This window comes from Pseudarthrobacter sp. CC12, assembly GCF_039907755.1.
GTDB classification, from domain to species: domain Bacteria; phylum Actinomycetota; class Actinomycetes; order Actinomycetales; family Micrococcaceae; genus Arthrobacter; species Arthrobacter niigatensis.
This window is the reverse complement of the sequence record NZ_JARDJH010000007.1, coordinates 115,344-165,943: the sequence shown is the minus strand read 5'-3', so window position 1 is coordinate 165,943 and position 50,600 is coordinate 115,344. Positions and strand designations below refer to the sequence as shown.

44 protein-coding genes, 2 tRNA genes and 1 riboswitch (1 of these 47 only partly in view) are annotated in these 50,600 nt (G+C 67.6%); of the genes, 12 read left to right on the top strand and 34 right to left on the bottom strand.

Features of this window, described 5'->3' with window-relative positions:
* Positions 1-78: 78 nt before the first annotated feature.
* The 7 genes from trmD to PV772_RS08330 form a co-directional block, all read right to left on the bottom strand.
* Entirely contained in the window at positions 79-891 is an 813-nt protein-coding gene (gene trmD, locus PV772_RS08360; protein ID WP_347885849.1) for a tRNA (guanosine(37)-N1)-methyltransferase TrmD, read from the bottom strand.
* Positions 892-1,437 (bottom strand): ribosome maturation factor RimM, encoded by a 546-nt coding sequence (rimM, locus tag PV772_RS08355; protein ID WP_141160155.1) that lies wholly within the window; start codon positions 1,435-1,437, stop codon positions 892-894.
* A gap of 114 nt (positions 1,438-1,551) precedes the next feature.
* Entirely contained in the window at positions 1,552-1,794 is a 243-nt protein-coding gene (locus PV772_RS08350) for an RNA-binding protein (RefSeq protein ID WP_013601399.1), read from the bottom strand.
* Between the two features lies 1 nt (position 1,795).
* On the bottom strand, positions 1,796-2,218 hold the full coding sequence (gene rpsP / locus PV772_RS08345; RefSeq protein WP_018768286.1) for a 30S ribosomal protein S16: 423 nt from the start codon (positions 2,216-2,218) through the stop codon (positions 1,796-1,798).
* A gap of 218 nt (positions 2,219-2,436) precedes the next feature.
* Positions 2,437-2,883: a hypothetical protein gene (locus PV772_RS08340; protein WP_141160154.1), complete on the bottom strand. Its 447-nt coding sequence runs from the start codon at positions 2,881-2,883 to the stop codon at positions 2,437-2,439.
* 142 nt (positions 2,884-3,025) lie between these two features.
* Positions 3,026-3,901: a VOC family protein gene (locus PV772_RS08335; protein ID WP_141160153.1), complete on the bottom strand. Its 876-nt coding sequence runs from the start codon at positions 3,899-3,901 to the stop codon at positions 3,026-3,028.
* 102 nt (positions 3,902-4,003) lie between these two features.
* A complete protein-coding gene (locus PV772_RS08330) occupies positions 4,004-5,086 on the bottom strand; it encodes an amidohydrolase family protein (protein WP_347885848.1) in 1,083 nt (360 codons plus the stop codon).
* A 77-nt stretch (positions 5,087-5,163) separates the two neighbouring features.
* A riboswitch (TPP riboswitch) is annotated at positions 5,164-5,271 on the top strand.
* A 64-nt stretch (positions 5,272-5,335) separates the two neighbouring features.
* Between PV772_RS08330 and thiC the strand changes: the two genes are divergently transcribed.
* Positions 5,336-7,093 carry a phosphomethylpyrimidine synthase ThiC gene (gene thiC / locus PV772_RS08325; protein WP_347885852.1) on the top strand — a complete coding sequence of 586 codons (1,758 nt, stop codon included), beginning with the start codon at positions 5,336-5,338 and terminating at the stop codon, positions 7,091-7,093.
* On the opposite strand, the gene PV772_RS08320 is transcribed toward thiC, so the two are convergent.
* Positions 7,090-7,824, bottom strand: coding sequence for an alpha/beta hydrolase (locus PV772_RS08320; RefSeq protein ID WP_307357729.1), 735 nt, complete (start codon positions 7,822-7,824; stop codon positions 7,090-7,092). The two genes, thiC and PV772_RS08320, sit on opposite strands and share 4 nt — an antisense overlap.
* A 103-nt stretch (positions 7,825-7,927) precedes the next feature.
* Positions 7,928-9,511, bottom strand: a complete 1,584-nt coding sequence (ffh, locus tag PV772_RS08315) for a signal recognition particle protein (protein ID WP_141160150.1) — start codon at positions 9,509-9,511, stop codon at positions 7,928-7,930.
* A gap of 84 nt (positions 9,512-9,595) precedes the next feature.
* On the opposite strand from ffh, the gene PV772_RS08310 reads away from it, so the two are divergent.
* Positions 9,596-10,996: a glucose-6-phosphate dehydrogenase gene (locus PV772_RS08310; RefSeq protein ID WP_347885847.1), complete on the top strand. Its 1,401-nt coding sequence runs from the start codon at positions 9,596-9,598 to the stop codon at positions 10,994-10,996.
* 94 nt (positions 10,997-11,090) lie between these two features.
* Here the strand turns inward: PV772_RS08310 and PV772_RS08305 are convergent, their stop codons facing one another.
* Both PV772_RS08305 and PV772_RS08300 read right to left on the bottom strand, forming a co-directional pair.
* The gene (locus PV772_RS08305) at positions 11,091-11,429 is read right to left on the bottom strand and encodes a P-II family nitrogen regulator (RefSeq protein ID WP_141160148.1); all 339 of its coding nucleotides are present in this window, start codon (positions 11,427-11,429) and stop codon (positions 11,091-11,093) included.
* Entirely contained in the window at positions 11,426-12,787 is a 1,362-nt protein-coding gene (locus tag PV772_RS08300; protein ID WP_347885846.1) for an ammonium transporter, read from the bottom strand. The genes PV772_RS08305 and PV772_RS08300 overlap by 4 nt, the downstream gene beginning before the upstream one ends.
* A gap of 226 nt (positions 12,788-13,013) precedes the next feature.
* Between PV772_RS08300 and PV772_RS08295 the strand changes: the two genes are divergently transcribed.
* Entirely contained in the window at positions 13,014-14,255 is a 1,242-nt protein-coding gene (locus tag PV772_RS08295; protein ID WP_347885845.1) for an MFS transporter, read from the top strand.
* 9 nt (positions 14,256-14,264) lie between these two features.
* Here the strand turns inward: PV772_RS08295 and ftsY are convergent, their stop codons facing one another.
* Both ftsY and smc read right to left on the bottom strand, forming a co-directional pair.
* Positions 14,265-15,470 (bottom strand): signal recognition particle-docking protein FtsY, encoded by a 1,206-nt coding sequence (ftsY, locus tag PV772_RS08290; RefSeq protein WP_347885844.1) that lies wholly within the window; start codon positions 15,468-15,470, stop codon positions 14,265-14,267.
* A gap of 115 nt (positions 15,471-15,585) precedes the next feature.
* Positions 15,586-19,173 (bottom strand): chromosome segregation protein SMC, encoded by a 3,588-nt coding sequence (gene smc / locus PV772_RS08285; RefSeq protein WP_141160144.1) that lies wholly within the window; start codon positions 19,171-19,173, stop codon positions 15,586-15,588.
* 229 nt (positions 19,174-19,402) lie between these two features.
* On the opposite strand from smc, the gene PV772_RS08280 reads away from it, so the two are divergent.
* The 3 genes from PV772_RS08280 to PV772_RS08270 are packed head-to-tail and all read left to right on the top strand — an operon-like array spanning position 19,403 to position 24,047.
* Positions 19,403-20,425 carry a 3-oxoacyl-ACP synthase III gene (locus PV772_RS08280; RefSeq protein WP_246839664.1) on the top strand — a complete coding sequence of 341 codons (1,023 nt, stop codon included), beginning with the start codon at positions 19,403-19,405 and terminating at the stop codon, positions 20,423-20,425.
* Positions 20,419-23,079 (top strand): alpha/beta fold hydrolase, encoded by a 2,661-nt coding sequence (locus PV772_RS08275; protein WP_347885843.1) that lies wholly within the window; start codon positions 20,419-20,421, stop codon positions 23,077-23,079. Before PV772_RS08280 ends, PV772_RS08275 begins: the two co-directional genes overlap by 7 nt.
* The gene (locus PV772_RS08270) at positions 23,076-24,047 is read left to right on the top strand and encodes an NAD-dependent epimerase/dehydratase family protein (RefSeq protein ID WP_347885842.1); all 972 of its coding nucleotides are present in this window, start codon (positions 23,076-23,078) and stop codon (positions 24,045-24,047) included. The genes PV772_RS08275 and PV772_RS08270 overlap by 4 nt, the downstream gene beginning before the upstream one ends.
* A gap of 24 nt (positions 24,048-24,071) precedes the next feature.
* Here the strand turns inward: PV772_RS08270 and mutM are convergent, their stop codons facing one another.
* The 5 genes from mutM to coaD all read right to left on the bottom strand — a co-directional run bounded on the left by mutM (position 24,072) and on the right by coaD (position 27,180).
* Positions 24,072-25,037 carry a bifunctional DNA-formamidopyrimidine glycosylase/DNA-(apurinic or apyrimidinic site) lyase gene (gene mutM / locus PV772_RS08265; RefSeq protein WP_347885841.1) on the bottom strand — a complete coding sequence of 322 codons (966 nt, stop codon included), beginning with the start codon at positions 25,035-25,037 and terminating at the stop codon, positions 24,072-24,074.
* 6 nt (positions 25,038-25,043) lie between these two features.
* Positions 25,044-25,772, bottom strand: a complete 729-nt coding sequence (rnc, locus tag PV772_RS08260; protein WP_347885840.1) for a ribonuclease III — start codon at positions 25,770-25,772, stop codon at positions 25,044-25,046.
* Between the two features lie 20 nt (positions 25,773-25,792).
* The gene (gene rpmF, locus PV772_RS08255; RefSeq protein ID WP_009356569.1) at positions 25,793-25,996 is read right to left on the bottom strand and encodes a 50S ribosomal protein L32; all 204 of its coding nucleotides are present in this window, start codon (positions 25,994-25,996) and stop codon (positions 25,793-25,795) included.
* Between the two features lie 36 nt (positions 25,997-26,032).
* Positions 26,033-26,557: a YceD family protein gene (locus PV772_RS08250; protein ID WP_141161550.1), complete on the bottom strand. Its 525-nt coding sequence runs from the start codon at positions 26,555-26,557 to the stop codon at positions 26,033-26,035.
* Positions 26,558-26,679: 122 nt separating this feature from the next.
* Positions 26,680-27,180 carry a pantetheine-phosphate adenylyltransferase gene (gene coaD, locus PV772_RS08245; protein ID WP_141181772.1) on the bottom strand — a complete coding sequence of 167 codons (501 nt, stop codon included), beginning with the start codon at positions 27,178-27,180 and terminating at the stop codon, positions 26,680-26,682.
* 43 nt (positions 27,181-27,223) lie between these two features.
* Between coaD and PV772_RS08240 the strand changes: the two genes are divergently transcribed.
* A complete protein-coding gene (locus PV772_RS08240; protein WP_347885839.1) occupies positions 27,224-28,453 on the top strand; it encodes an aminotransferase class I/II-fold pyridoxal phosphate-dependent enzyme in 1,230 nt (409 codons plus the stop codon).
* Positions 28,453-29,235 carry a fused MFS/spermidine synthase gene (locus PV772_RS08235; RefSeq protein ID WP_347885838.1) on the top strand — a complete coding sequence of 261 codons (783 nt, stop codon included), beginning with the start codon at positions 28,453-28,455 and terminating at the stop codon, positions 29,233-29,235. Before PV772_RS08240 ends, PV772_RS08235 begins: the two co-directional genes overlap by 1 nt.
* 10 nt (positions 29,236-29,245) lie before the next feature.
* Here PV772_RS08235 and rsmD read toward each other — a convergent pair whose 3' ends face one another.
* From rsmD to thiL, 4 genes are read right to left on the bottom strand one after another with little or no spacing between them, the layout of a single operon-like run.
* Entirely contained in the window at positions 29,246-29,860 is a 615-nt protein-coding gene (gene rsmD, locus PV772_RS08230) for a 16S rRNA (guanine(966)-N(2))-methyltransferase RsmD (protein ID WP_141181774.1), read from the bottom strand.
* Between the two features lie 39 nt (positions 29,861-29,899).
* Complete coding sequence (locus PV772_RS08225) at positions 29,900-32,170, bottom strand: ATP-dependent DNA helicase RecG (protein ID WP_141160136.1); 2,271 nt, start codon at positions 32,168-32,170, stop codon at positions 29,900-29,902.
* On the bottom strand, positions 32,160-33,146 hold the full coding sequence (locus PV772_RS08220) for a DAK2 domain-containing protein (protein ID WP_141183379.1): 987 nt from the start codon (positions 33,144-33,146) through the stop codon (positions 32,160-32,162). The genes PV772_RS08225 and PV772_RS08220 overlap by 11 nt, the downstream gene beginning before the upstream one ends.
* A 22-nt stretch (positions 33,147-33,168) precedes the next feature.
* Positions 33,169-34,215, bottom strand: a complete 1,047-nt coding sequence (gene thiL / locus PV772_RS08215) for a thiamine-phosphate kinase (protein WP_141160135.1) — start codon at positions 34,213-34,215, stop codon at positions 33,169-33,171.
* A 69-nt stretch (positions 34,216-34,284) separates the two neighbouring features.
* On the opposite strand from thiL, the gene PV772_RS08210 reads away from it, so the two are divergent.
* Positions 34,285-34,788: a DUF3515 domain-containing protein gene (locus PV772_RS08210; protein ID WP_141181777.1), complete on the top strand. Its 504-nt coding sequence runs from the start codon at positions 34,285-34,287 to the stop codon at positions 34,786-34,788.
* A 102-nt stretch (positions 34,789-34,890) separates the two neighbouring features.
* Here the strand turns inward: PV772_RS08210 and PV772_RS08205 are convergent, their stop codons facing one another.
* From PV772_RS08205 to leuC, 6 genes are all read right to left on the bottom strand, one after another.
* Positions 34,891-36,036: a D-alanine--D-alanine ligase family protein gene (locus tag PV772_RS08205; protein WP_141160133.1), complete on the bottom strand. Its 1,146-nt coding sequence runs from the start codon at positions 36,034-36,036 to the stop codon at positions 34,891-34,893.
* A gap of 2 nt (positions 36,037-36,038) precedes the next feature.
* Entirely contained in the window at positions 36,039-37,088 is a 1,050-nt protein-coding gene (locus PV772_RS08200) for an NAD(P)H-dependent glycerol-3-phosphate dehydrogenase (RefSeq protein WP_141160132.1), read from the bottom strand.
* Positions 37,085-37,855, bottom strand: coding sequence for a lysophospholipid acyltransferase family protein (locus PV772_RS08195; RefSeq protein WP_141160131.1), 771 nt, complete (start codon positions 37,853-37,855; stop codon positions 37,085-37,087). The genes PV772_RS08200 and PV772_RS08195 overlap by 4 nt, the downstream gene beginning before the upstream one ends.
* Before the next feature lie 9 nt (positions 37,856-37,864).
* Positions 37,865-39,190: a UDP-N-acetylglucosamine 1-carboxyvinyltransferase gene (gene murA / locus PV772_RS08190; RefSeq protein WP_141160130.1), complete on the bottom strand. Its 1,326-nt coding sequence runs from the start codon at positions 39,188-39,190 to the stop codon at positions 37,865-37,867.
* A gap of 159 nt (positions 39,191-39,349) precedes the next feature.
* Positions 39,350-39,952: a 3-isopropylmalate dehydratase small subunit gene (gene leuD, locus PV772_RS08185; RefSeq protein ID WP_141160129.1), complete on the bottom strand. Its 603-nt coding sequence runs from the start codon at positions 39,950-39,952 to the stop codon at positions 39,350-39,352.
* 9 nt (positions 39,953-39,961) lie between these two features.
* A complete protein-coding gene (gene leuC, locus PV772_RS08180) occupies positions 39,962-41,416 on the bottom strand; it encodes a 3-isopropylmalate dehydratase large subunit (protein WP_347885837.1) in 1,455 nt (484 codons plus the stop codon).
* 113 nt (positions 41,417-41,529) lie between these two features.
* Between leuC and PV772_RS08175 the strand changes: the two genes are divergently transcribed.
* Positions 41,530-42,249, top strand: coding sequence for an IclR family transcriptional regulator (locus PV772_RS08175; RefSeq protein ID WP_009356552.1), 720 nt, complete (start codon positions 41,530-41,532; stop codon positions 42,247-42,249).
* A 43-nt stretch (positions 42,250-42,292) separates the two neighbouring features.
* Complete coding sequence (locus PV772_RS08170) at positions 42,293-42,838, top strand: DUF1697 domain-containing protein (RefSeq protein WP_347885836.1); 546 nt, start codon at positions 42,293-42,295, stop codon at positions 42,836-42,838.
* A gap of 21 nt (positions 42,839-42,859) precedes the next feature.
* On the opposite strand, the gene PV772_RS08165 is transcribed toward PV772_RS08170, so the two are convergent.
* The 4 genes from PV772_RS08165 to PV772_RS08150 form a co-directional block, all read right to left on the bottom strand.
* Positions 42,860-44,476 carry a GTPase gene (locus tag PV772_RS08165; protein WP_347885835.1) on the bottom strand — a complete coding sequence of 539 codons (1,617 nt, stop codon included), beginning with the start codon at positions 44,474-44,476 and terminating at the stop codon, positions 42,860-42,862.
* Complete coding sequence (locus tag PV772_RS08160) at positions 44,473-46,242, bottom strand: dynamin family protein (protein WP_347885834.1); 1,770 nt, start codon at positions 46,240-46,242, stop codon at positions 44,473-44,475. Before PV772_RS08160 ends, PV772_RS08165 begins: the two co-directional genes overlap by 4 nt.
* A 135-nt stretch (positions 46,243-46,377) precedes the next feature.
* A tRNA-Glu gene (locus tag PV772_RS08155) sits at positions 46,378-46,453 on the bottom strand.
* A gap of 128 nt (positions 46,454-46,581) precedes the next feature.
* Positions 46,582-46,653 (bottom strand) — tRNA-Gln (locus PV772_RS08150).
* A 302-nt stretch (positions 46,654-46,955) separates the two neighbouring features.
* On the opposite strand from PV772_RS08150, the gene PV772_RS08145 reads away from it, so the two are divergent.
* Positions 46,956-48,521, top strand: coding sequence for a hypothetical protein (locus PV772_RS08145; protein ID WP_246857455.1), 1,566 nt, complete (start codon positions 46,956-46,958; stop codon positions 48,519-48,521).
* A 79-nt stretch (positions 48,522-48,600) separates the two neighbouring features.
* Here PV772_RS08145 and PV772_RS08140 read toward each other — a convergent pair whose 3' ends face one another.
* On the bottom strand, positions 48,601-49,338 hold the full coding sequence (locus PV772_RS08140) for an HAD family hydrolase (RefSeq protein ID WP_347885833.1): 738 nt from the start codon (positions 49,336-49,338) through the stop codon (positions 48,601-48,603).
* Positions 49,338-50,600, bottom strand: the 3' portion of a protein-coding gene (gene gltX, locus PV772_RS08135; protein ID WP_347885832.1) for a glutamate--tRNA ligase. It continues 252 nt past the right edge of the window; 1,263 of the gene's 1,515 nt are visible here — the last part of the coding sequence; its start codon lies off the right edge, out of view; the stop codon is at positions 49,338-49,340. The genes PV772_RS08140 and gltX overlap by 1 nt, the downstream gene beginning before the upstream one ends.

Below are 50,600 nucleotides of genomic sequence, written 5' to 3'. Positions count from 1 at the left end.
AACAACCACCGGCCCCACGGCAGCCTCGGAGGCAAAGCACCCATCAGCAGGTGCAACCAACCTACTGACTGAGTACACCTAGCCCGGCTGTGCAGCTGCCGTGCCGGGGCGGCGGACAAGCCTGCCGTCCACGACGTCGTAGCCCAGGTTGTGCAGTTCGGTGCGGTCCGCGCGCGGGAGGCTGCCGGCGTCGAACCCTTCCAGCAGGTCCGGACGGCGCTCCGCCGTCCGGCGGTACTGTTCGTGGCGGCGCCACTGTGCGATCCGGCCGTGGTTGCCGCTGAGGAGCACCGGGGGCACTTCGCGCTCCCGCCAGACGGAGGGCTTGGTGTAGACCGGGTATTCCAGCAGCCCGTCGGAGTGTGATTCCTCCACCAGCGACTCGGGATTTCCCACCACCCCCGGCAGCAGGCGGCCAATGGCCTCCACCATGGCCAGGACCGCCACTTCCCCACCGTTCAGGACGTAGTCGCCGAGGCTCACGGGCCGGACCGTGAAGTGCTCCTGCGCCCATTCGATGACCCGCTCATCGATGCCCTCATACCGCCCGCACGCAAACGCCAGGTGCTGCTCCTCGGCCAACTCGTAAGCGAGGGCCTGGGTGAACCGCTCCCCCGCCGGCGAAGGAACAATCAACACGGGCTTGCGGTCCCCATCCGGGTGCCCCTCGGCCACGGCTGAAAGTGCCTGCGCCCAGGGCTCGGGCTTCATGACCATCCCGGCGCCGCCGCCGTATGGGGTGTCATCGACGGAACGGTGCTTGTCCGTGGTGAAGCTGCGCAGGTCATGGACATGCAGGTCCAGGATGCCGTCCTGGCGGGCCTTGCCGATCAGCGAGAGTTCAAGCGGGGCGAGGTATTCGGGGAAGATGCTGACGACGTCGATCCGCATCTAGGCGTTGCCTTCCGCTTCCGGGGCGGCGGCTTCGTCCGAGTTGATGCCGAAGAGGCCGTCCGGCGGGGTGAGGAGAATGAAGCCTTCCTCGATGTTCACCTCAGGGACGATCTGTTCCACGAACGGAATGAGGATCTCGTCGCCACCCGGGGTGGTCACCACCAGCAGGTCCTGGACCGGCATGGTGTTGAGGGCTGTCACCTTGCCCACCACCCGGGACTCGACCCGGGCTTCCAGGCCGACCAGTTCGTGCTCATACCAGCCTTCGTCGTCGTCCTCGTCCAGCTCTTCGGTTTCGATGAAGAGCTTGGCTCCGCGGAGCGTCTCGGCTTGGTTGCGGTCCGCCACTTCTTCAAAACCGAGCAGCAGGATGTCCTTGTTCCAGCGCGCGCTGCTCACAGTCAGCGGGCCGGACGCTGCAGGCTCCACCACAAACTCCGTTCCGGGGACAAACCTGTCTTCCGGGGCGTCCGTAAGCACCTGGACGGTGACCTCCCCGCGAATGCCGTGGGGCTTGCCAATCCGTGCCACCTGAAGCTGCATCTGTTCCTCTGTTCCGGGTTGTGGTGGTGCTGGTGAAGCTTTGTGCTGGGAAAGAACTCCGGCCCCTCCACCTGGTGGTGAAGGGGCCGGAGCAAACTGGATAGTGCCGAGCGCTCAGCGGCGGCGGTCGGTGTCGACGACGTCGACCCTTACCGGTTCGCCGCCGGCCAGTGCTGCCACCACGGTGCGCAGTGCGCGTGCCGTGCGGCCCTGGCGGCCGATCACCCGTCCGAGGTCGTCCTGGTGAACGCGCACCTCGAGGGTGTCCCCGCGGCGGTTGCTCTTTGAACTGACCTTGACGTCGTCCGGGGAATCAACGATCCCGCGGACCAGGTGCTCCAGCGCTTCTGCCAGCAATCTACTCAGCCTCGGTGGTCTCAGCTTCGGCGTCGGCCGGGGCCTCGGCAGCATCAGACTTGGAGGCCTTCTTGGTGATGGCTTCCGGGATGATGACCGAGCCCTTCTCCGGAGCAACGAAAGCTTCCTTCGCGACCTTGGTCTTGAGGGTGCCTTCCTGGCCCGGCAGGCCCTTGAACTTCTGCCAGTCACCAGTGATCTTCAGGATCGCGGCAACCTGCTCGGACGGCTGGGCGCCGACGGACAGCCAGTACTGGGCACGCTCGGAGTTAACCTCGATGAACGAGGGCTCTTCGGTGGGGTGGTACTTGCCGATCTCCTCGATGGCGCGGCCATCACGCTTGGTGCGTGAGTCCGCAACGACGATGCGGTAGTACGGGGCGCGCATCTTGCCGAAGCGCTTAAGGCGAATCTTTACGGCCACTTTTGTGGTCACTCCTGTTTCAGAAAAAGGGGTGAACCCGGCTTTCTGCACCCGTGGGGCGGGCCGTACTTGCGGGCTCGAAGGACAGGATCCGGACGCGGAGAGAGGGGCCACGCAGATCGAGTACCTGTTTATTGTGCCAGATGAACGCCGTTATTTCGACTTGGCGTAGCCGCCGGTGACGCTGCGGGAGGGTTTCCCGGGCGCGGCCGGGAGGGTCAGGCGGACCAGACGTAGAGTCCAGTCCGCTCGGAATCATTGATTCCGGCGGCAAGCGCCGCGAGCTGCTGCACATACGTCCGCGCCTGGGCGGCCCCGAACGGCATGTCCTCCTGGGCGGCCCACTGTTCGGCGACGTCGTCGAGGACGTTGCCCTCGCCTTCGGTTTCGTAAGTGAGAAGGTCCGCCAGGGCGCGGATCATGGCCGGCGGAACGGCGAGGAGGGAGTCGCTGGCGACATCCACCATCGTCAGCTCGTAGTCGGCTCCGCCGGCATGGACGGCCGTCCCGGCAAGATCGCCAAGCTGTTCCAGTTCAAAATCGCTGATTCCCTCAATCCGCACCGCAGCAGTGTCCCCCGCGGAGGCGCTGCGGCCTTCATCAAGGAGGCCGGCATGTTTCAGCGCGGCGTCATGGGTGGCGACAAAGATCTCGGTGAAGCCCATGGCTCGTGTCCTTCTTCCGTTGGCGGAACTGTGCGCCGGACACTTCCTGCCGCCCGGCCGTACGGAATCAGCCTAGTAGCTGCGGGGCCGCCCCCGCACGCCGGACCAGCCTCCCGCGGAGTGGCGCAGGAGGCCGCAGCGGTCAGCGGACGGCGACGCGGATCCGGTTGCGCCACGGATCCTCGAACCGAAGCTCCGAGCCGGTGTGGTGGGCCGGCACCCCGGCAACCTTGAGGCGGTCAGTCAGCGCTCCGACGTCGTCCCCGGACGGAACCTCGATGAGCACCTCGCCAAGCCCAAGGGTGTCCTTGCGCGGACCGGCGCCGCGGCTGTTCCAGACGTTCATGGCCATGTGGTGGTGGTAGCGGCCTGCGGAAACGAACAGTGCCTGCCCGTGCCAGCCTGCGGTCTTTTCGAACCCCAGAGTGCCCACGTAGAAATCCCGGGCGGTCTGCACATCGCCAACCTGGAGGTGGACGTGTCCCACGCCGGCGGCCGTTTGCCGCTGTCCCTCCAGGGACTCTTCGGTGAGGTACTGCTCGAGGTAGCGCTGCGGCGGGAGCGCCAGGCTGTCCATCACCACGTCCGTCCCGTTCCAGGACCAGTTGCTGCGGGGACGGTCCCAGTACAGTTCGATGCCGTTGCCCTCGGGGTCGGTGAAGTAGAAGGCTTCGCTGACCAGGTGGTCGGCGCTGCCGGTGAAGGCCCGCGGCTCGTACTGTGCGGCAGTGGCGACGGTGGCGGCGAGGGAAGCCTGGTCCTCGAAGAGGAGCGCGGTGTGGAACAGGCCCGCCTCTCCCCTGCCGGGAAGGTGCAGTCCGGGAGCCGGCGCAAGGTGGACCAACGGCCGTCCCAGGCGGCCAAGGTAGAGCCCGCCGTCCTGTTCGGCGACCACCTCAAGGCCCAGTGCGCGCTGGTAGTAGTCGGTCATGACCTTCATGTCGCCCACCTTGAGCATCACGGTGCCCATGGCGAGGTCGGCAGGAAGAAGATCCTGGCTGCTGGCTGATGCGGTCATTGAAGGCTCCTAGCATTGGTGGCCGTCCCATTGGCGGCCTCTCACATGTTAAAATTACTTGAAGCTTCAATTTATTCCAAGTCCTCCGTGAGCCGTATTTTGTCAGCGAATAATCCGCCCGCCCAGCACCACGTGCTCCAGGGCCGTAATGGTCTCCGGTACCGCCCGCGGGTCTTCCCGGCATACAACGACGTCGGCGCGGGCACCCTCCTCCATCCCGTCCGCTCCCAGCCACGCACGGGCTGCCCAGCAGGCGGCGTCCAGGGCCGCCTCCATGGGCAGGCCGGCGCCGTGCAGGGCGAGGATTTCGTCCGTGATCCTGCCGTGCCGTATCACGCTGCCGGCATCGGTACCGGCAAAGATGCGTACACCCGCGGCATGGGCTTGCGCCACCCGCTCCATCCTGCCTTCCCAGAGGACGCGCATGTGGGCGGCATAACGCGGGAACTTGGGCTCCGCCTGCGCAACAATGTCGGGGAAGGTGGCGATATTGATGAGCGTGGGCACGATCGGTACGCCCTGCTCCACGAACCGGGGCACGTGGCGGGGAAGGAGCCCGGTAGCGTGCTCGACGCAGTCGATGCCCGCGTCCAGCACCTGGTCCAGGGTGTCTTCAGCGAAGCAGTGCGCTGTTACCCGGGCACCTTCGTCGTGTGCCGCCTGGACGGCATCGCGTACGACGGCGGCAGGAAAGGACGGCGACAGGTCGCCGGCGCTCCGGTCAATCCAGTCCCCCACGAGCTTGACCCAGCCGTCGCCGTCGCGCGCCTGCTTCCGGACGGCCTCCACGAGGCCCTCGGGTTCCACTTCCTCGGCGAAGCCCCGCAGGTAGCGGCGCGTCCGGGCAATATGGCGCCCGGCCCGGATCAGCACCGGGAAGTCCACTCCGCCCTGCATCCAGCGGGTATCTGCCGGCGAGCCCGCGTCCCGGACCAGCAGGGTTCCCGCGCTAAGGTCCGCCTCCGCCTGGTCCCTGGCCGCCGCGGGCTCGACCGGACCAGTGGCCCCAAGCCCAATGTGGCAGTGGGCGTCCACGAAGCCCGGCAGCACCCAGCCATCCAAAACCCGGTCCGGAGCAGCCGCCGGCCGGCTGAACGTAAGCCTGCCGTCCACGGACCAGAGCCCGTGCCGCACCGTGTCCGGTGCAGTCAGGACGGGGCCGCGGAAGTGGATGATGCCTGCCATGGGGCTCCTTTCGATGCCCGGCCAGGCTAGCACCGCAATTATGACAAGGCCGCTCCAGGCGCCTGTGGTAGCTTCGTTCCTGACCACACGGGTGCCCTTGCAGGGGCTGAGATCGGGCTGACGCAGCCTGCGACCGTTGAACCTGTCCGGGTAATGCCGGCGAAGGAAGTGAGTATTCCCTTGAGTACGCAAAACACCCAATTGAACCCTGCCCTCCAGCCGTCTGACAGGGTGCCCGGTGGCGCGTCAATGCCGCCGGAAACCCAGTCGTTGAAGTCGCATTCCCTCGCCTACCTCGCGGATGAGGCGTCCGGGATCCGGGTACCGGTGACGGAAATTGCCCTTGAGCCGTCCCCCAACGGCCAGCCGAACGCACCGTTCCGGACGTACCGGACGGCGGGGCCGGGAAGCGACCCCGTCCGCGGCCTGGAGCCTTTCCGCGCGGAGTGGATCGTGGCGCGCGGAGACACCGAGGCCTACAGCGGCAGGCAACGCAACCTGCTGGACGACGGCCGCTCGGCCGTCCGCCGCGGCGCCGCCTCCGCGGAGTGGAAGGGCGCGCAGCCCGTGCCCCGCCGCGCCGTCGACGGCCGGACGGTGACGCAGATGCACTATGCCCGGCAGGGCGTCATCACGCAGGAAATGCGGTTCGTGGCGCTGCGCGAGAACTGCGATGTGGAATTGGTGCGCAGCGAAGTGGCTGCCGGCCGCGCCATCATTCCCAACAACATCAACCATCCGGAATCCGAGCCCATGATCATCGGCAAGGCCTTCCTGGTGAAGATCAACGCGAACATCGGCAACTCGGCCGTGACGAGTTCGATCGCCGAGGAAGTGGACAAGCTGCAGTGGGCAACCCAGTGGGGCGCGGACACCGTCATGGACTTGTCCACCGGCGATGACATCCACACCACGCGGGAGTGGATCGTCCGCAACTCCCCGGTGCCCATTGGAACCGTCCCCATCTACCAGGCCTTGGAAAAGGTCAACGGCGAGGCCAACGCCCTGACCTGGGAAATCTTCCGGGACACCGTGATCGAACAGTGCGAACAGGGTGTGGACTACATGACCATCCACGCGGGCGTGCTGCTCCGCTATGTCCCGCTCACCGCCAACCGCGTCACCGGTATTGTCTCGCGGGGCGGCTCCATCATGGCGGGCTGGTGCCTGGCCCACCACCAGGAGAACTTCCTGTACACGCACTTCGACGAGCTGTGCGGAATCTTCGCCAAATACGACGTCGCCTTCTCGCTGGGCGACGGCCTCCGCCCCGGTTCGACGGCGGACGCCAACGACGCCGCGCAGTTCGCTGAGCTGGACACCCTCGCCGAACTGACGCAGCGGGCCTGGGAGTACGACGTGCAGGTGATGGTGGAGGGGCCGGGCCATGTTCCCTTCCACCTGGTCCGCGAGAACGTGGAGCGGCAGCAGGAGCTGTGCAAGGGTGCGCCCTTCTATACCCTGGGGCCCCTGGTGACGGATGTGGCGCCCGGGTATGACCACATCACCTCGGCCATTGGCGCCACCGAGATCGCCCGGTACGGCACAGCCATGCTCTGCTACGTCACGCCGAAGGAACACCTGGGCCTGCCCAACAAGGACGACGTGAAAACGGGCGTGATCACGTACAAGATCGCAGCGCACGCCGCGGACCTGGCCAAGGGCCACCCCGGGGCGCATGAGCGCGATGACGCGCTGTCCAAGGCGAGATTCGAATTCCGCTGGCGGGACCAGTTCGCGCTGTCCCTGGACCCCGTGACCGCGGAGTCGTTCCACGATGAGACGCTACCGGCCGAACCGGCCAAGACGGCGCACTTTTGCTCCATGTGCGGTCCGAAGTTCTGCTCCATGCGGATCAGCCAGGACATCCGGGACGAATATGGCTCAGCGGACGCGCAGGCGGCGCTGGCGGACCTGGCCTCCGGCATGCGGGGGAAGAGCGAGGAGTTCCTGGCAGCCGGCGGCAAGGTCTACCTGCCGGAGCTGCGGGTCCCCGCTGACGGCTAGGACGCCCGGGCTGGCTGGCTCCTGCCGACCCCGCTGATGAACTGGCGGATGGCCCGGTCCCCGTCCCGGGAGTCCTGGGGCCGGTGCCCGCCCGCGGCAACGCGGTGCAGGGCGCCGGTCTCCCGGAGGTAGCCGGCAATTTCCTCGTAGAGCGGCTCCCAGCCACCAGTCAGGACCAAGGTGGGGACGCCGGGAACAATATGCAACGGCGCTTCCCAGGAAGGCTCCTGGAGCCGCAGCCGCCGCGCGGACCGCTTCTCCTCGGTGGTGGCAGGCTGCTGCAGGTCGGTGGCGTAGATCCGGCGGACAAACTCGCGCTGGAAGTCGTCATCGCTGAGCTGGCGGCGGACGTCGAACAGTGGCTGCATCAGGCGGATGTGGGCGGCCGTGGCCGGCAGTTCCGCCGTCAGGGACAGGCAGGCGGGCTCCACCAGGGTCAGGGAAAAGACGAGGTCCGGGCGTTCGACGGCGGCCATCATGGCGGCGATTGCCCCCTGGGCGTGCGCAACGACGTGTCCGCCGGCAGCGCCACGGCCGTCGTCGCCCAGGGACCGCAGGATGATCGCGGTATCTTCCGTGAACGACGATTCCACCGGCTCCGCGGCGGCATCGTAGCCGTGCCGGCGGAGGAACAGGGCGTCATAGGACAGCGCCATGCCGTGCTGGCGCGGCCATGCGGCGGCACCGAAACTTCCGGCGCCGTGCACGAAAACTACCCTCTGCTTGAACATGTCCCAACCCTATTCCACGCTGCCGACATCCCCACGAAAAAGCGCCAGGTGTCGTCTTGAGCGGTCAAAACGGCACCTGGCGCTTCCTGATGCTGGGAAACTCCTACTTGCCCAGGAACTTGTCGAAGCCCTTGGGGAGGTTCAGCGAGGACGGGTCGAAGTCGCCGCCCTGCTGGCCGAACGCGGCGCCGGTGGGGAGCGCCTTGGCGGCGTTGGCACGGCGGGCTTCCGCGTCCTTGCGCTCCTGTGCGGCCTTGGCGGGGTTGCCGGATTTTGCCTTCTTCTTGGGTGCGTTCTTTGCGTTCTTCCGCGCGCCGCCCCCGGCTCCGGGAAGGCCGGGCATCCCTGGCATCCCCGGCATGCCGCCCTGGGCCATCTTCTTCATCATCTTTTGGGCCTGGGCGAAGCGCTCCAGCAGGCCGTTGACCTCCGACACATGTACGCCGGAACCACGGGCAATACGGGCCCTACGCGAGCCGTTGATGATCTTGGGCGCAAGCCGCTCGTGCGGGGTCATGGACCGGACGATCGCTTCGACGCGGTCGATTTCCCGCTCGTCGAACTGCTCCAGCTGCTGCCGGATGTTCTGGGCGCCCGGCATCATCATGAGCATCTTCTTCATGGAGCCCATGTTGCGGATCTGCTGCATCTGGGCCAGGAAGTCCTCGAGGGTGAAGTCTTCCTGGTCGGCGAACTTCTTCGCCATCCGGGCAGCTTCGTCCTTGTCCCACGCTTTTTCGGCCTGTTCGATAAGCGTGAGGATGTCGCCCATGTCCAGGATGCGTGAGGCCATCCGGTCCGGGTGGAAGAGCTCGAAGTCGTCCAGGCCTTCACCGGTGGAGGCGAACATGACCGGCTTGCCGGTGACCGACGCAACGGACAGCGCGGCACCACCCCGGGCATCGCCGTCGAGCTTGGACAGCACGATGCCCGTGAAGTTCACGCCTTCATCGAACGCGAGCGCCGTGTTGACGGCGTCCTGGCCAATCATCGAGTCGATCACGAACAACACTTCGTTCGGGACAATGGCGCGGCGGATCTGGCGGGCCTGCTCCATCATCCCCGCGTCCACGCCAAGGCGGCCGGCGGTGTCAACGATCACGACGTCGTGCAGCTTCTGGCGTGCTTCCTCCACGCCGGCGCGGGCGACGGCGACCGGATCACCGGCGGGCTGGTCCAGTTCCGTGGAGGTGGCTCCGGGGTGCGGGGCGAAGACCGGCACGTTGGCGCGCTGGCCTACCACCTGGAGCTGGGTGACGGCGTTGGGGCGCTGGAGGTCGCAGGCCACCAGCATGGGGCTGTGGCCCTGGGCCTTCAGCCATTTGGACAGCTTGCCGGCCAGGGTGGTCTTGCCCGCGCCCTGGAGGCCGGCGAGCATGATGACGGTGGGGCCGTTCTTTGCCAGCCGGATCCGCCGGGTTTCACCGCCGAGGATCTCCACGAGTTCCTCGTTGACGATCTTGACGATCTGCTGGCTGGGGTTCAGCGCGCCTGAGACTTCGGCGCCCAGTGCGCGTTCGCGGACGCGCCCGGTGAACTCGCGGACCACCGGAACGGCGACGTCAGCGTCCAGAAGGGCACGGCGGATCTCCCGGACGGTGGCATCAACATCGGCCTCCGTAAGGCGGCCCTTGCCGCGGAGATTCTTGAAGGTTGCTGTCAACCGGTCAGAGAGTGAATTGAACACGCGCCGTGAACTTCTTTCAGGAGATGATCGGGACTCGACTACCTAGGGTATCAAGTCAGGCACGGTAGATGGCATGCTGGCCAAATGACGAGCCAAACGACTGTGAAGACCTTGCTCATCCTCGGCGCCTCGGGCGACCTCACCGGCAGGCTCCTCCTGCCTGGCCTGGCCCGCCTGGTTGCGGCCGGCCGTGCGGAAGGCTTGGCCCTGGTGGGCGCCGGCTCGGATCCGTGGACGCCGGAACAGTGGCGCGGGCGGGTGGAGTCATCCTTCGCCGCTGCTGCCGGCGCGGCAGGTGATGCCGGGAAGGACGCCCTGGAGTCGATGCGGAAGGAAACGGCCTACCACCAGGTGGACGTGACGGAGAAGGGCGCCCTCGCAGCCCTGCTCGCCGGGCTGCAAGGGCCGGTGGCGGTCTACTTTGCCCTTCCGCCGCGTATCAGCCAGCTGGCCTGCGAGACACTCCAGCCGGAAGAGGTTCCGGAAGGCACCCGGCTGGTCATGGAGAAGCCGTTCGGTTCCAGTGAGGAGTCGGCCCGCTCGCTGAACCGGACCCTTGGCCGCCTGGTACCGGAGGATCACATCCACCGGGTGGACCATTTCCTGGGCAAGGCCACGGTCCTGAACATCCTGGGCCTGCGGTTCGCCAACAACTTCCTGGAACCCGTGTGGAACCGGCAGCATGTGGAAAAGGTGGAGATCTTCTTTGACGAAGACCTGGCGCTGGAAGGCCGTGCGCGCTACTACGACGGTGCCGGCGCCCTCCGCGACATGATCCAGAGCCACCTCCTGCAGGTCATGGCCATCATGGCGATCGAGCCCCCCGCCACCATCGGCGAGCGCGATCTTCGCGATGCGGTCTCCGCCGTCCTCCGCGCCGGCAGCGTCAAGGATCCCGTCACTGATTCCCGGCGGGCCCGCTACACGGCGGGTTCGGTGGCGGGAAAGCAGGTGCCCGACTACACCGCGGAGGAGGGGGTGGATGCGGCGCGGGGAACTGAGACACTGGCCGAGATCCAAGTGGGAATCGACAACTGGCGCTGGCGGGGCGTCCCCTTCATCCTGCGCTCCGGCAAGGCCCTCGGGGACAAGCGCAAGGAAGCGGTGGTCACGTTCCTCCCGGTGCCCCACCTCCCGAAGGGGTTTACCGGCGTGGACTCCCCCAACCAGCTGCGGATCGGCTTTGGTCCGGACACGCTGGAGTTCGACGTCGACGTCAACGGACCCGGGAACATCTTCAGCCTGGGCCGGGTCACCCTGGAAGCGGAACTGAGCGCCTCGGACCTCCTGCCCTACGGTGAAGTGCTGGAGGGTGTCCTGGCCGGCGACCCGCTGCTGTCCGTCCGGAGCGACACGGCAGAGGACTGCTGGCGGATTGTTGAGCCGGTGCTTAGGGCGTGGGAACAGAACAGCGTCCCGTTGGAGGAGTACGACGCCGGCTCGGCCGGCCCTGCGTCGTGGCCCACCAACCGGCAGAAGGACTGAGCCCCGACGACAGGCAGGACGGGCGGGAACTTTTCGGTTCCCGCCCGTCCTGCATCAGTCTTCAGTTGTCCCCGGAGGGGCCGTGGTGTGCGCCTTAGATGGCAGCCACTCCGCGTTCCCCGGTCCGGACCCGCACCGCTTCATGCACGTCCATGGTCCAGACCTTGCCGTCCCCGGCCCGGCCGGTGTTCGAACTGGCAATGATCACGTCCAGGATGTCATCGGCCTGCTCGTCCGTGGCCAGGACTTCCACCCGGATCTTGGGCAGGAGGTCCACGTTGTATTCCGCTCCGCGGTAGACCTCGGTGTAGCCGCGCTGCCGGCCGTAGCCGCTGGCTGCGCTGACGGTCAGGCCCTGGACCCCATAGGCTTCCAGCCCTTCCCGGATTGCATCGAGCTTTTCCGGCCTGACGATTGCAGTGATCAGTTTCATGCCCCCACGCTTTCCTTACCTGTTGCCGGCTGTGCCTTTTGCGCACCGGATGATGACGGGACCGCCTCGGGGGACTCGCCTTGGCCCTTGCCGGTGATCATGTCGTGCAGCGGCTGGAAGCTTCCGCCGTGGCCGCTGAGGCCGAACTCGTAGGCGGTTTCGGCGTGCAGGCTGAGGTCCACACCCACCGTTTCCTGTTCCTGCGAGACCCGGAAGCCCATGGTCTTGTGGATGGCCAGCGCAATGATGGCCGTCAGGACCGCTGAGTAGGCGATGGCGATGCCGGCTGCCGCGAGCTGCGCCCACAGCTGGGTGAGTCCGCCGCCGTAGAAGAGGCCGCCCCCGGCACCGTCGGTGGGCAGTGCGATGAAACCCAGGGACACGGTGCCAATGATGCCGGACACAAGGTGGACGCCGACGACGTCCAGCGAGTCGTCGAAGCCCCAGCGGAACTTCAGGCCGACGGCAAGGGCGGAGGCCACACCGGCGACCACGCCGAGGCCGAGGGCACCGACGGGGCTGACGTTGGCACAGGCCGGGGTGATGGCCACAAGGCCCGCCACGACGCCGGAAGCGGCACCGAGGGAAGTGGGGTGTCCGTCGCGGATGCGCTCGGTCACCAACCAGCCGAGCATGGCTGCTGCCGGGGCTGCGAGGGTGTTGATCCAGATCAGGCCGCCCTGCTCGGGAGTGGTTGCCGCACCGCCGTTGAAGCCGAACCAGCCGAACCACAGGATGGCCGCGCCGAGCATGACGAACGGAATGTTGTGCGGGCGGTGGTTGGGGTCCTTGCCGAAGCCCTTGCGGTTGCCGATGATCAGGACCAGGATCAGTGCCGCCACACCTGCGTTGATGTGGACCACGGTGCCGCCGGCGAAGTCGATGGCGGGGCCCAGGGCCTTGCCGATCGCGCCTTCGGGACCGAACAGGCCGCCGCCCCACACCATGTAGGCAAGCGGGCAGTACACCAGCGTGACCCACACGGGAACGAAGACCGACCACGCGCCGAACTTGGCGCGGTCGGCGATGGCGCCGCTGATCAGTGCCACGGTGATGATGGCGAAGGTGGCCGCGTAGCCGACCTTGATCAGGCCGTCAGGGGTGGTGATTCCCTCAAGGCCGAACGTGGCGAACGGGTTGCCCACGATTTCCATGAACCCTTCCCCGGAGCTCATGGAGGCGCCCCACAGCACCCAGACGACGCCCACCATGCCGATGGAGATGAAGCTCATCATCATCATGTTCAGGGCTGCCTTGGCGCGGGTCATGCCGCCGTAGAAAAATGCCAGACCGGGCGTCATGAACAGCACCAGGGCTGCCGCTACCATGACCCAAACGTGACCTGCGGTAAGTTCCATGGTGCACGTCCTCTCTCATCGAATCTTGCGGAGTACTCCGCCTGCCAACGCCTTTTTGCGTCCTGTAATGAGTTTGTCGGCGGCGTGTTTCGCCCGCGGAGGATTTAGATTGCCGGCCTGTTACATCAACCTCTAGGAAGTAAATGGTGCATATCCGCCTTGTTACGGTTATGTTTCCGCACCCGCGCAGCCATCCGGCTCCCGTTCCAGCAAGGACTCCCGCACCATGACGGCACCACCCCGCCCCAGCCGCGCCACTTCGAGGTTTTTGGCCCGGCTGAGGCCGCAGCGGGAGAAACTCCCCCGCGACATCAAGGTGATGCTGGCCGCGGCGTTCCTTATCGCCCTCGGCTTCGGGCTTGTTGCGCCCGTATTGCCGCAGTTCGCAACAACCTTCGGAGTGGGGAACACGGAAGCCGCGGTGATTGTGGCCATCTTCGCCTTCATGCGGCTGGCCTTTGCTCCTGCCGGCGGTGCCCTGATCGGCAAGCGCGGCGAACGGCCCATCTATGTTGCCGGGCTGCTGATCGTGGCGTTGTCCACCGCGGCGTGCGCCTTTGCGCAGGACTACTGGCAGTTGCTGCTGTTCCGCGGGCTCGGCGGGGCCGGATCCGTGATGTTCACGGTGGCATCAATGGCGCTGGTGGTCCGGCTGGCGCCGCCCCAGAGCCGGGGCAGGGTGTCGGGAGCCTACGCCTCGGCCTTCCTGATCGGCAATGTGTGCGGCCCGATCGTGGGTGGCCTGCTGGCGGGGCTGGGCCTGCGGGTCCCGTTCCTTGCCTACGCCGCCGCGCTGCTGGTGGCCGCATTCGTGGTCCAGACGCAGCTGAGCCACCAGCGCCGGGGAGGCGGGGAGATACAACACCGTGCCCCTGACATGCGGTTTGGCGAGGCCCTGGCTGCCGGAACCTACCGGTCCGCCCTCATGTCCAGCTTCGCGAACGGCTGGGCAACGTTCGGTGTGCGGATGGCAACGGTGCCGTTGTTCGCCGCGGCCGCCTTCGGGGCGGGTCCGCAGGCCGCCGGCCTGGCGTTGGCGGTGTTCGCTGCCGGCAACGCCGCTGCCCTGGTGTTCTCGGGGCGGCTGGCGGACTCGGTGGGACGCAAGCCGATGATGATCTCCGGCCTTTTGGTGGCGGCCCTGTCCACTGCAGCCATTGGCATCACCGCTGACCTGCCCTGGTTCCTGGCGGCTTCGACGCTCGCCGGCGTCGGATCCGGGCTTTTCGGTCCCGCCCAGCAGGCCGCCGTGGCGGACGTCATTGGCAACGCGCGCTCCGGCGGCAAGGTGCTGGCCGTGTACCAAATGACGTCCGACGTCGGGGCGATTGTTGGTCCGCTGGTGGCGGGCATGCTCGCGGACGGGCTGGGATTCGGTTGGGCTTTCGGCGTGACCGGGGCGATCATGCTCCTGGCAGCCGCCGGCTGGGTGCCCACGCGTGAGACCCTGCGAAGGGCAGGCTCCTAGCCGAGCAGCTCAGTTCAGCAGGGCGTCAACGAAGCCTTCGGTATCGAAGGGGGCAAGGTCGTCGGCACCTTCGCCCAGTCCAATGAGCTTGACGGGCACGCCGAGGGTTTTCTGGATGGCCACGACGATGCCGCCCTTGGCGGTTCCGTCCAGCTTGGTCAGGACGATGCCGGTGATGTTGACCACCTCAGAGAAAACCCGCGCCTGGTTCAGGCCGTTCTGGCCGGTGGTGGCATCGAGCACCAGCAGGACCTCGTCCACCTCGGCCAGCTTTTCCACGACGCGCTTGACCTTGCCCAGTTCGTCCATCAGGCCCACCCTGTTCTGCAGGCGGCCGGCGGTATCGATCATGACCACATCGACTTCCTGCTCGATGCCGGCCTTGACCGCCTCGTAGGCAACCGAGGCGGGGTCGGCGCCGTCGATGTCGGACTTCACGGTGGGGACGCCAACGCGCTGGCCCCAGGTGGCCAGCTGCTCGGCGGCGGCGGCCCGGAACGTGTCGGCGGCGCCGAGCAGGACGTCCTTGTCCTCGGCGACCAGCACGCGGGCCAGCTTGCCCACGGTGGTGGTCTTGCCCACGCCGTTCACGCCCACCACCATCATCACGGCCGGCTTGTCCGAGTGCCGCTGGACGTTGAGGCTGCGGTCCATCGTGGGGTCCACAAGCTTGATGAGTTCTTCCCGGAGCATGGTCTTGACGTGTTCCGGAGTTCGGGTGCCCAGGACCTTGACGCGCTCCCGCAGGGCATCCACCAGCTGCATGGTGGGTTCGGTTCCCAGGTCCGCGAGCAGGAGGGTCTCCTCGACTTCATCCCAGACGCTCTCGTCGATCCGGTCGCTGGACAGCAGCGCCAGCAGGCCCTTGCCCATGACGTTGTTGGAGCGGGCCAGCCGTTCCCGCAGGCGCGCCAGGCGGCCGGCGACGGGCAGCGGGGTTTCGACGGGAATGGTTTCCAGGCCGGCCGCATTGTCCGGAACGGTGGTGGTGTCCAGCCCCTCAAGGTCCGCGCCCTCCGGCGCCCGGGCCCCGATTGTTCCTTCGCGGTCCGCCACCGCCGTGCTTCCGCCGGAGCGGGTTTCGGGGTCGTTGGCATCCCTGGTGCCCGGGTAGCGGGTGATGTTCCTGCGTGTCTTGAGCAGGACCGGAATCAGGCCGCCGATGACCACCAGCGCAGCAAGGATGGACAGGACAATGGGAAGGATGTCATTCACTCCCCTAGCTTCTCACAAACGCCCTGCCCGGTTCCGGCGGCCGGCAAGCAACTGACCTGCCCCTTTGCCCAGGCCGCCGGCTGCTGGATGGCACCGCCAACAGCAGGTGCAGGGGCTATACCTCGGCCCCGAGCCGCTGGCTGATGACGGTGGAGACGCCGTCGCCCCTCATGGTGACGCCGTACAGCGCGTCTGCCACTTCCATGGTCCGCTTCTGGTGTGTGATGACGATGAGCTGGCTGGATTCCCGGAGTTCTTCGAAGATGGTGATGAGCCGGCCCAGGTTGGTGTCATCCAGTGCCGCCTCCACCTCGTCCATGACGTAGAACGGCGAAGGACGGGCCTTGAAGATGGCCACCAGCAGCGCCACCGCGGTCAGGGAACGTTCGCCGCCGGAGAGCAGGGACAGGCGCTTGATCTTCTTGCCCGCAGGCCGGGCCTCCACCTCGATGCCCGTGGTGAGCATGTCCGTGGGGTCGGTCAGCACCAGGCGGCCTTCGCCGCCCGGGAAAAGCCGTTCGAATACCCGGATGAACTGGGCCTGGGTGTCCTCGAACGCTTCGGTGAAGACCCGCTGGACCCTGTCGTCCACTTCCTTGATGATGTCCAGCAGGTCGCGCCGGCTGGCCTTCAGGTCCTCGAGCTGGGTGCTCAGGAACTGGTGACGCTCCTCCAGGGCCGCGAATTCCTCGAGTGCCAAAGGGTTGACCTTGCCCAGGCTTGCCAGGTCACGTTCGGCTTTCCGCAGCCGCTTCTCCTGCTCCTGCCGGACAAACGGCTTGCCTTCCCTGATTTCCTCCCCGTCCGCATCAACGGGGGCGCGGAGGGCAGCCCACTTGTCTTCGGATTCCTCCGCGGGAACGGGCACCGGCACCTGCGGCCCGAACTCGCTGACGAGCGCTTCGGGGGTGATGCCGAGCTCGTCCACGGAGCGGGTTTCCACTGCCTCGATCCGGGCGCGATGCTGGGTCCGGGCCAGTTCGTCGCGGTGCACGGTGTCGGTGAGCTGGGCCAGTTCCCGGGACAGGGCCTCGTTCGCTTCCCGGATGTCCCGCAGGCCGCGGTCGCGCAGCTCCCGGTTCTCCTCGGCGAGGTCCCGTTCGTGCCGGGCCAGGTCGACCGAGACGTCCACGTAGCCGAGTGCCAGTTCCACTCCGGCGGATACGGCCGCTGCGCGCCGGGCCTGGATGCGGCGGCGCCGGGCCCGCTCCGCCGCTTCCTCGCGGGCCCGGCGTTCGGTGGCGGCTGCACGTTCCAGGGATGCCACCCTGTTGCGGGTGGCCGCCAGTTGCTCTTCGGCGCTGCGCAGGGACAACCGCGCCTCCACTTCGGCTGCGCGGGCGGCAGTGGCTGCGCGGGCCAGGGCGTCGCGCTGCCCGGTGGAGGGTTCCTCTTCCACCGGTGCTTCCTGCGCCGCGGCCAACCGGGCGGCGACGGCGGCGAGCGCCTCTTCCTCCGCCGCGACGTTGGCTTCGGCCCTGGACAGGGATGCCGCCAGCCGTTCGCTCTCGCCCACGGCGCTGCGCAGGACAGAGTTCAGGTGGCCCAGCCGTTCGGCCACGGCGGCGAGGCGGGCATCGGATTCGTGCAGCTTGTCCAGGGCAGCGTCCGCTTCCTCCTGCGCCCCCTTGCGCCGGGCCTCTGCGGCGGCCAGGGCGAACCTGTGCCGTTCAAGGTCCGCGGTGACCGCCGACAGTCCGCGGTCGGCGTCGTCCACTGCCGCCTGGACCTCAAGGAGGGACGGCGCCTTGGCAGAGCCGCCGGTGGCGGAGACGGCGGTGAACACGTCCCCTTCCCGGGTGACAGCCGTCAGGGCCGGAGAAGATGCGACCAGGGCGGCCGCAGCGTCGATGCCGGTGACGACGGCGGTCCGGGACAGCAGGTGCCGGACCAGGGCAACGTGCTCCGCAGGTCCGTCCACGAGATCAGCCGCCCATTGCGCCCCGTCGGGCAGTGCCAGGTCCTCCGCGCCTTCCGCCTGGAGTGCCGCAGCCGTGGCAAGGAGCAGCGACGCCCGCCCGGCGTCGTCGTCCTTGAGCCGCTTCAGCACGGCTCCTGCCGCGTCCCTGTCCCGGACGAGCACGGCTTCGGACGCCTCCCCCAGGGCAGCGGCGATGGCCGGCTCGAACCCGGCCTGGATCGTGATCCCGGCGGCGAGGCTTTCCTGGACTCCGGGAAGCCCGGACTGCAGCACGTGCCTGGCGCCGTCCTTGCGGTCAAGGCCCAGCTTCAGGGCGTCGAGGCGCGCGGCGAGGGCGTCGCGCTTGCGCATGCCTTCGTTGACGGCGGCTTTGAGGTCTGCGATCTCCTGGAGGACGGCGTCCAGGACATCGCTGGCGGCTTCGTAATCGGCGTCGAGGGATTCCTCCCCCTCCTCCACACCGGCCACCTGGTTCTCCAGCGCCGTGAACTCCGCCTGGGCGCGGGCCCGTCGTTCCGTTCCGGCCGCGAGGGATTCGCGCAGCCGTCCCAGTTCCGCCTGCGCGGACTCCACCCGGGACCTGGCCGCCGCAACCTGGCCGGCAAGCCGCGCCAGGCCCTCCCGCCGGTCGGCAGCGGCGCGGAGCTGCGCGGTCAGCCGCTGGTCCTCGGCATGGGCGGCCCGCTCCGCTTCCGCCTTCGCGGCACTGGCCATGTCAAGGGCGCCCCGCCTGTCCTGGATGTCCTGTTCGAGTTCGGACAGCTCCTGCCGGACCCTTGCCGCCTGGCGCTCCAGCTGTTCCGGGTCCCGGCCGGACGTCGGCGCAGCCTCGTCGGAGCCGAGCAGGCGGCTCCGTTCGCCGGCCAACGAGCCCAGCGACCGCAGCCGTTCACGCGCGGTGGAGAGCCGGTACCAGGTGTCCCGGGCGGCATTGAGCCGTGGCGTGGCCTCGGCTGCCAGCTGCTCCAGCGCCGCCTGCTGCCTGCGCCCCGCGTCGAGTTCCTGCTCGACGGCGGTCCGGCGCGCCTTGAGTTCGGCCTCGTCCGCCACATCCTGCGCCAGGGCCTGCTGCAGCTGGACCAGGTCATCGGCCAGCAGGCGGGCGCGGGCATCCCGGACGTCGAACTGGACCCGCTGGGCGCGGCGGGCAACCTCCGCCTGCTTCCCCAGGGGGGTGAGCTGCCGGCGGATCTCCCCGGTGAGGTCGGTCAGGCGCTGCAGGTTGGCCTGCATGGCCTCCAGCTTCCGGACGGTGCGTTCCTTGCGCCGCCGGTGCTTGAGGATTCCCGCCGCCTCCTCGATGAAGCCGCGGCGGTCCTCGGGAGTGGCGTGCAGGACGCGGTCCAGCTGGCCCTGGCCCACGATGACGTGCATTTCCCGGCCCAGCCCCGAGTCCGAAAGCAGTTCCTGGATGTCCAGCAGCCGGCAACCGGCGCCGTTAATGGCATATTCGGAGCCGCCCGTCCGGAACAGTGTCCGGGAAATGGTCACTTCGCTGTACTCGATGGGGAGTGCGCCGTCAGTGTTGTCGATGGTCAGCGAGACGTGGGCGCGGCCCAGCGGCGGCCGCCCGGACGTCCCGGCAAAGATGACGTCCTCCATCTTGCCGCCGCGCAGCGTCTTGGCCCCCTGTTCGCCCATGACCCAGGCCAGGGCGTCCACCACGTTGGACTTGCCGGATCCATTGGGACCCACGACGGCGGTGACGCCGGGTTCGAAGTCGAAGGTGGTGGCAGACGCAAACGACTTGAACCCCCGGACGGTGAGGCTTTTGAGGTGCAAGGCTTTTCTGGTCTCCTGGAGCGGGTAGGGCACTTTGCTGGAACCGGCTCACTACAATCTACTGCGCAGGACCGGCAATTCCCCGCAGCAGCACCCGGGAACCGGCCGGGGCACGAGGAGTGGATATGCATGATCCGGCGGTACAAAGGCATAGTTAAGCTCTTGAGCCTGCATAGATGTGGGTACAGTCACCGCAGGAATGCGGGACGAAAACGAAGAGGGGCTTGAATTGGCAGGTAATGCAACCTTCCGCCACAGCAACACCGCGCTGCTTTCGGTCAGCAGCGTCGAAGCGCCCAGGATTGTGAGCTCCACGGACTTTGACCGCCGGCTGGCATCGACCCTGCAGCGCCTGAAGTTTCCGCCGCGGCTCCTGGAGCGGGTGGCGGGAATCACGCACCGGCGCTGGTGGGCTGCCGGAACATCGTTCGACGATGCTGCCGTGGAAGCCGGCGCCAAAGCCCTGGCCGAGGCCGGCATCGAAGCGTCCGACGTAGGCCTGCTGATCAACACGTCGGTGACACGGCGCAACCTGGAGCCCTCCGTGGCGGTCAAGATCCACCACAGCCTCAGCCTGCCGTCGTCGGCCATGAACTTTGACCTTGCCAACGCCTGCCTGGGATTCGTCAACGCCCTGACCCTGGCTGCCAACATGATCGACTCCGGCCAGATCAGGTACGCCGTCATTGTCAACGGCGAGGACGCCCAGCTGACCCAGGAAGCAACCCTGGCCCGCCTGCAGCGGCCCGAAACAACGCGGGATGACTTCAACCGGGAGTTCGCGACGCTGACCCTGGGATCAGGCGCTGCCGCGGCAGTCCTGGGCCCTGCCGACGAGCACCCGGGCGCGCACCGCGTAGTGGGCGGGGTGATGCGTGCCGGCACCGAGCACCACGAGTTGTGCGTGGGCGGCATCGACGGGATGAACACCGACACGAAAGGGCTGCTCGACGGCGGCCTGCAGCTGGTAGTCGACGCATGGCAGGAAGCCCAGCCCGAATGGGACTGGGCCGCCATGGACCGCTATGTCACCCACCAGGTCAGCAACGCCTACACCCACGCGATCATCGATGCCATCGACCTGGACCCGGACAAGGTGCCCATCACATTCCCGCACTGGGGCAACGTTGGGCCGGCCTCGCTGCCCATGACGCTTGCCGCCGAGGCGCAGTCGCTGGGAAGCGGCGACCGGGTCTTGTGCATGGGCGTCGGCTCCGGACTGAACACCGCAATGCTGGAAATCGTTTGGTGATCGCGGCCTGGCCGGGCGTCAACGCCGAGTGGTCCCGCGAGATCGATGTCCCCTCCACGTCAAGCGTTGACGCACCCGGGACGGTGCGGCGCTGGCACCTCCTGGACAACGGGGCCGAACTGTCCCGCCGCGGCCTGGCTCCGCTGGGAACGCTGCTGTGCGTGCACGGCAACCCCACATGGTCCTATCTGTGGCGGAGCCTGCTGGCTGCCGGGTCCGACCCTGAGCATCCGTGGCGCGTGGTGGCCGTGGACCAGTTGGACATGGGGTTTTCCGAACGGACGGGTACCTTCCGGCGCCTGGCGGACCGGATCAACGACCTGGGCGACCTGACCGAGGCCCTGTCCCTGGCCGGCCCGGTGGTCACCGTGGGCCACGACTGGGGCGGGGTGGCCAGCCTCGGCTGGGCGCTTGCCCATAGCGACCAACTGGCCGGCGTGGTCCTGACCAACACCGCCGTGCACCAGCCTGCCGGCTCCCCCCTTCCGCCGGCACTGCGCCTTGCCCTGCACCCGGCAGTGCACCGGTGGGGAACCACCACCTCCGACGCTTTCCTGCGGGTGACGCATTCGCTGGCACGCCCACCGCTGCCCGCTGACGTGCGGAGTGCCTTCATGGCCCCGTACCGCGGCGCCGCACGCCGCGCAGGGGTGGGCAACTTCGTCGCTGACATACCCGTCGACGGCTCGCACCCGAGCTTCGCTGCCCTCAACGGCGTGGCGGAAGGCCTGCGCCGCCTTAATGTGCCGGCCCTGATGCTCTGGGGCCCGCGCGATCCGATCTTCTCCGACCGCTACCTGAAGGACCTGCTCGCCCGCCTTCCGCATGCCGACGTGCACCGCTACGAGGGCGCGGGACACCTGGTGGCAGAGGACCGGGACATTGCCACCCCCGTCTTCGACTGGCTGGCCGGCCGCGTCACGCAGGGCGGGGACAGTCCTGCTGATGATGGCTCGCGGGGAGCCGGCGATGGCTTCACGCCCCTGTGGGGGCTCCTGGGGGAGCTCGCCGCCGGACCATCCGCTGGGGCGGGGGCCGTCGTCGAAATGGCCCCGGACGGCACGGAGGCACGTTCGCTCACCTGGCGGCAGCTGGAGGAAAACGTGGGGCGCGTTGCCGCGGGCCTGCAGGGGGAGGGTGTAGGGCCCGGCACCCGGGTAAGCCTGATGGTTCCCCCCGGCGTGGACCTGACCGTCGCCCTGTACGCCTGCCTTCGGCTGGGCGCCGTGGTGGTCGTGGCCGACGCCGGCCTGGGCACCAGGGGGCTGAGCCGGGCGGTCAAGGGAGCGACGCCCGATGTCCTGATCGGGATCGACAAGGCCCTTGCCGCTGCCCGGGCACTGGGCTGGGCGGCCCGGCGTATCAGCGTAAGGGACCTCCCGGCCGTGCAGCGCCGGGTGCTCGGCGTAAAGACCTCGCTCGCCGCCCTGGCCAGGACCAGGCCGGGGCAAGGCGGCGCCGGCCCCGCCTTCAGCCCGGCGGCGGACTCCCCCGCCGCCGTGCTTTTCACGTCCGGCTCCACCGGGCCCGCCAAGGGAGTCCAGTACACCCACGGGCAGCTTGCCGCCATGCGGGACACGGTAGCCGGAACCTTCGGGATCGAGCCCGGCGACAGGCTGGTGGCCGGCTTCGCACCCTTTGCGCTGCTGGGACCTGCGCTGGGAACCGTGTCCGTGACGCCGGCCATGGATGTCACCGCGCCCCGCACCCTGACCGCGCACGCCCTCGCTGCTGCTGCAGCGGCCATTGACGCCACGGTGGTCTTCGCCTCCCCCGCGGCCCTGCGCAACGTCGTTGCGACCAAGGCCGGGCTCACCCCGGCGGGCGCTGCGGCGCTCAAGCGGGTCGACCTGCTGCTCTCCGCCGGCGCTCCCGTTCCCGAACCACTCCTTGATGAGGTGCAGCGCCTGCTGCCGGCCGCCTCGCTGCATACCCCCTACGGCATGACCGAGGCCCTCCCCGTCACCGACATCAGCCTTGAACAGATCAAGGCCGCCGCGGCCGCCGCGGGTTCCGGGATGATGACGGGGGCCGGAAACGGCGTCTGCGTTGGCCGTCCGGTCCAGGGCGCCCGCATAGCCCTGATCCCGCTGGCGGCGGACGGTACCGCCCCGGGGACAGAACCGGTGACGGAAGCGGGTGTCACCGGGGAAATCCTGGTCAGCGCGCCGCACGTCAAGGGCGGCTATGACCGGCTTTGGCTGACTGACCAATTGAGCGCGGGCCCGGCCGGCTGGCACCGCACCGGCGATGTGGGCCATTTCGACGCCGACGGCCGCCTCTGGGTGGAGGGGCGCCTGGCACACATCATCACGGCGCCCGGCGCAGTGGTCACGCCGGTAGGGGCCGAACAGGCCATCGAAAGCCTGGACTGCGTCAGCATGGCAGCGGTTGTCGGGGTGGGGCCGGCCGGCACCCAGGCCATCGCCGCCGTCGTCGAAACCATGCCGCCGGCGCGTAAGGCGGGGCCGGCCGCCGCTGGACTCGCAGCACAGGTACGCCGTGCCGCACGTGCCGCAGGCGTCTCCGTGGCTGCAGTCCTGGTTGTCCCTGCGCAGCCCACCGACATCCGCCACAACGCGAAGATCGACAGGTCGCGGTTGGCGCGCTGGGCATCATCCGTCCTGGCCGGCGGCCGCCCGGGGAAGCCATGAGGGTACTGGTTACGGGTGCGAGCGGCCTGCTGGGGCGGCAGGTGGCCGGCCAGCTGGTACGCAAGGGCCACGAGGTCACTACCTTCCAGCGGCGTCCCTCGGGGGTCGACGGCGCGGCGGACCGGTGCGGTTCCCTCACCGATGATGCAGCCGTCGCGGAGGCAGTCCGGGGCGCGGACGCAGTCATCCACCTTGCCGCAAAAGTCTCCTTCACTGGCCGTGCCGAAGAGTTTGACCAAGTAAACGTAGAGGGAACGCGGCGCCTGCTCCTGGCGGCACGCGAAGCCGGGGTCCGGGACGTGGTCTTCGTTTCTTCGCCTTCAGTGGCCAACTCGGGCGCCGCCATTGCAGGTCTTGGCGCGGAGCCGGCCGACCCGGTGCATGCCCACGGCGACTATTCGCGCACCAAGGCGCAGGCTGAACTGCTGGCCCTGGCCGCCGACGCCCCGGACTTCCGGGTCGCCGCCGTGCGGCCGCACGTCGTCTGGGGGCCGGGCGACACCCAACTGGTGGAACGGGTCCTGGCCCGGGCCGCCAGGAAGCGGCTGCCGCTGCTGGATGCGGGCGCCGCGCTGATCGACACCACCTACGTGGACAACGCGGCGGCAGCGATCGTTGCTGCCCTGGACCGCGTCAGCCACATCCACGGCAGGGCCCTGGTGGTCACCAACGGCGAGCCCCGCCCCGTGGGCGAACTCATCGCCGGCATCTGCGCTGCCGGCGGCGTCGCTGCGCCGTCATGGTCAGTGCCGGGGAAGCTTGCCCGGATCGGGGGATCGGCAGTGGAAAGGGCTTGGCTCCGGCTCGGTAAACAGGACGAACCCCCGATGACCAGGTTCCTTGCCGAACAGCTGTCCACCGCCCATTGGTTCGACCAGCGGGAGACCCAGGAGCTTCTTGCCTGGACGCCGGCTGTCTCGATTGACGAGGGCCTGGTACGTCTCGCTCAGTACTACGGGTCCCGCTGACACCCAGCCAGGTGGATGGTGGGACTACCAGCGGCCGTTGCGGGGCCGCGGCTGGCACACCGGGCAAGTATGGGAGGAACGGTTCATGAACTGGTCCCGGCGGATGGTGGAACTGATGCCCGCTGCGGCGCACCGCCTGCACGGCTCACCTTGGCGGCCGTAGGCGTTCAGGGACCGGTCAAAGTAGCCTGAAGCGCCGTTGACGTTGACGTACAGGGAGTCGAAGCTGGTCCCGCCGGCGGCCAGGGCATCGAGCATGACCTCGCGGGCACTGTCCAGGACGCGTTGGGCCTCGTTCCTGCGAAGGGTGTCGGTGGGCCTGGCAAAATGCAGGCGGGCACGCCAGAGGGCTTCGTCAGCGTAGATGTTGCCAATGCCGGACACCAGCCCCTGGTCCAGCAACGCCCGTTTCAGGCCCGTCTTGCGCTTGCGCAGGCGCTGGTAGAAGAGGTCGAACGAAAAGGCAGGGTCCAGGGGGTCCCGCGCAATATGGGCGGCTTCCGCGGCGATGAGCGGAAGGGGGGACTCGGCGAGGCCGCCGGGGCCGCCGTCGTCGGTGGGTACCAGGGCGGTGACGAAGAGGCCCCCGAAGATCCGCTGGTCAACGAACCGCAGCTGGGCCGGCATGCCGTCGCGGGGACTGAGGCGAAGCCTGACCTTGAGGTGCTTTTCGTCGGGGACGTCCTGATCCTGCATCAAGAGCTGGCCGCTCATCCCCAGGTGAGCCATCAGTGCAACATCCGGCAGCGCTGCGGTTTCAGGGTTTTCCGGTGCAGCGGGGCCGTCCGTCAGCGGCATCCACAGGAATTTGCCGCGGCGCACGACGTCGCTGACGGTTGCGCCCTGGAGGTTGCCGACGAAATCCCCCGCGCCCAGGGCATGGCGGCGGATGGAGCGGGGATCAAGGACGTCAACAGCGCTGATGGTCCTGCCGCGGACCCAGTTCACCAGGCCGCGGCGCACCACTTCGACCTCGGGCAGTTCAGGCACGGGACGCTACTTGGCGGTGACGGAACCAGCCGAAGTGCCGGCAGCATTCCGGGTTTCGGCGCCGGAAAGCACCCGCCAGGCGTCCGCGGCCGCTTCCTGCTCCGCTTCCTTCTTGGAATGCCCGGAACCCTTGCCGTAGGTGTTTCCGCCGATGTTCAGGACAGCGGTGAAGGTGCGGGCGTGATCCGGGCCGGTCCCGTCCACCGCGTAGTGGATGCTGCCAAGCTGCCGGCTGGCCGCGAGTTCCTGGATGCTGGTCTTCCAGTCGGTGCCGGCGCCCAGGACAGCGGCGTCCTTCAGCAACGGTCCGATCAGCCGCATGACGAGTTGGCGCGCGGTCTCGATGTCGTTGGAGACATAGGTGGCCCCGATCAGGGCCTCCATGGTGTCCGCGAGGATGGACGCCTTGTTTTTCCCGTGGGTGAGCTTCTCGCCCTGACCCAGGTAGATGTACTCGCCGATGCCCAGGCTACGGCCGATGCCGGCCAGGGCCCGGGTGCTGACGACGGCGGACCGGCGCTTGGCGAGTTCGCCTTCGGGCAGGTCCGGGTTGTCCCGGTACAGGGCGTCGGTCACGGAGAACCCCAGGATGGAGTCGCCCAGGAATTCGAGCCGCTCGTTGGTGGGGATGCCGCCGTTCTCGTATGCGTACGAGCGGTGGGTCAGCGCAAGACGAAGCGTCCCGGCGTCAATAGTGACACCGAGACGCTTCAGAAGCTCTTCAGTTGAAGACATCAGTCAGCCTGTTGGGCCGATTAGACGTCAGCGACCTTGCGGCCCTTGTACTCAAGGAACAGCGCAGTGCCAGCAGAGTCGGTAACGACCTTTGCCTGGTGCGGCAGGCTGTAGGTGACCTGCCCGTTCTCAACGGTCTTCACCAGGTGGGGGGCGGTCGCCTTCCACTGCGAGCGGCGGGCGCGGGTATTCGAGCGAGACATTTTCCGCTTGGGAACAGCCACGGCTAACTCATTTCTCTCTAGACAAACACGTACAAATCAATTTTGCCGGTCAGGCTTAGCCATATCAGCTAGGGCAGCCCAGCGAGGATCCAGGACCTCGTGGTGGTGCCCCGGCTCGTCTTCCAGGCGAACTCCGCATTCGGAGCAAAGGCCCTGGCAGTCTTCCCGGCACACCGGCTGGAACGGCAGATTGGTGACAACCGCGTCCCGCAACACCGGTTCAAGATCGATTACATCGTGCTCGACTCGACGTTGCTCTTCATCTTCTTCTCCGTCCGAGAGCTCAGTGCCCTCGTAGAAGAAAAGTTCTTGCACATTGACCTCAAGGTCATACGCAAGGGGATCCAGGCATCGGCCGCACTCGCCGGTTACTTCGGCGAGGACAGTTCCTGATACCAGAATTCCTTCGTGTACGGCCTCCAGCCTCAGGTCGAGCTCGACATCCGAGCCTTCCTGAACACCAATGAGCGCCACACCAAGATCACCCGGTGCGGGTACATGTTCCGTCAGTGTCCGCATGCTTCCCGGGCTGCGCCCGAGGTCCTTGACGTCGAACGCCAGGGGCGAACCAGCATCTCTGTTAATGAGAACTCCTGTTGAACATATGACCGACGTACCATCTTAGCCTGAAGAGCCATGGTGACTCAAACCGGCAGCGGGCAACGCCGAAGTACCGATCCAGCCTACCGCCTCGGCTGCTGATCCGGCGAAGGCTCGCCGGCAACGATGCGCCGGTGCACTGACCGGGGAACGTAGTCCGAGACGCTTCCGCCCAGGGACGCCACCTCCTTGATCAGGGTGGAGGACAAATGCAGGTAGCTGGCCTCGGCCGGGAGGAAGACCGTTTCCACGCCGCTCAACTGCCGGTTCATGGTGGCCATGGGGAGCTCGTAGTCAAAGTCCGACGACGACCGGAGCCCTTTGACGATGGCGGACACCCCCCGGTGGCGGCAGTATTCCGCGAGGAGTCCCGCGCCAACAGGCTCCACCACGATGCCCTTGAGCGAAGCCAACGTCTCGCGCGCCATGTCCAGCCGCTCCTCCAGGCTGAACATGTACTTCTTCGCATAGTTGGTGGAAATGGCCACAATGACCTCATCAAACAGGCCGGCAGCCCTGGCAATGACTTCGAGATGGCCGTTGTGGATGGGGTCGAAGGATCCGGGGCACACAGCGCGTCTCATGCTCCGAACCTACCGCATGGAAAGCCCGGGATACCATGACTGGATGCATCCAGCACGGGAACTTTCCACACCCCTGGCACCTGCTCCCTGGCAGCGCACCGCGCTCGGGGCAAACCTCCTGGCCGCGGACGGCGGACTGGGAGTGACCATCTTCGAAGAGATGACAACCCTGGCCGTCAGGACGGGCGCCATCAACCTGGGACAAGGCTTCCCCGACGAGGACGGGCCGGTTGAAATCAGGGAGGCGGCCCGGGCGGCCATAGCGTCCGGCGCCAACCAGTACGCGCCGGGCAAGGGCCTCTCCGAACTCCGCGAGGCGGTAGCCGCGCACCAGGAGCGCTTCTACGGCCTGGCTCCGGATCCGTCAACGGAAGTCATCATCACCACCGGGGCCACTGAAGGCATCGCCGCTGCCCTGCTGGCTTTTGCAGGACCGGGCGATGAGGTCCTGACGTTCGAGCCGTTCTACGACTCCTACGGTGCGGTCATCGGGCTTTCCGGGGCCACCCACACCACCGTTCCCCTGGCTGCCCCGGACTTCATGCCGGACGTGGCGGCATTGGAGGCGGCGTTCAGCGTGCGGACCAAGGTGGTGCTGCTGAACAACCCGCACAATCCCACCGGCGCTGTGTTTCCACCCGCGGTCCTGCAGCGGGTGGTGGACCTTGCCGGCCGGCACGGCAGCATCATCATCACCGATGAAGTGTATGAGCACCTCACCTTCGGCGTGGGCCACACCCCGGTGGCCACCCTTCCGGGCGCTGCCGGGCGGACCATCACCATCTCCTCTGCCGGCAAGACCTTTTCCCTCACCGGCTGGAAGATCGGCTGGCTGAGCGGGCCGGAGGAACTGGTGGCCGCCGTCCGCACGGTAAAGCAGTTCCTGACCTACAGTTCGGGTACGCCGTTCCAGGCAGCGATCGCCAAGGGTTTGGCCCTCCCCGATGATTTCTATACGGGCATCGCTTCTGCCTTGGAGCAGAAACGGGACATTCTCAGCGCCGGGCTCCGGGCCGCCGGCTTTGACGTCTTCACCCCGCAGGGCACCTACTTCGTCAACGTGGACACCGCACCGCTGGGCATCACCGATGCCCTGGACCTCGCCCGGCGGCTGCCGGAACTGGTGGGGGTCGCAGCCATTCCCGTTCCGGTCTTCTGCCATCCGGAAGGCGCCGAGCGGACGCGCAGCCTGCTCCGCTTTGCCTTCTGCAAGAAGACCAATGTCCTGGAGGAGGCCGCCGCGCGGTTGGCAACCCTGCGCGGCAGGCTCTGATGCCCACCCGCGGGGCCGCCAGCCGTTTCCTGCGCACCGCCGGCCAGCACGCCACCATCGAGCCTGATGCCTTTACCGACGGCGGCTACGTGCTCAGCATCGGCGGAGCCGAACAGTCGCACGTCAACCTTGACCGGCCGGAAGACATCTTCTACGAATACCTGCGCCGGATCGGACACCTCGTGGATCTTGCTGCGCCGCCCGGACGACCAATCACGGCGCTCCACCTGGGAGCGGGCGCGTTGACCCTGGCGCGGTACATCCAGGCGACCCGTCCGGGCTCAGTGCAGTATGCAGTTGAGCTGGAGCGCGAACTGCTGGACTTCGTCCTGCGGCACCTTCCCATGCCCGAAGGAACCAACCTGACCACCATCATCGGCGACGCCCGCGAAGCGCTCGGTGCGCTGGACCCCGGCCTGGCGTTCGACGTCGTGATCCTGGACATCTTCTCCGGACCGGAGGCGCCGGTCCACATCGCCACGGACGGTTTCTACCGTGAAGCCAGGGACCGACTAAGCCCGGGCGGGCTCCTGATCGTCAATGTCGGGGACGAACCGGCGCTCACGCTTGTCAGGAGCCAGGTGGCCGCCATGCGCGCTGCCATGGCCGATGTTGCGGCGTTCGGGGAAGCCGGAATGTTCGACGGACGGTATCCGGGAAACGTCATCCTGGCAGGAACGCAGGACCCCTGGCCGGACTCGTGGACAACAGAGCTGGCCGCCCGCGGCCCCCACCCTGCCCGGGTCCTGTCCGGAGTGGACCTCGACCCCTTCTCGGCTTAGGCCCAAGGCCCTATCCCTCTGCCACGTCCGGCAGGTCGTCAGCGGAAATGGCATCGGGCACCGACGGCTCCGCGAACCACAGCCTGGTTTCCCCGTATTTCTTTTCGGCGAAACGCGTCATCCCTTCCGGCCACCCTGGTTCCGGGGAGCGTGACGAACGTTCCACCACCACCACGGCTCCGGACCCCAAATGGCCGGCGAGCTTCTGCAGCACGGCGGCGAGCGTGCCGTCCTCCAGCGGATACGGCGGGTCCAGGAACACGACGTCCCAGGCGGCCGCCGCCGCAGCGCGGTCAAGGAACGGCTCCACCTTGGACCGGTGAACCGTCACGGTCTTAGCGCCCAGCACCCCGTTGATGAGGTCCGCGTTGCGCTGGCACACGGCACTGGCTTTGGCGTCCGACTCGACGAGGTCCACCGACCGTGCACCCCGGCTGCCGCTTTCCACCCCCAGGGCACCGGAACCGGCGTAGAGATCCAGTACCCGGGCGCCGGCAAGCACGTCAAAGGCATCCAGGCGGGAAAACAGCGCTTCCTTGACGCGGTCCGTCGTGGGCCGGGTCAACGATCCCGGGACCGCGGCCAGCGGCGTGCCGCCGGCCGCGCCGGCGATGATCCGCGTCACCGCACCCACCGCAGTTCGGCCGCGCCGGCCACGTCGTTGCTAACCGCGTTCAAGGAACGCCTCCTTCTCGGGGTTGAGATACTTCTCGATGGCCCCGGCGAGCTCGGGGTGGCCGGACAGCAGCGGGTCCCCGCCAACGATTGCCTGTGCGTCGTCCCTGGCCCGGGCTATCACGTCTTCATGTTCAAGGACCCGGAGCAGCTTCAGTGTGGACCGGCCGCCGGACTGGGAAGCACCAAGGATATCGCCCTCGCGCCGCAGCTTGAGGTCCTCCTGCGAGAGGACGAACCCGTCCGTCGTGGCAGCGACCGCGTCCAGCCGCCGCCTGCTGGGGTGGCCGGGTTCGAGGGCGGTTACCAACAGGCAGGTTCCTGGCAGTCCGCCGCGGCCCACGCGGCCGCGAAGCTGGTGGAGCTGGGAGATTCCGAACCTGTCAGCGTCCAGGATGACCATCAGCGTGGCGTTGTGCACGTCGACCCCCACTTCGATCACGGTGGTGGAGACGAGCAGCTTGATGCGGTTGGCGGTGAACCCGGCCATGGTCTCCGTCTTCAAGTCGGGGTCCTGGCGTCCGTGCAGGGGAGCCAGCGGCACCCCTGCCAGCGAGGGCTCGCCCTGGAGATGGTCCACGACGGCGGTGACGGACGCGAGCTCCCGCGTCTCCTCTGTGTCCATGCCGGAAGGTGCGGCCTCGCCGGGGCTGAAGTCGCCGTCGTCGTCCGTTCCGATCTTGGGACAGACCACGTACACCTGGTGGCCGGCGTCGATCTCTTCCCGGGCACGTGCCCAGATCCGTGCCACCCAGCCGGGATTTTCCGCAAGGCCCACGAGGTGGGTGGTGATCGGTGCCCGGCCCTTGGGCAGTTCGTCGAGGGTGGAGGTCTCAAGGTCGCCAAACACGGTCATCGCTACCGTGCGGGGAATGGGCGTGGCGGTCATGACGAGCAGGTGCGGCGGTTTGCGGGCTTTGGCCCGCAGGGCATCGCGCTGTTCCACGCCAAAGCGGTGCTGTTCGTCCACCACGATCAAGCCGAGGTCATAGAAGGAGACGTTGTCGCTGAGCAGTGCGTGGGTGCCGATGATGATTCCTGCGGTCCCGGAGGCGGCGTCGAGCATTGCCTGCTTCCGTGCCGCCGTAGGCATGGACCCGGTGAGCAGCGTGACCTGGACGGAAGGCCCGTCGCCGGCGGCCAAGCCGCCCAGGAGTCCGTCGCTGGAAAGCGGACCGAGGGTTCGCCGGATGGAGTCGAAGTGCTGGGCGGCGAGTACTTCGGTGGGGGCAAGGAGCGCGGCCTGGCCGCCTGCGTCCACCACCTGGAGCATGGCACGCAACGCCACGACGGTTTTCCCGGAACCCACTTCACCCTGCAACAGCCGGTTCATGGGCGTGTCCTGCGCCAGTTCCGCGGCCAGGGTCTTGCCGACGGAGGCCTGGCCGGCCGTGAGCGTGAACGGCAGCGCGTGGTCGAATGCGGCCAGGATTCCGTCATTGACAGGACGCCGGGCGGTGGCTTCCTCCGCGGCAAGCTGGGCCCGGCGCCGGGCCAGCGCTGACTGCAGCACCAGTGCTTCCTGGTAACGGAAACGGTCGCGGGCACGCTTCCAGTCGCCGGCGGTTTCGGGAACGTGGATGAGGCGGTAGGCGTCTGCGACGGGCAGGAAGCCTTCCCTCGCGGCGACCTCCGGGGGAACCGGGTCCGGCAGCGAACCAAGGTCGGAAGTTTCGAGCAGCGTGGCGATCACCTTCTGGATCTTCCAGCTGGGCAGTTTGGCCGTGGCCGGATAGACCGGTATTGGCATGGCGGCAAGTTTCCCAGGGTCTTTTCCGGCGTCGCTGAACGGATCTTCGTCCAGGAGCTGGAAGTCGGGGTTGGTAAGGCCCAGCTTTCCCTTGAAACTGGTGACCCGGCCCGAAAACAAGGCACGGCGGCCCTGCAGGAGCTCGTTCTTCGCCTTGAACCCGTTGAAGAAGCTGATTTTCAGGGTGCCCGGAACCTTGCCGGTGTAATCCCGCCCCCCAACCAGCCGCAGGCCCTGCTTCCCGTCGTCGTCTGAGACGATGACGTCGGTGATGGTCCCGCGCCGCGCCTGCATCTGCCGGGTGCTGCTGGAGAGGACCCTGGCTATCAGGGTCACGTCCTCATCGAGCGGAAGCTCTGCGATGGGGGTCAACTCCCCGCGGCTCATGTAGCGGCGGGGGTAGTAGTTCAGGAGGCCCTCTACGGTGGTGATGCCGAGGTGTTTCTCAATGACCGCCGCTGAGCGCTTCCCGATCCGCCGCTCCAGGGCGAGTTCCAGTTCAGCGCTCATGCCCGCCGGTGTTCACCGCGTCCGCACCCGGGTCCCGCGGCAGGGCCAGTTCGCTGATGCTGATCTGGGAAGGTTCGCCCAGGGACCGGATAATCCCCACCGCCGGGGCGGCGTCGGGCACGTGCACGTGCACGCGCCACCGGTAGTTGCCATCGGCGTCCGGCCCGTTGCCCACCTGGCTCATGATCACTGACTCGCCGATTTCGTCGAGACGCTGCCGCAGGGTGGCGGCATTCAATGGCGACAGGCTGATGGTGCACATGACTTCCACGCCGTCGTCGGCAGGCATGGACGTGTGGATGTGGGGATCAGAAACATCGTAGCCGTGGAGGCCATCGAGAAGCTCCCCCTGCAGCTCCTCCCCCATGACGGCGGAGCGGAGGCAGTCAAGGATCAGCAGCATTCCCACGCCGCCTGCATCCACCACGTGGGCAGACTGGAGCGCATCGAGCTGTTCTTCGGTGTGGATCACGGCGGCCAACGCCCCCTCCACCGCCGCGTCCAGGGCAAGGCCCAGGGCATGGTTGCTGTCGTCGCCGTCCTGGCCGGCGTCCACGGCGGCGGCCGCACGTGCCGCCGCTTCCATGACGGAAAGCATGGTCCCGGGAACGGGATCGCTGAGGGCAGACCACGCCCGGATCTGCGCACGGTTCAGGGCCGCCGAGAGCAGGGTGGACGTCAACCGGGTATGTCCGGCCAGCGGTTCAGCTGCCGCACAGAGGAACACCGAGAACAAGGTCCCGGAATTTCCCCGCGCCTCCTCCATGGCAGCCTGGCCGGCCATCGAGAGGACTTCCCCGACGTCCACCGGGGCAGGCTGGTCGGGGTCCAGCACCAGCGAACGCGCCGCAGCGCGGACCGTGAGGTAGAGGTTTGTGCCGGTATCACCGTCAGCCACCGGAAAGATATTGATGGCGTTGAGCCGGTCGCTGTGGTTTCCCAGCGCAGTTTCAGCCTTGCCCAGCCACCTCTTCATGGCCAGCGCGTTGGCGGCAACCTTAGTGTGCAAAGTGATCCCATCCCCCGGTGTCCGCGGCCCGGCCAGCTATCAGGACACCCGGGCCTTCGTCGGTGCCGAGTGCATGTATCGAGCCTATCGCAGTGAATCCGGGTGGCAGCTGAACATCGGCAGGGAATGTGGCCAGCAGCCCGTGGTCCTCACCCCCGCCGAGCACCCATGGCGCCGCATCCGCTCCCAGCCGCGCCGCAGCGGGTCCCAGGAGTTCCGCCAACCGGGCCAGGCGTGCCGGGTCGAGGGCAACGGCGACACCGCTCGCGGCGGCGAGCCGCTTTCCGTCGCGCAGGAGTCCGTCCGATACATCCAGCATGGCTGTGGCCCCTGCCTCCCGGGCTGCAGGGCCTGCTTCCAACGGCGGCCGCGGGCGGCACTGCAGGTCGACGAAGGCATGCTCCGCGGGCGTCAGGGTATCCACCCCGATTCCCGACTCGAGGAGGGCAAGGCCTGCTGCCGCATGGCCCACGGTTCCCGCGAGCGCCAGGATGTCCCCCGGCCGGGCACCGGAACGGAGCACCGGCCGGGCGCCGTCGAGGGTTCCAAGGACAGCGGCGGTCACGGAAATTTCCCGGCCGCGGCCGAGGTCGCCGCCCGCCACGGAACAGTGGACTGCCCCGAGTTCCCGGATTCCGGCTGCCAGCCCGTCCGCCAGGTCCTCTACCCAGGCGACCGGGGTGTTTACGGGGAGCGTGAGGCTGACCACCATCGAGGTGGCCCGGGCGCCCATGGCATTGATGTCACTGAGGTTTTGCGCTGCTGCCTTCCAGCCGACGTCGAACCCGGTGGTGCGGTAGCCGCTCGGCCACAGGAGCCGGAAATCCTGGTCCTGGACCTGGGTGTCGATGCTGATGACGGTTCGCCCGTCCGGTGCCGCGACAATGGCGGCGTCGTCCCCCGGCCCAAGCAGCGTGCTTGCAGTGTATCCGGCCTCCGTCCGGAGGCGCGGAAAGATCCGGGCCAGCAGGTCGGCTTCGGAAAGCCCGGCCACGGTGGGCTGGTGGTCTATGCGGTTACGAAGGTCTTCAGGCACGCCACTACGCTACCGCGCCCGGCCGACATTCTGTCCGGACGTGGACGGCGGCGGCGATAGGCTGGAACCATGCACCATCCCCAGCTGCCCCTGTCCGCCCGCGCCGCCAGGATGGCGGTGGTTGGTGCAATTGCCGCCCTTTCCCTGGCATCCTGCTCCGCCGCAGTGGATGTCACCGCCGCAAAGGACGCCGCCAACCCGGCGTGCGCGCCCATGATGGTGGCCCTGCCCGATGCCATTGGCGATTCGAAGCTGCGGAAGACCAACAGCCAGGCCACTGCGGCCTGGGGCGATCCTTCGCTGGTCATCCTCCGCTGCGGCGTCAACGTGCCGGGGCCGACCACCGACCGGTGCGTCACCGTCAACGGGGTTGACTGGGTGATCAAGGAAGGCGATCCGGCGTGGACGCTGACCACCTATGGCAGGGAACCGGCTACGGAAATCGTGATGGATCCGGACAAGATCAGCTCCGCGACAGTGCTCGCGGACCTGGCGGCCGCTGCCGGCAAAATTCCGTCAACGCGGAACTGCGTGGGCCAGGAGGATCTGCAGAACCTGCCCAAGAGCCAGTAGGGTTCCCTGGCCGAAGCGAAGCGAGGTCAGGGTGCCGGTGGTGGGCCCACGCCGGCTGGGTTCCCTGGCCGAAGCGAAGCGAGGTCAGGGTGCCGGTGGGGATCAGCGGAGGCCGGTGTTGCGGTGCAGGGCCAGGTAGATCAGTTCGTCAATGAGGTCGGCGTACCCAAGGCCTGAAGCTGCCCACATCTGGGGGTACATGCTTTTGGGCGTGAAGCCGGGCATGGTGTTGATCTCGTTGATGATCAACTCGCCGTCCGGGGTGTAGAAGAAATCCACGCGGCTGAGGCCTTCGGCACCCACGGCATCAAATGCGGCTGCGGCCAGCTCCCGCACCCGGGCGATGGCCTCCGCGGGCATGTCGGCCGGGCAGCTGAGGGATGCTGCATCGTCCTCGACGTACTTGGCATTGAAGTCATAGAACTCGTGCGTACCTCCGGCCACGGAGATTTCGCCGGGCATCGATGTCCGCGGCGCGTCAGTGCCCCGGCCTTCCAGGACCGCGCACTCGATTTCGCGTCCCACGATGCCGGCTTCGATCACCAGCTTCAGGTCGTGCCGCCGGGCTTCCTCGATGGCCGCATCCAGCTCCTCGAGGGAGTCGACTTTGGAGATTCCCATGGAGGAACCAGCGCGGGCCGGTTTGACGAAGACGGGGAAGCCCAGCCGGTCCACCTGTTTCCGGACAGCTTCGGGGTCCTTGCGCCACTGCCTGTCCGTCACGGCCACGTACGGCCCGACGTGCAGCCCGGCTGCTTCGAAGACCACCTTCATGTAGTGCTTGTCCATGCCGACGGCGGACGCCAGCACTCCGGCACCGACGTACCGGGTGTCGGACAGTTCGAGGAGTCCCTGGATGGTGCCGTCCTCGCCAAAGGGGCCATGCAGCAGCGGGAAGACCACATCCACGGCCCCCAGTTCCTGCGGAACCTGGTTGGGCGAGGCCACGATCAGCTGGTGCTCCCCGCCGATCTCGGCCAACGTAACCGTTTCCGGGGACGGAACGACTTCAGGAAGCGACGAGGCCGCGAGGGACCATTCGGCGGTTTCGGCGGGGGCGAGGACCCATTGGCCGGTCTTGGCGATTCCGATGGGAATGACCTCGTACTTGTCCTTGTTGATGGCACCCAGCACGCCTGCCGCGGTGACGCAGCTGACGGCGTGCTCGCTGGACCGGCCGCCGAAGAGCACGGCAACGCGCGGTTTCCTCGTGGCTGTTTGACCCGTGGTGGGTGTGTCTTGGGACATGGTCAGTAATCGCCTTCAGGTTTCAGTTCCCGGGACAGCAGAACCGGCCCAAGTTGGTCAACGGACAGCTTGCCTGCCAGTACCGCCACGACGGCGGCAGTGATAGGCATTTCGACGCCGAGCTTGCCGGCAAGTTCATGGACGGCCTGGCCGGATTTGATGCCTTCGGCGGTCTGGGTCATCTTTCGGCCCACTTCCTCGAGCGTCAGGCCCTCGCCCAACAGCCGCCCTGCGGTGTGGTTGCGGGACAGCGCGGAGGAGCACGTTGCCACGAGGTCGCCGAGGCCGGCAAGACCGGCCATGGTCTTGGCTTCGCCGCCCAGTGCAAGGGCCAGGCGGGATGTTTCGGCCAGGCCACGGGTAATGACGGAGGCTTTGGTGTTGTCCCCCATCTGCTTTCCCTCGCAGATACCCACGGCCAGGGCAATCACGTTCTTGACGATGCCGCCGATTTCAACGCCGACGACGTCCGCCGTGGTGTAGGGCCGGAAGTATGGGGCCGTGCAGGTCCTCGCCAGCCAGCCGGCCGTCGCGGAATCAGTGCACGCCACCACTGACGCCGTGGGCTCCTCGCGGGCAATTTCCATGGCCAGGTTGGGTCCGGAGACTACCGCGATGCGTTCCTGCGGCAGGCCCAGTTCCTGGCTGATGACTTCGCTCATCCGGGCGTCAGTTCCCAGCTCCAGGCCTTTCATGAGGGAGACGACGACGGCCCCGGGGGCGATCATGTCCTTCCATTCCCGAAGCTGCGGACGGAGGGACTGGGCCGGAACGGCGACCACCACAAGCTCAGCCCCGGCCAGCACCTCACGGACCTCGGTGGAGGCGGTGATGCTTTCCGGCAGGACGATGTCCTTGAGGTAGTCGCTGTTGCGGTGGCTGGTGTTGATCTCGTCCACTACTTCGGCGCGCCTGCCCCACAGCTTGATCGCACGCGGGGTGCCCGTGGCAATGGCGGCGTCGGCAAGGACCTTCGCGAACGTAGTCCCCCATGATCCCGCACCGAGGACGGCCACTGTGCGGGCCGCTCCCGGCTTTCCGTCAGCGGTCACTGGGCTTCGGTTCCCGCGCCCGGCTGCTGCCCGCGGTCCACGAACCGGCCGTGCTTGGACTGCTGCTGCTTGGAAGGGTCCCAGCGCTCGGCCGGCGGTTGTTCTCCGCGCAGGCCGGCGAGGAGGTCCGTGATGGCGTCCATGATGAGTTCGGTGGCCTCGCCGAGTGTGGCCTTGTCCAGGGGACGGCCCTTGAAGGCGCTCAGGTCCACGGGATCGCCCACGACCACCCGGGAACGCTTCCGCGGGAACAGGTGGAACCGCTTGCCGTACCTGGGGAAGACCTCGTGCGCACCCCAGTGGGCGATGGGAACCACAGGGATGCCACCCTCGAGGGCCAGCCGTGCCGCGCCGGTATGTCCCTTCATCGGCCACAGCCCGGGGTCGCGGGTCAGCGTGCCCTCCGGGTAAATGATGATTGCGCCGCCCTCAGCCACAATTTCCTGGGCCACCTGCAGCGACCGGTTCGCTCCCGCCGTCGAACGCTCCACCGGCACCTGCTTGGTGGCGCGCAGGAGCGGGCCCAGGCCGGGAACCTTGAACAGTGTTGCCTTGGCAAGGAAGTGGGGGGCCCGTTTCTGGTTGTAGAGCATGTGCCCCACCACCAGGGGATCGATTTCGGTGCAGTGGTTGGGCGCGGCAATGAAGCCGCCTGCGGGAAGTTTTTCCGTGCCTTCCCACGTTTTGGACATCATAAGGTTCATCAGGGGCCGGACGACGCCGGCGATGAACACAAATGTGGCCCTGCTCTTGGCAGATTCCTTCACGGTCCCGCTCTACTTCGTGGTGGTGATGTCGAAATCGGCACCGAGGCCGGCAAGCTTCTCGGTGAAGCGCTCGTAGCCGCGGTTGATGATGTCGATACCGGTGACACGCGAAGTGCCCGATGCGGCCAGTGCTGCGATCAGGTGGCTGAAGCCGCCGCGGAGGTCCGGGACGTCGATGTCGGTTCCCTTGAGCTGGGTGGGGCCGGAAATGACGGCCGAGTGGAGGAAGTTCCGCTGGCCAAACCGGCAGGGAACGCTGCCCAGGCATTCCCGGTGCACCTGGATGCTGGCGCCCATGCGGATGAGCGCATCCGTGAAACCGAAGCGGTTCTCGTACACGGTTTCGTGGACGATCGATACGCCTTCGGCCTGGGTCAGGGCCACCACCAGCGGCTGCTGCCAGTCGGTCATGAAGCCCGGGTGGACGTCCGTTTCGAGGACCAGCGGGTTCAGCTTTCCGCCCTTGTGGTAGAAGCGGATGCCGTCCTCGCCGATGTCCATTCCGCCGCCCACCTTGCGGTAGGTGTTCAGGAAGGTCATCATGTCGCGCTGGGAGGCGCCCTCGACGAAGATGTCGCCGCGGGTCACCAGCGCAGCGGACGCCCAGGATGCGGACTCGTTGCGGTCCGAGAGGGCCCGGTGGTTGTACCCGCCAAGGTCGCGGACGCCCTCGATGCGGATGGTGCGGTCGGTCTGGACGCTGATGATGGCGCCCATCTTCTGGAGCACAGCGATGAGATCGATGATTTCCGGTTCGGTGGCAGCACCGGAGAGTTCGGTGATGCCCTCGGCGCGGGTGGCGCTCAGCAGGACCTGTTCCGTGGCACCCACAGACGGGTACGGGAGGGAGATCTTGGCTCCATGCAGCCCTTTGGGGGCCGAAATGTGGATGCCGCCGGGGCGCTTCTCCACGACGGCGCCGAACTGCCGCAGGACATCGAGGTGGTAGTCGATGGGCCGGTCGCCGATCTTGCAGCCGCCCAGGTCCGGGATGAAGGCCTCGCCGATCGCATGGATCAAGGGCCCGCAGAGCAGGATGGGAATGCGGGAGTCGCCGGCGTGGGCGTCGATCGCGGTGCTCGGGGCGGTCTTGGCAGCCTTGGGGTCAAGGGTCAGGTCGCCGTTGACGGGGTCTTTCTCCACCGTCACGCCATGCAGCTGCAGGAGCGAGGTGACAACCTCCACGTCCTTGATTTCCGGAACGTTCCGCAACACCGAGGGTTCGTTGCCCAGCAGCGCCGCCACCATTGCCTTGGGGACAAGGTTCTTTGCCCCACGGACGCTGACGCGGCCTGTAAGCGGGACACCGCCGCGGATTGTCAGAACACTACTCATATACCGGTTTCCTCACGATCACTAGCCCCCAAAACCTTGCAAAGGCTCCAACCAAGCATAGGAGGTCGCGTTACCGAACCGAAATAAGGGGGCACCGGCGGCGGGGCGTGGCGCGGCCTTCGCCCGCTGCGCACCGCCGCCGGGATGGTGGCCCAGGGGCTAGGAAAGCTTCGCCGGCAGGGTCTTGGGCTTGAACGCCTGGCGGGTCGCCTCGTACGCGGTGATGTCGGCCTCGTGCTGGAGCGTCAGCCCGATGTCGTCCAGGCCTTCCAGGAGCCGCCAGCGGGTGTAGTCGTCAATGTCGAACGGTGCCACGATGTTGCCGCACACCACGGTTTTGGACTCGAGATCCACCGTGACCTGGGTGCCCGGCGCGTTCTCGAGTTCCTTCCAGATGAGCTCGATGTCGTCCTGGGCCACCTGGGCGGCGAGCAGCCCCTGCTTGCCCGAGTTGCCGCGGAAAATGTCAGCAAAGCGGGACGACAGCACGGCCTTGAAGCCGTAGTCCTTCAACGCCCAGACGGCGTGCTCACGGGAGGACCCGGTTCCGAAGTCCGGGCCGGCCACCAGGACCGAGCCCGCGCTGTACGGCTCCTGGTTCAGGATGAAGGAGGAGTCCTTCCGCCATGCCGAGAACAGGGCGTCCTCGAAGCCTGTCCGGGTGATGCGCTTGAGGTACACCGCGGGGATGATCTGGTCGGTGTCAACGTTGCTCTGGCGCAGCGGGACTCCAATGCCGGTGTGCTTGGTGAACTTTTCCATGGTGATGTCCTAGGCTGCGTCGATGCGGATGGCTGCGGGTTCGGGAGCCGGTTCAAGATCCGACGGCGAGCTGAGCGTGCCGCGCACAGCCGTGGCGGCGGCCACCACCGGCGAGACCAGGTGCGTGCGCCCGCCCTTGCCCTGGCGTCCCTCGAAGTTGCGGTTGGAGGTGGAGGCGCACCGCTCCCCCGGCTCCAGCTGGTCCGGGTTCATGCCCAGGCACATGGAGCAGCCGGCGAAGCGCCATTCGGCGCCGAAGTCTTTGAAGACCTTGTCCAGGCCCTCGGCCTCGGCTTCGAGCCGGACGCGGGCCGAGCCGGGCACCACCAGCATGCGGACCTGCGGGTCCTTTTCGCGGCCGCGGATGATGTCCGCTGCGGCCCGCAGGTCCTCGATCCGGGAGTTGGTGCAGGAACCGAGGAACACGGTATCTACCCGGATGTCCTTCATCGGCGTGCCGGCCTTGAGCCCCATGTACTGCAGGGCGCGCTCGGCGGCGGCCTTGGCGTTTTCGTCACCGAAGTCCCCGGGCGACGGCACGGACCCGGACAGGGATACACCCTGGCCGGGGTTGGTGCCCCAGGTGACGAACGGCTCCAGCGTGTTGGCGTCCAGGTCCACCTGCACGTCGAAGGTGGCGTCGTCGTCGGTACGCAGCGTGTTCCAGTACTCGACGGCGGCGTCCCAGTCCGCGCCTTCAGGCGCGTGGGGGCGGCCCTTCATGTACTCGTAAGTGGTCTGGTCGGGTGCCACCATGCCGGCCCGGGCGCCGGCCTCGATGGACATGTTGCAGATGGTCATCCGCGCTTCCATGGAGAGCGCCCGGATGGCGGAGCCACGGTATTCCAGGACGTAGCCCTGGCCGCCGCCGGTGCCGATCTTGGCGATCACGGCGAGGATAATGTCCTTGGCGCTCACACCCGGGCGCAGCGTGCCCTCGACGTTGATGGCCATGGTCTTGAACGGCTTGAGCGACAGCGTCTGGGTGGCCATGACATGCTCCACTTCGGAGGTGCCGATGCCCATGGCCAGCGCGCCGAAGGCGCCGTGGGTGGAGGTGTGCGAGTCGCCGCAGACAACGGTCATGCCGGGCTGGGTGAGGCCCAGCTGGGGACCCACCACGTGGACGATGCCCTGCTCGGCGTCGCCGAGGCTGTGCAGCCGGACGCCGAACTCGGCGCAGTTGTTGCGCAGGGTCTGGATCTGGGTGCGGCTGGTGAGATCGGCGATGGGCTTGTCGATGTCAAGCGTGGGGGTGTTGTGGTCTTCGGTGGCGATGGTCAGGTCAGGCCGGCGCAGCGTGCGCCCGGCCAGGCGCAGGCCTTCAAAAGCCTGCGGGGACGTGACCTCGTGGACCAGATGGAGGTCGATGTACAGAAGGTCTGGCTGGGCGTTGGCTCCATCGCCGTCACCTTTGCGCACCACGTGTGCGTCCCAGACTTTCTCGGCCAATGTCTTTGCCATGGCCATCTCCCTTCACTGCTGTTTGGCTGAATGATCCAACTGAATCAGGACGGCTCCGCGCTGCGCCAGCCGAAAGATTTGCATCTCAGATATTGAGACGGCAATATCATTACATGGACAATTCTAGTGGAGTCGGTGTCATTGATAAAGCGGCCCAGGTGCTTGATGCCCTTGAGGCCGGCCCCACCACGCTGGCACAGCTGGTAGCCGCCACCGGCCTGGCCCGGCCCACTGTCCACCGCCTCGCTTTGGCGCTGGTGCACCACCGGCTGGTCAGCCGCGACATCCAGGGCCGCTTCGTGCTCGGCAGCAGGCTGGTGGAGCTCGCCTCCGCCGCCGGCGAGGACCGCCTGATCGCCTCGGCCGGGCCCGTACTCATGCAGCTGCGCGATGCCACCGGCGAAAGCGCCCAGATCTTCCGCAGGCAGGGTGACTGGCGCGTATGCGTCGCCTCCGCCGAGCGCCCCATCGGCCTGCGCGACACCATCCCGGTGGGCACCCAGCTGTCCATGAAGGCCGGCTCGGCCGCCCAGGTCCTCCTTGCCTGGGAGGACCACGACCGGCTGCTTGAGGGCCTGCAGTCGGCCCGTTTCACGCCCACCGTCCTGGCAGGAGTACGACGCCGGGGCTGGGGACAGAGCCTGGGCGAGCGTGAGCCGGGGGTTGCCTCCGTTTCGGCACCGGTGCGGGGTCCGTCCGGCCGGGTGATTGCCGCCGTCTCCATTTCCGGCCCCATTGAGCGGCTGACCCGCCAGCCGGGGCGCCTCCACGCCGAAGTTGTCTGCAATGCAGGACGCATCCTCACCGAAGCGCTCCGCAAGAACAACGACTAGGACGTTCCACTCCCCCGGCCGCCCACGCCGCTAGGCTGGGCCCATGGGCAGCTATGCAGTGTTCCTCCGCGGCATCAATGTGGGCGGGATCAACATCAAGATGGCGGATTTGCGGGACGCACTCAAGACCTGCGGTTTCACGGACGCAAAGACACTGCTCGCCAGTGGAAACGTGGTGCTCAGCAGCACCCTGGACGCGGCAGCCGTCAAACAGGAGTGCGAAAAATGTCTCCGGGCCGCTTTCGGCTATGAAGCGTGGGTTGTGGTCCTGGACGCCGCGCGGGTGGCCAAACTGGTGGATGCCTGTCCCTATCCGGAAGACGACAGGTCCACCCTCACCTACATCACCCTGTCCTCGGACACCGCCGTCCTCGACGACCTGGAGGCGGCCGGGTCAGCCCTTGAAAGCCAGGTCCAGCAGCGGCTGGGGCCTGAGGCGCTTGCCTGGCTTGCACCGGTGGGCGGGACCCTGGACAGCCCCTTCAGCAAGGTCAGCGCGAAAACGAAGTTCAAGGCCGCAACCACCACCCGCAACCTGCGCACCCTGATCAAGGTCCGGGACGCCGCGGCCGCCCTCACCGCCGGCTAGGTCCTGCAGGCCGGCAACGGCCTACGGCCGCGCGGCTTTCTTCAGCGCTTTGGTAAATGCCGCAAGCCTGGCAACCTCCGCCTCCACCGGCTCCACCACCAGCTCCTGCGCCGCCGCTGCAACGGCACTGTTGAGCCGTCGTCGTGCCCTGGCAGCCCTGGCCCGGGCAGCTCCGGCCGCAATGAAACGTCCGGTGATCGCCAGGAAGATTCCCAACACCACGCCGAAGGCAATCATCAGGGTGGGCACCGGCCATCCCTCCACCCGCGGCACCTCCGGCACCGGCAGCTGAAGGTATCCCAGCCCGGCCAGGACGCCCAGCCAGCCCAGGCCAGCCAACAGGATCAGCAGCGCCAGCCACTGCACCACGTTGAACACACCCCACCACCACGCCTTGCGGTTGGCACCCAGGTCCGTTCCGGCAATGGCCTGGTCCAGCGCATCGGGCAGGCGCTCCCGCCCGGTCCTCGCAGCCCCCCGGATGGCTGCCCGCCACGGGCCGGGTGCTCCGGCGCTGGCCGAGTCCGCGAACTCCCTGACCGCTGCGTCGGTGCGTGCCCGCTCCGGCGCACCCGCCGGCGGCAGTGAAGTCCGGTTCAGGCCGGCAGGAGCGCTGCTGCGCAGGTTGAGCCGCCGCAGCGGGTCAACCCGGAACCGGGAAAGCCAGCGGGTTACCGGCCAGCCGGTACGGCGCACAGATTCAAGGCGGTACGACTGCCCCACGGCCCGCACCACGGCAGGCACGTTGGCCGCGATGGCCAGTTCGTCTGCGAGCCGCGCCTTGGCCGTAGACCGGGTCCCTGCAGCCTCACCGTCACCGGAAGCCAGCCCCAGGTCCCCCGCAGCTTTGCTGATGTCCGCTTCCAGCCGCCGGGACTGTGCCTGCCGCTGGACGGCCACCTTCCGGATCGCAGCGCGCACCTCTCCGATTCCTGCCCCGGTCAGGGCGGATGCAGGAAGCACCCGGACCTGTCCCAGCCCTTCGCCGGCAAGGATCGCGTGCAGCGAGTCAAGCACCGGCTGCACATCATGCGCCGGCAGCCGGTCCACCTGGTTCAGGACCACAAGTGTGACGGCCCCATGGGAGGCAAGGGGTGCCAGGAACCCGTTATGGACGGCCGCGTCGGCATACTTCTGCGGATCGAGCACCCAGACCAGGACGTCAACCATGCCCACCATGCGCTGCACGATCTTGCGGTTGGCGGCGCGGGTGGAGTCGAAGTCGGGGAGGTCAAGCAGGATCAGGCCGGTCCCTTCGTCGGCGAAGCCGTCCACGGGCGCGGCGTGGTGGCGGTGCCCCACCTCGAGCCAGTCGAGGAGGGCTTCGCTGCCTGTTGCTCCCCAGACCCCTGCCAACGGTTCCGACGTGGTGGGACGGCGGGCGGCCGCCGTCGCGATCTCGGCGCCGCTCACGGCGTTGAAGAGGGACGACTTGCCGCTTCCCGTGGCCCCAAAGAAACCAACCACCGTGTGGTCGCCGGAGAGGGAGCGGCGGGAACTTGCCCGTTCCAGGACATCGAACGCCTCCTGCAGCACCTGGTCCGGCAGCACGCCCTCCCCGAGTTCGCAGGCATCCTGGAGGCCCTGGAGCCGGCCGTCCAGCCGTGAGGACCCGCGGGCCGCGCCGTGCCGGCTCACGCGCGCTCCGCCAACCGCGCCAGCTCTCCGGCCTGCGCAGCCAGTGCCTGCGCCAGGGCCGGGTTGACGGCCGGCAGCCGCTGCAGGAACTTCTGCTGCTCATCCTTCAACAGCCCCTCGCAGCGCGTGGCCAGGTCCTTCCGGGCCTGGTCCGCCATCCGCCGCACGGCGTCCTCGCCGAAAACGGCTTCCAGGAGGCGCTGGCCTACGACGGCGGTGCCACCGGCCACGCCGATCTCGAGGCCGGTCAGTCCCGCGGTCATCGAAAACATGACGATCATCAGTGCGGCGCCAAGGCCGTTGATGCCGAACGACAACCAGCGGGCCTGGGTCCGCTTGCCCTGGCCTTCGGTGCGGATCAGCTCCATCAACGCTTCCTGCCAGGCCCGGATCTCCGCGGCGGCACGGTCGGCGAACCCGGGCTCCGTGCCGGACAGGTCGTCCGGCCCCAGCAACTGCCGGCCTGCCGGGTCCGAGCGCCACCTACCGTCGGTGTCCTCGGCAGCGTTGGCTGCCTCGTCGACGATGACCGCCTGCAGGCCGGTCTCGATGGCCGCTTCCACCCGCACCGCCGGCGCGGGTTCGCCACGGAAGAACGCTCCCAGGCGGTCCCTGAACCGGCCCACATTCTGCTCAAGGGTGCGGAAAAACTCGCCGGTGCCCACGAAGTCCTGCCAGCGGGCCAGGACCTCGCCCCGCAGCAATGCTCCGTCCCGGGTTGCGTCCAGGATGCGGGCGGCTGCATCCCCGTAGGCCGCCACGGCATCGGCTTCGAGCCGGGCGGCTGCGCGTTCCTGTTCACGCACGGACCCGGCGAGGTCCGTGATCCGCTGGGCCAGTGCCCGGACCGCCCCGTTCAGGGTCCGGCGGGCTACATCGGCGCGGCCAGCCGCATCAGAGGCCAGCGAGGCCAGCCACTCCCGCAACTCATCGACGGCACCGGCGGGCAGCATGCCGTGGGCAGCCAGGACAGTTTCGGCGATGATGAACAGGCGGCTTCCGGCCAGGCCTTCGCGGTCCAGCAGGCGCCGGAGGTCCTGGCTCACCTCGGCTTCGGCGCCCTGCGGCACCCGGTCCAGCACCACGGCCACCGTGATGTCCCGGGAAGCGGCGTCCAGGAGGAGCGTCCAGGGGACGGCGTCGGCGTAGCGGTTGGCGGTGGTGACGAAGATCCAGAGGTCGGCGGCCGCCAACAACTGTCCCGCGAGCAGGCGGTTGCGGTCCGAGATGGAGTCGACGTCGGGCGCATCGAGGAGGGCGATGCCGGCAGGCACCGCGGGATCCGCCACCAGCAACAGCGAGTCCGCGGCTCCGGACTGTTCCCCGGGCGGGCCTGCTGGTGGCGGACCGGCCGCCAGCATTCCCCTGATGCGGGCCAGTCCCGGCAATACACGCTGGCCTTCAAACCAGGCTGCTTCGGCGGGGTTGTGCAGCAGGATGGGCTGGCGGGTGGTGGGGCGGATGGCGCCTGCGCGGGTAACGGGATGTCCCACGAGTCCGTTCACCAGGGTGGATTTGCCCGCCCCCGTGGAGCCGCCGACGACGGCAAGCAGGGGCGCGTCCAGGCTGCGGTACCGCGGAAGGATGTAGTCGTCCAGCTGGGCCCTTGCGGCTGACGCGTCGCGGCGGGCCTGGTCGGCGTCCGGGAGGGCCAGCGGAAGCGTGACACCGTCCAGCCCGACGCGGATTTCCTCCAGGAGCATCACCGCGGCCAGGGCGTGCGGGGGTGGTTGGGAGGGGCGGCCGTGCTCGTCATGGGAGGTCACAGCAACATCATGCCAGTTGAGGCGATGGGGAGGTCGGCCCCGGCGCGTCGGCGGAACGTGATGGGAGTCTGCGCGACAGGCTCATTTGCTGGGATGCCAAAATGGCCCCGGGCTGTTGCCCGGGACCATTTCCGATGGTGACCCCAGCGGGATTCGAACCCGCGTTACCGCCGTGAGAGGGCGGCGTACTAGGCCGCTATACGATGGGGCCGTGTACTTCCGACAGCGTTTCCGCTGCTCAAGCTCAGTGAGTATTTCACACACCTTGCCGTGGTTTCAAATCGGAAAACCGAGTGGAAACCGCCTGTTTTGCAGCTGAAATCAGCTGCTAAACAAGAGCTGGGATACCAGGACTCGAACCTAGAATGACGGTACCAGAAACCGTAGTGTTGCCAATTACACCATATCCCAATGGCACTTTCGGGCCGGTTTTCAGGGCTTTTTCCCTGCTCCGTGCGCCTCAGCACGAGAAATTACTCTACCCGAGACTTTCGGCTCGCACAAATCGGGCGACACGGCGCGTCCGGACCATTGCGTGGACCGATTGGAATAAACCCTTGCCCACCCTCCGGTCCTATGGTTACCCTCGAGTAAGTTACCCATCGGTAACAATCTCCCTGTCCCGCATGTTGGGTCACCCACGAGGAAAACGGGAACGCCCTACCAGCCACGGTTTCGCCCCCGGGCAGCGTCGTCCGGCGGAAAGTTAGGAAGTGTCAGCGTTGACAACCCGCACAGCTACCATTGCCGCAGCAAAACCCAGACCCCGGTCACAGTCCATCGCCATCACCGCGTTGTCCCTGTTGCTTGTCCTTTTCCTTGCGTTCTACACCTACCTCACCGGCCAGATCTCCAACGGCGCGGCCCAGCTCATGGACGGCGCCGAGCAGGCCGCAGCGGGAGCGTCGCAGCTCAAGGACGGTTCCGGCCAGCTGGCCGCAGGGGCCGGCGCCGCGAATAAAGGCGCCGTCCAGGTGAAGGACGGATCGGTCAAAGTCAAGGACGGCAGCACGGCATTGAACACCGGGGCCGCAGCCCTGCAGGCGGGCGCGGGGAAGATCTTTTCCGGGGTCCGCGACCAGCTCGCACCTGGGGTGGATAAGCTGCATGCCGGGACCACGAAGCTGCAAAACGACGTCCTGAACAAACTTGTTCCGGGTGTCTACCAGGTGGATGACGGCGCCCGGAAGCTCCAGGCAGGCGCCGTGGCCCTCTCAGCGGCACTGACTCCCACAGCTTCCGGAAACGCACCGAACAACCTTGCAGACGGCGCGGGGCAGCTGGCAGCGGGAGCGGGCCAGCTCGCGGGCGGCGCCGGACAGCTCGACGCCGGTGCCACCAGCTTGACCGCGGGGACCGCCGCGCTGAAGAACGGCACAGCCCAGTTGAAGGGCTACCCCGGCGCGGGCAACGACCCCACCAAGGGCGACGGACTCGCCGCGCTCAGCCAGGGCCTGGACCAGCTTGAAGCGGCCGCGAACGGTCCCCAGGGCCTGGTGCCCCTGGCGGTGATCAAGGACCAGATCGCCAAGCTGGCCGACGGCGGGCGCCGTGCCTATGCGGGAGCGGGCCAGCTTGACGCGGGGGCAGCAAAACTTAACGACGGCGCCGGGCAGCTTAAGGCCGGAACCGGCAGCCTGGCCGCCGGGGCCGGCCAGTTAAACGACGGGGCGGGCCGGTTGAAGGCGGGCTTCGCTACCCTGGCGGAAAAGCTCAATGCAACGGACCCGCAGAACCCGGGCGTCGTACTGGGCACGTCCATGCTGGCGGAAGGCACGGCGAAGATCAGGGTGGGAATGGATGGTGTCCCCGGCAACCCGGACAGCCCGGGCCTGATTTACGCGGCGAACAACCTGCAGGACGGCACCACCAAACTCAGCGCGGGAATCAACGGCGGCGGCGACCCGGAGAACCCGGGACTGCTGGCCGGAACCGAGGCGCTCTCGGACGGCACCGTTGCGCTAAGCCGCGGAACAGGTCAGCTGCAGGCGGGATCAGCCCAGCTCGCTGACGGAACCGGGCAGCTGGCCGACGGCAACGGCAAGCTTGATGACGGCTCGGGCAAACTGGCCGACGGCGCGGGGAAACTGGCCGACGGCAATTCAAGGATCGCCGCCGGCACGCAGGAGCTGCACTCCAAAGTGGCTGCTGTCTCTCCGTCGTCGTGGCTGGACAACCCTGTGGTCGCGCTGCTGCTGGTGGCACTTCTGGTGGCCTCCGCCGTGGGGGCCTACCTGCTCCTCCGCAGGCGTTCCCTGCGGCCCGCCGCAGCTACCTGACGCAGCGGGCCGACGGAGGGCGCGCCGACGGGCAACGACCGCGGTCCTGGGACAGGGCCGCGGTCGTTGTGTACGGAGGCTACTGCAGCAGCTGGGCCAGGGAGGCGACGATGCCGCCGTCGAAATCCTCGACGACCTCGCCCCCTCGGTTGAGCCACACGCCCACCAGGCCGGCCGCCGTCGAGCCCTCGGCATCCAGCAGCCGGTTATCGCCCACGTACAATGTCTCCGAAGCGGGCGTGCCCAGCTGCCTGACCCCCTCCAGGTACATTGCCGGGTGTGGCTTGGCCACGCCAAGCGTGTCGGTACCAACCAGGTGGACGATCCGTTCCAGTCCGGCGCCGTCCAGTTTCGCCCGCTGGTAATCGTGGACGTTGTTGCTCACTGCCCCGTAGGGGACGCCCGCGCTGTCGAGGACATCCAGCAGGGGCAAAACGTCGGGAAACGCCTTGACGTACGCGGGTTGCTTCTCCACGTAGGCGCTGAGCCACCGGTGGGATTCCTCACCGTCGGCCAGTTCCACGCCGAAGTGCCCCAGGGCCGCCCTGCCCCGCAGCAGGCGCTGTTCGTTGAACGTCAGCTCACCTGCAAGGTACCGGTCGTAGTAATGCGTGGTTTCGTGGGTGAAGATCCGGCCGAACCGCTCCCACCCGGCCTGGTCCAGGCCGGGGAGGAGGTGTTCACTGACCTCGCGCAGGGCGGTGGTCATCGAATATTCGAGGTCCACCAGGGTGTCATCAATGTCGAACAGGACGCCGCGGACAGCGCCGAAGGGCGTCTGCAGCACGCCGGTGCGGGCTTGGCTGGGAGCGGCCATCAGCCGCGGAAGGCGCGGAGCCGGCGCAGGGAGGACTCCTTGCCCAGGATCACCATGGACTCAAACAGCGGCGGCGACACGCGGCGGCCGGAAACGGCCGTGCGGACCGGGCCGAACGCGAGGCGCGGCTTGATGCCCATGTCTTCCACGAGGGCCTCCTTGAGTGCGGCCTGGATGTTCTCCGCCGTCCAGTCCGCCACCGGTTCCAGCGCGGCAAGTGCCGCATCCAGCACCTCGGAAAGGTTCGCGGGGAGGCCCTTGCGCGCGTCGTCGGCAACGTCGACGGCGTCGTCCGCCTTGAACAGGAAGGCCAGCATCTCCGGCGCTTCCCCCAGCAGCGTGATGCGCTCCTGGACCAGGGGTGCCGCTTCGGTGAGGATCTCCTCCTCGCGGTCGGTGAGGATCTCCCCCACCAGGCCGGCTTCGCGCAGGTAGTGTGCCACGCGGTCGCGGAAGTCCTTGGGTTCAAGCATCCGGACGTGGGTGCCGTTGATGGCTTCGGCCTTCTTCAGGTCAAAGCGGGCAGGATTGCCCAGGACGTCATGGATGTCGAAATGCTCAACGAGCTGCTCCACCGTGAAGATGTCCTCGTCTGCGCTGAGGGACCAGCCCAGCAGGGACAGGTAGTTCAACAGCCCCTCCGGAATGAAGCCCCGCTCGCGGTGCAGGAACAGGCTGGACTCGGGGTCGCGCTTGGAAAGCTTCTTGTTGCCCTGGCCCATGACGTACGGCAGGTGGCCGAATTCCGGCATGTACTCGGCAACGCCGATGGCGTAGAGGGCCCGGTAGAGGGCGACCTGGCGCGGCGTGGAGCTGAGCAGGTCCTCGCCGCGGAGCACGTGCGTGATGCCCATCAGTGCGTCATCCACCGGGTTCACCAGCGTGTACAGCGGTGCGCCGTTGGCCCGCACGACGGCGAAGTCGGGGACGGATCCTGCCTTGAAGGTGATGTCGCCGCGGACCAGGTCGGTGAACGTGATGTCCTCGTCCGGCATGCGCAGGCGAAGCACAGCCTGCCGGCCCTCGGCCCGGTACTGTGCCAGCTGCTCCTCGGTCAGGTGACGGTCGAATCCGTCATAGCCCAGCTTCGGGTCCCTGCCTGCGGCACGGTGGCGTGCCTCGATCTCCTCCGGAGTGGAGAAGGACTCGTAGATGAATCCGCCCTCGTGCAGCCTCTTGATGACGTCCTGGTAGATGTCGCCGCGCTGGGACTGCCGGTACGGCTCATGCGGGCCGCCCACCTCCACGCCCTCGTCCCAGTC

What these genes read in the sequence shown, in the direction of transcription:
- PV772_RS08340 (WP_141160154.1), bottom strand. Translation starts at nt 2,883, where the DNA reads ATGGGCTTCACCGAGATCTTTGTCGCCACCCATGACGCCGCGCTGAAA.
- PV772_RS08335 (WP_141160153.1), bottom strand. Translation starts at nt 3,901, where the DNA reads ATGACCGCATCAGCCAGCAGCCAGGATCTTCTTCCTGCCGACCTCGCC.
- PV772_RS08320 (WP_307357729.1), bottom strand. Translation starts at nt 7,824, where the DNA reads ATGTTCAAGCAGAGGGTAGTTTTCGTGCACGGCGCCGGAAGTTTCGGT.
- PV772_RS08310 (WP_347885847.1), top strand. Translation starts at nt 9,596, where the DNA reads ATGACGAGCCAAACGACTGTGAAGACCTTGCTCATCCTCGGCGCCTCG.
- PV772_RS08220 (WP_141183379.1), bottom strand. Translation starts at nt 33,146, where the DNA reads ATGAAGAGGTGGCTGGGCAAGGCTGAAACTGCGCTGGGAAACCACAGC.
- trmD (WP_347885849.1), bottom strand. Translation starts at nt 891, where the DNA reads ATGCGGATCGACGTCGTCAGCATCTTCCCCGAATACCTCGCCCCGCTT.
- murA (WP_141160130.1), bottom strand. Translation starts at nt 39,190, where the DNA reads ATGAGTAGTGTTCTGACAATCCGCGGCGGTGTCCCGCTTACAGGCCGC.
- PV772_RS08235 (WP_347885838.1), top strand. Translation starts at nt 28,453, where the DNA reads ATGCCCACCCGCGGGGCCGCCAGCCGTTTCCTGCGCACCGCCGGCCAG.
- PV772_RS08270 (WP_347885842.1), top strand. Translation starts at nt 23,076, where the DNA reads ATGAGGGTACTGGTTACGGGTGCGAGCGGCCTGCTGGGGCGGCAGGTG.
- PV772_RS08175 (WP_009356552.1), top strand. Translation starts at nt 41,530, where the DNA reads ATGGACAATTCTAGTGGAGTCGGTGTCATTGATAAAGCGGCCCAGGTG.
- thiC (WP_347885852.1), top strand. Translation starts at nt 5,336, where the DNA reads ATGCCGCCGGAAACCCAGTCGTTGAAGTCGCATTCCCTCGCCTACCTC.
- PV772_RS08140 (WP_347885833.1), bottom strand. Translation starts at nt 49,338, where the DNA reads ATGGCCGCTCCCAGCCAAGCCCGCACCGGCGTGCTGCAGACGCCCTTC.
- rnc (WP_347885840.1), bottom strand. Translation starts at nt 25,772, where the DNA reads ATGTCTTCAACTGAAGAGCTTCTGAAGCGTCTCGGTGTCACTATTGAC.
- PV772_RS08170 (WP_347885836.1), top strand. Translation starts at nt 42,293, where the DNA reads ATGGGCAGCTATGCAGTGTTCCTCCGCGGCATCAATGTGGGCGGGATC.
- PV772_RS08305 (WP_141160148.1), bottom strand. Translation starts at nt 11,429, where the DNA reads ATGAAACTGATCACTGCAATCGTCAGGCCGGAAAAGCTCGATGCAATC.
- leuC (WP_347885837.1), bottom strand. Translation starts at nt 41,416, where the DNA reads ATGGCAAAGACATTGGCCGAGAAAGTCTGGGACGCACACGTGGTGCGC.
- PV772_RS08295 (WP_347885845.1), top strand. Translation starts at nt 13,014, where the DNA reads ATGACGGCACCACCCCGCCCCAGCCGCGCCACTTCGAGGTTTTTGGCC.
- PV772_RS08330 (WP_347885848.1), bottom strand. Translation starts at nt 5,086, where the DNA reads ATGGCAGGCATCATCCACTTCCGCGGCCCCGTCCTGACTGCACCGGAC.
- PV772_RS08240 (WP_347885839.1), top strand. Translation starts at nt 27,224, where the DNA reads ATGCATCCAGCACGGGAACTTTCCACACCCCTGGCACCTGCTCCCTGG.
- PV772_RS08205 (WP_141160133.1), bottom strand. Translation starts at nt 36,036, where the DNA reads ATGTCCCAAGACACACCCACCACGGGTCAAACAGCCACGAGGAAACCG.
- leuD (WP_141160129.1), bottom strand. Translation starts at nt 39,952, where the DNA reads ATGGAAAAGTTCACCAAGCACACCGGCATTGGAGTCCCGCTGCGCCAG.
- PV772_RS08210 (WP_141181777.1), top strand. Translation starts at nt 34,285, where the DNA reads ATGCACCATCCCCAGCTGCCCCTGTCCGCCCGCGCCGCCAGGATGGCG.
- PV772_RS08225 (WP_141160136.1), bottom strand. Translation starts at nt 32,170, where the DNA reads ATGAGCGCTGAACTGGAACTCGCCCTGGAGCGGCGGATCGGGAAGCGC.
- rimM (WP_141160155.1), bottom strand. Translation starts at nt 1,437, where the DNA reads ATGCAGCTTCAGGTGGCACGGATTGGCAAGCCCCACGGCATTCGCGGG.
- coaD (WP_141181772.1), bottom strand. Translation starts at nt 27,180, where the DNA reads ATGAGACGCGCTGTGTGCCCCGGATCCTTCGACCCCATCCACAACGGC.
- PV772_RS08300 (WP_347885846.1), bottom strand. Translation starts at nt 12,787, where the DNA reads ATGGAACTTACCGCAGGTCACGTTTGGGTCATGGTAGCGGCAGCCCTG.